Annotated in this window: 53 protein-coding genes and 2 pseudogenes (2 of these 55 cut by a window edge); 21 read left to right on the top strand and 34 right to left on the bottom strand. The window is 72.7% G+C overall.

Annotated elements, in window-relative coordinates; genetic code table 11:
• Positions 1-361 carry the 5' portion of a MarR family winged helix-turn-helix transcriptional regulator gene (locus tag GA0070215_RS19130; RefSeq protein WP_091048136.1) on the bottom strand. The gene continues 146 nt to the left of window position 1, outside the view, so only the first 361 of its 507 coding nucleotides appear in the window; its start codon is at positions 359-361; its stop codon lies beyond the left edge, outside the window.
• An 82-nt stretch (positions 362-443) separates the two neighbouring features.
• Here GA0070215_RS19130 and GA0070215_RS19135 point away from each other — a divergent pair, with 82 nt between their 5' ends.
• Positions 444-1,670, top strand: coding sequence for a multidrug effflux MFS transporter (locus GA0070215_RS19135; protein WP_091048139.1), 1,227 nt, complete (start codon positions 444-446; stop codon positions 1,668-1,670).
• A 46-nt stretch (positions 1,671-1,716) separates the two neighbouring features.
• Here GA0070215_RS19135 and GA0070215_RS19140 read toward each other — a convergent pair whose 3' ends face one another.
• On the bottom strand, positions 1,717-2,697 hold the full coding sequence (locus tag GA0070215_RS19140; RefSeq protein ID WP_091048143.1) for a carbohydrate kinase family protein: 981 nt from the start codon (positions 2,695-2,697) through the stop codon (positions 1,717-1,719).
• Between the two features lie 330 nt (positions 2,698-3,027).
• Here GA0070215_RS19140 and GA0070215_RS19145 point away from each other — a divergent pair, with 330 nt between their 5' ends.
• On the top strand, positions 3,028-4,149 hold the full coding sequence (locus GA0070215_RS19145; RefSeq protein WP_091048147.1) for a lytic polysaccharide monooxygenase auxiliary activity family 9 protein: 1,122 nt from the start codon (positions 3,028-3,030) through the stop codon (positions 4,147-4,149).
• 63 nt (positions 4,150-4,212) lie between these two features.
• Here GA0070215_RS19145 and asnB read toward each other — a convergent pair whose 3' ends face one another.
• Positions 4,213-6,174 (bottom strand): asparagine synthase (glutamine-hydrolyzing), encoded by a 1,962-nt coding sequence (gene asnB / locus GA0070215_RS19150; RefSeq protein ID WP_036346821.1) that lies wholly within the window; start codon positions 6,172-6,174, stop codon positions 4,213-4,215.
• Positions 6,175-6,287: 113 nt separating this feature from the next.
• Between asnB and GA0070215_RS19155 the strand changes: the two genes are divergently transcribed.
• Entirely contained in the window at positions 6,288-7,763 is a 1,476-nt protein-coding gene (locus tag GA0070215_RS19155; protein ID WP_091048150.1) for an aminopeptidase P family protein, read from the top strand.
• Between the two features lie 264 nt (positions 7,764-8,027).
• The gene (locus GA0070215_RS19160) at positions 8,028-9,887 is read left to right on the top strand and encodes a hypothetical protein (RefSeq protein ID WP_091048156.1); all 1,860 of its coding nucleotides are present in this window, start codon (positions 8,028-8,030) and stop codon (positions 9,885-9,887) included.
• A gap of 70 nt (positions 9,888-9,957) precedes the next feature.
• Here GA0070215_RS19160 and pulA read toward each other — a convergent pair whose 3' ends face one another.
• Together pulA and GA0070215_RS19170 are read right to left on the bottom strand one after the other, a co-directional pair.
• Entirely contained in the window at positions 9,958-15,453 is a 5,496-nt protein-coding gene (gene pulA / locus GA0070215_RS19165) for a pullulanase-type alpha-1,6-glucosidase (RefSeq protein ID WP_091048162.1), read from the bottom strand.
• A 142-nt stretch (positions 15,454-15,595) separates the two neighbouring features.
• On the bottom strand, positions 15,596-16,279 hold the full coding sequence (locus GA0070215_RS19170) for a cellulose binding domain-containing protein (RefSeq protein WP_091048166.1): 684 nt from the start codon (positions 16,277-16,279) through the stop codon (positions 15,596-15,598).
• 155 nt (positions 16,280-16,434) lie between these two features.
• On the opposite strand from GA0070215_RS19170, the gene GA0070215_RS19175 reads away from it, so the two are divergent.
• Positions 16,435-17,034, top strand: a complete 600-nt coding sequence (locus GA0070215_RS19175; protein ID WP_018788276.1) for a GNAT family N-acetyltransferase — start codon at positions 16,435-16,437, stop codon at positions 17,032-17,034.
• A gap of 40 nt (positions 17,035-17,074) precedes the next feature.
• Here the strand turns inward: GA0070215_RS19175 and GA0070215_RS19180 are convergent, their stop codons facing one another.
• Entirely contained in the window at positions 17,075-17,728 is a 654-nt protein-coding gene (locus GA0070215_RS19180) for a GOLPH3/VPS74 family protein (RefSeq protein ID WP_091048170.1), read from the bottom strand.
• Between the two features lie 198 nt (positions 17,729-17,926).
• Here GA0070215_RS19180 and GA0070215_RS19185 point away from each other — a divergent pair, with 198 nt between their 5' ends.
• Entirely contained in the window at positions 17,927-19,438 is a 1,512-nt protein-coding gene (locus GA0070215_RS19185) for an APC family permease (RefSeq protein WP_018788274.1), read from the top strand.
• A gap of 52 nt (positions 19,439-19,490) precedes the next feature.
• Here GA0070215_RS19185 and GA0070215_RS19190 read toward each other — a convergent pair whose 3' ends face one another.
• A complete protein-coding gene (locus GA0070215_RS19190) occupies positions 19,491-19,880 on the bottom strand; it encodes a hypothetical protein (RefSeq protein ID WP_018788273.1) in 390 nt (129 codons plus the stop codon).
• A 41-nt stretch (positions 19,881-19,921) separates the two neighbouring features.
• A complete protein-coding gene (locus tag GA0070215_RS19195; protein ID WP_018788272.1) occupies positions 19,922-20,611 on the bottom strand; it encodes a hypothetical protein in 690 nt (229 codons plus the stop codon).
• On the opposite strand from GA0070215_RS19195, the gene GA0070215_RS28080 reads away from it, so the two are divergent.
• Both GA0070215_RS28080 and GA0070215_RS29195 read left to right on the top strand, forming a co-directional pair.
• Positions 20,610-20,798, top strand: coding sequence for a hypothetical protein (locus GA0070215_RS28080; protein ID WP_141708223.1), 189 nt, complete (start codon positions 20,610-20,612; stop codon positions 20,796-20,798). The genes GA0070215_RS19195 and GA0070215_RS28080 overlap by 2 nt on opposite strands.
• A 43-nt stretch (positions 20,799-20,841) precedes the next feature.
• Positions 20,842-21,102: a hypothetical protein gene (locus GA0070215_RS29195; RefSeq protein WP_244167053.1), complete on the top strand. Its 261-nt coding sequence runs from the start codon at positions 20,842-20,844 to the stop codon at positions 21,100-21,102.
• Positions 21,103-21,235: 133 nt separating this feature from the next.
• Here GA0070215_RS29195 and GA0070215_RS29200 read toward each other — a convergent pair whose 3' ends face one another.
• From GA0070215_RS29200 to GA0070215_RS19210, 3 genes and pseudogenes are all read right to left on the bottom strand, one after another.
• Positions 21,236-21,607 carry a DedA family protein gene (locus GA0070215_RS29200; RefSeq protein ID WP_244167054.1) on the bottom strand — a complete coding sequence of 124 codons (372 nt, stop codon included), beginning with the start codon at positions 21,605-21,607 and terminating at the stop codon, positions 21,236-21,238.
• A 26-nt stretch (positions 21,608-21,633) separates the two neighbouring features.
• On the bottom strand, positions 21,634-21,945 hold the full coding sequence (locus tag GA0070215_RS29205) for a DedA family protein (protein ID WP_244167055.1): 312 nt from the start codon (positions 21,943-21,945) through the stop codon (positions 21,634-21,636).
• A gap of 23 nt (positions 21,946-21,968) precedes the next feature.
• Positions 21,969-22,328 (bottom strand): annotated as a pseudogene (locus GA0070215_RS19210) (VOC family protein).
• A 156-nt stretch (positions 22,329-22,484) separates the two neighbouring features.
• On the opposite strand from GA0070215_RS19210, the gene GA0070215_RS19215 reads away from it, so the two are divergent.
• Positions 22,485-25,340 carry an aconitate hydratase gene (locus GA0070215_RS19215; RefSeq protein WP_091048173.1) on the top strand — a complete coding sequence of 952 codons (2,856 nt, stop codon included), beginning with the start codon at positions 22,485-22,487 and terminating at the stop codon, positions 25,338-25,340.
• A gap of 135 nt (positions 25,341-25,475) precedes the next feature.
• Positions 25,476-25,649 (top strand): DUF397 domain-containing protein, encoded by a 174-nt coding sequence (locus GA0070215_RS19220; RefSeq protein ID WP_091048177.1) that lies wholly within the window; start codon positions 25,476-25,478, stop codon positions 25,647-25,649.
• A gap of 6 nt (positions 25,650-25,655) precedes the next feature.
• Here GA0070215_RS19220 and GA0070215_RS29210 read toward each other — a convergent pair whose 3' ends face one another.
• The 3 genes from GA0070215_RS29210 to GA0070215_RS19230 all read right to left on the bottom strand — a co-directional run bounded on the left by GA0070215_RS29210 (position 25,656) and on the right by GA0070215_RS19230 (position 26,449).
• The gene (locus GA0070215_RS29210; RefSeq protein ID WP_244167056.1) at positions 25,656-25,973 is read right to left on the bottom strand and encodes a GNAT family N-acetyltransferase; all 318 of its coding nucleotides are present in this window, start codon (positions 25,971-25,973) and stop codon (positions 25,656-25,658) included.
• Positions 25,974-26,012: 39 nt separating this feature from the next.
• Complete coding sequence (locus GA0070215_RS29215; RefSeq protein WP_244167057.1) at positions 26,013-26,123, bottom strand: GNAT family N-acetyltransferase; 111 nt, start codon at positions 26,121-26,123, stop codon at positions 26,013-26,015.
• Between the two features lie 95 nt (positions 26,124-26,218).
• Positions 26,219-26,449, bottom strand: a complete 231-nt coding sequence (locus GA0070215_RS19230; protein ID WP_091048268.1) for a hypothetical protein — start codon at positions 26,447-26,449, stop codon at positions 26,219-26,221.
• A 93-nt stretch (positions 26,450-26,542) separates the two neighbouring features.
• Here GA0070215_RS19230 and GA0070215_RS19235 point away from each other — a divergent pair, with 93 nt between their 5' ends.
• The gene (locus GA0070215_RS19235; RefSeq protein ID WP_018788266.1) at positions 26,543-27,244 is read left to right on the top strand and encodes a TetR/AcrR family transcriptional regulator; all 702 of its coding nucleotides are present in this window, start codon (positions 26,543-26,545) and stop codon (positions 27,242-27,244) included.
• Positions 27,245-27,257: 13 nt separating this feature from the next.
• On the opposite strand, the gene GA0070215_RS19240 is transcribed toward GA0070215_RS19235, so the two are convergent.
• Complete coding sequence (locus GA0070215_RS19240; protein WP_018788265.1) at positions 27,258-27,662, bottom strand: SRPBCC family protein; 405 nt, start codon at positions 27,660-27,662, stop codon at positions 27,258-27,260.
• 90 nt (positions 27,663-27,752) lie between these two features.
• Positions 27,753-28,484, bottom strand: a complete 732-nt coding sequence (locus tag GA0070215_RS19245; RefSeq protein ID WP_091048181.1) for an SDR family oxidoreductase — start codon at positions 28,482-28,484, stop codon at positions 27,753-27,755.
• A 93-nt stretch (positions 28,485-28,577) separates the two neighbouring features.
• Between GA0070215_RS19245 and GA0070215_RS19250 the strand changes: the two genes are divergently transcribed.
• A complete protein-coding gene (locus tag GA0070215_RS19250) occupies positions 28,578-29,426 on the top strand; it encodes a LysR family transcriptional regulator (RefSeq protein WP_091048184.1) in 849 nt (282 codons plus the stop codon).
• Between the two features lie 5 nt (positions 29,427-29,431).
• On the opposite strand, the gene GA0070215_RS19255 is transcribed toward GA0070215_RS19250, so the two are convergent.
• From GA0070215_RS19255 to GA0070215_RS19290, 8 genes are all read right to left on the bottom strand, one after another.
• The gene (locus GA0070215_RS19255) at positions 29,432-29,914 is read right to left on the bottom strand and encodes a GNAT family N-acetyltransferase (protein ID WP_091048187.1); all 483 of its coding nucleotides are present in this window, start codon (positions 29,912-29,914) and stop codon (positions 29,432-29,434) included.
• Positions 29,915-29,942: 28 nt separating this feature from the next.
• Positions 29,943-30,551 (bottom strand): GTP-binding protein, encoded by a 609-nt coding sequence (locus tag GA0070215_RS19260; protein ID WP_018788261.1) that lies wholly within the window; start codon positions 30,549-30,551, stop codon positions 29,943-29,945.
• The gene (locus GA0070215_RS19265) at positions 30,532-30,921 is read right to left on the bottom strand and encodes a DUF742 domain-containing protein (RefSeq protein WP_013287416.1); all 390 of its coding nucleotides are present in this window, start codon (positions 30,919-30,921) and stop codon (positions 30,532-30,534) included. The genes GA0070215_RS19260 and GA0070215_RS19265 overlap by 20 nt, the downstream gene beginning before the upstream one ends.
• The gene (locus tag GA0070215_RS19270; protein WP_018788260.1) at positions 30,918-31,343 is read right to left on the bottom strand and encodes a roadblock/LC7 domain-containing protein; all 426 of its coding nucleotides are present in this window, start codon (positions 31,341-31,343) and stop codon (positions 30,918-30,920) included. The genes GA0070215_RS19265 and GA0070215_RS19270 overlap by 4 nt, the downstream gene beginning before the upstream one ends.
• Before the next feature lie 66 nt (positions 31,344-31,409).
• Positions 31,410-33,881 (bottom strand): sensor histidine kinase, encoded by a 2,472-nt coding sequence (locus GA0070215_RS19275; RefSeq protein WP_091048190.1) that lies wholly within the window; start codon positions 33,879-33,881, stop codon positions 31,410-31,412.
• An 80-nt stretch (positions 33,882-33,961) separates the two neighbouring features.
• Positions 33,962-35,521 carry a prenyltransferase/squalene oxidase repeat-containing protein gene (locus GA0070215_RS19280; RefSeq protein ID WP_091048194.1) on the bottom strand — a complete coding sequence of 520 codons (1,560 nt, stop codon included), beginning with the start codon at positions 35,519-35,521 and terminating at the stop codon, positions 33,962-33,964.
• Positions 35,518-36,393, bottom strand: a complete 876-nt coding sequence (locus GA0070215_RS19285) for a terpene synthase family protein (RefSeq protein WP_091048197.1) — start codon at positions 36,391-36,393, stop codon at positions 35,518-35,520. The genes GA0070215_RS19280 and GA0070215_RS19285 overlap by 4 nt, the downstream gene beginning before the upstream one ends.
• The gene (locus GA0070215_RS19290) at positions 36,390-37,727 is read right to left on the bottom strand and encodes a cytochrome P450 (protein WP_018788256.1); all 1,338 of its coding nucleotides are present in this window, start codon (positions 37,725-37,727) and stop codon (positions 36,390-36,392) included. Before GA0070215_RS19290 ends, GA0070215_RS19285 begins: the two co-directional genes overlap by 4 nt.
• Positions 37,728-38,039: 312 nt before the next feature.
• Here GA0070215_RS19290 and GA0070215_RS19295 point away from each other — a divergent pair, with 312 nt between their 5' ends.
• Positions 38,040-38,288 carry a DUF2630 family protein gene (locus tag GA0070215_RS19295; RefSeq protein WP_013287422.1) on the top strand — a complete coding sequence of 83 codons (249 nt, stop codon included), beginning with the start codon at positions 38,040-38,042 and terminating at the stop codon, positions 38,286-38,288.
• A 51-nt stretch (positions 38,289-38,339) separates the two neighbouring features.
• On the opposite strand, the gene GA0070215_RS19300 is transcribed toward GA0070215_RS19295, so the two are convergent.
• The 3 genes from GA0070215_RS19300 to GA0070215_RS19310 form a co-directional block, all read right to left on the bottom strand.
• A complete protein-coding gene (locus GA0070215_RS19300; protein WP_091048200.1) occupies positions 38,340-39,269 on the bottom strand; it encodes a serine protein kinase RIO in 930 nt (309 codons plus the stop codon).
• A 199-nt stretch (positions 39,270-39,468) separates the two neighbouring features.
• Positions 39,469-40,113: an HAD family hydrolase gene (locus tag GA0070215_RS19305; protein WP_018788254.1), complete on the bottom strand. Its 645-nt coding sequence runs from the start codon at positions 40,111-40,113 to the stop codon at positions 39,469-39,471.
• Positions 40,114-40,172: 59 nt separating this feature from the next.
• Positions 40,173-41,018 carry a carbon-nitrogen hydrolase family protein gene (locus GA0070215_RS19310; protein WP_091048204.1) on the bottom strand — a complete coding sequence of 282 codons (846 nt, stop codon included), beginning with the start codon at positions 41,016-41,018 and terminating at the stop codon, positions 40,173-40,175.
• Positions 41,019-41,122: 104 nt separating this feature from the next.
• Between GA0070215_RS19310 and GA0070215_RS19315 the strand changes: the two genes are divergently transcribed.
• From GA0070215_RS19315 to mug, 6 genes are all read left to right on the top strand, one after another.
• Positions 41,123-41,695: a TetR/AcrR family transcriptional regulator gene (locus tag GA0070215_RS19315; RefSeq protein ID WP_018788252.1), complete on the top strand. Its 573-nt coding sequence runs from the start codon at positions 41,123-41,125 to the stop codon at positions 41,693-41,695.
• 104 nt (positions 41,696-41,799) lie between these two features.
• Positions 41,800-42,711 (top strand): TIGR04222 domain-containing membrane protein, encoded by a 912-nt coding sequence (locus GA0070215_RS19320; protein WP_091048208.1) that lies wholly within the window; start codon positions 41,800-41,802, stop codon positions 42,709-42,711.
• A complete protein-coding gene (locus GA0070215_RS19325; protein ID WP_091048273.1) occupies positions 42,708-43,526 on the top strand; it encodes an MbnB/TglH/ChrH family RiPP precursor modification enzyme in 819 nt (272 codons plus the stop codon). Before GA0070215_RS19320 ends, GA0070215_RS19325 begins: the two co-directional genes overlap by 4 nt.
• Positions 43,523-43,969 carry an SCO6045 C-terminal-like domain-containing protein gene (locus GA0070215_RS19330; protein WP_091048211.1) on the top strand — a complete coding sequence of 149 codons (447 nt, stop codon included), beginning with the start codon at positions 43,523-43,525 and terminating at the stop codon, positions 43,967-43,969. Before GA0070215_RS19325 ends, GA0070215_RS19330 begins: the two co-directional genes overlap by 4 nt.
• A gap of 31 nt (positions 43,970-44,000) precedes the next feature.
• Positions 44,001-44,762, top strand: coding sequence for an SDR family oxidoreductase (locus tag GA0070215_RS19335; protein WP_091048215.1), 762 nt, complete (start codon positions 44,001-44,003; stop codon positions 44,760-44,762).
• Between the two features lie 97 nt (positions 44,763-44,859).
• On the top strand, positions 44,860-45,480 hold the full coding sequence (gene mug, locus GA0070215_RS19340; RefSeq protein WP_091048276.1) for a G/U mismatch-specific DNA glycosylase: 621 nt from the start codon (positions 44,860-44,862) through the stop codon (positions 45,478-45,480).
• A gap of 64 nt (positions 45,481-45,544) precedes the next feature.
• On the opposite strand, the gene GA0070215_RS19345 is transcribed toward mug, so the two are convergent.
• The 4 genes from GA0070215_RS19345 to GA0070215_RS19360 all read right to left on the bottom strand — a co-directional run bounded on the left by GA0070215_RS19345 (position 45,545) and on the right by GA0070215_RS19360 (position 50,596).
• Positions 45,545-47,527 carry an ABC transporter ATP-binding protein gene (locus GA0070215_RS19345; protein ID WP_091048218.1) on the bottom strand — a complete coding sequence of 661 codons (1,983 nt, stop codon included), beginning with the start codon at positions 47,525-47,527 and terminating at the stop codon, positions 45,545-45,547.
• A 133-nt stretch (positions 47,528-47,660) separates the two neighbouring features.
• Positions 47,661-48,428, bottom strand: a complete 768-nt coding sequence (locus tag GA0070215_RS19350; protein ID WP_018788245.1) for an enoyl-CoA hydratase/isomerase family protein — start codon at positions 48,426-48,428, stop codon at positions 47,661-47,663.
• 43 nt (positions 48,429-48,471) lie between these two features.
• Entirely contained in the window at positions 48,472-48,699 is a 228-nt protein-coding gene (locus tag GA0070215_RS19355; RefSeq protein ID WP_007072022.1) for a helix-turn-helix domain-containing protein, read from the bottom strand.
• Positions 48,700-48,988: 289 nt separating this feature from the next.
• Entirely contained in the window at positions 48,989-50,596 is a 1,608-nt protein-coding gene (locus GA0070215_RS19360) for an ABC-F family ATP-binding cassette domain-containing protein (protein WP_018788244.1), read from the bottom strand.
• A 246-nt stretch (positions 50,597-50,842) separates the two neighbouring features.
• On the opposite strand from GA0070215_RS19360, the gene ypfJ reads away from it, so the two are divergent.
• Complete coding sequence (gene ypfJ, locus GA0070215_RS19365; RefSeq protein ID WP_026268571.1) at positions 50,843-51,757, top strand: KPN_02809 family neutral zinc metallopeptidase; 915 nt, start codon at positions 50,843-50,845, stop codon at positions 51,755-51,757.
• A 71-nt stretch (positions 51,758-51,828) separates the two neighbouring features.
• Here the strand turns inward: ypfJ and GA0070215_RS19370 are convergent, their stop codons facing one another.
• The 3 genes and pseudogenes from GA0070215_RS19370 to GA0070215_RS19380 all read right to left on the bottom strand — a co-directional run.
• Positions 51,829-53,046 carry an RCC1 domain-containing protein gene (locus GA0070215_RS19370; RefSeq protein WP_091048220.1) on the bottom strand — a complete coding sequence of 406 codons (1,218 nt, stop codon included), beginning with the start codon at positions 53,044-53,046 and terminating at the stop codon, positions 51,829-51,831.
• Between the two features lie 153 nt (positions 53,047-53,199).
• Positions 53,200-53,838, bottom strand: coding sequence for an acVLRF1 family peptidyl-tRNA hydrolase (locus GA0070215_RS19375; protein WP_018788241.1), 639 nt, complete (start codon positions 53,836-53,838; stop codon positions 53,200-53,202).
• Between the two features lie 18 nt (positions 53,839-53,856).
• A pseudogene (locus GA0070215_RS19380) lies at positions 53,857-54,072 on the bottom strand (lysine transporter LysE); the annotation flags it as partial.
• 240 nt (positions 54,073-54,312) lie between these two features.
• On the opposite strand from GA0070215_RS19380, the gene GA0070215_RS19385 reads away from it, so the two are divergent.
• Positions 54,313-54,993, top strand: partial view of a VOC family protein gene (locus tag GA0070215_RS19385; protein WP_091048223.1) — the 5' portion only. The gene runs 66 nt beyond the window's last position; 681 of the gene's 747 nt are visible here — the first part of the coding sequence; it begins with the start codon at positions 54,313-54,315; its stop codon lies beyond the right edge, outside the window.

The following is a 54,993-nucleotide window of genomic DNA, read 5'->3' on the forward strand; positions in this document are numbered from 1 at the left end:
CGGTCAGTGCCTCGTCGAGCAGCGCGGCACGGTTGGTCTCGTAGTCGGCCATCCGCGCCCGGGCGGCGTCGGTCACGCGCAGCCGCAGCACGCGGCGGTCGCCGGGGTCGCGGTCCCGGGCCAGGAGCCCGGCGTCGGTGAGGTCGCGGACCAGTGTGCTCACCGTGTTGGGGGCGGTGCAGAGGCGCCGGGCCACCTCCTTGCCGCTGATCCCCGGTGTCTCCCGCACCAGCAGGAGCACCTCCACCTGCGCCTCGGGCAGCGGGTCTCGTCCGACGCGCGCACCGGTCCGGCGGCGCAGGAGGCGGTGCAGCTCCCCCACGACCGCTCCGACGCGCGCGACCTGCTCGTTCGTCGCCACGGGGCCACCCGCCTCACATCGCAACAGTTCTGACTACAGATGTAAGGTACCCGGACGCACCGGATCCAGGGGGTACCCACTCGTGAGCAACGCCGCGCCGACCGCCGCGCGCCCGGCCGCCGACCGCGCCACCGCGTCCACCGGCGGCGTGACACTGCTGGTGCTACTCGGCACGCTCACCGCGATCGGCCCGCTGTCGCTGGACATGTACCTGCCCGCGTTCCCGGCCATGACCCGCGACCTCGGCGCCGACCAGGCCGGCATCCAGCTCTCGCTGACCACCTGCCTGATCGGACTCGCCCTGGGTCAGCTCGTCACCGGTCCGCTCAGCGACCGCTGGGGGCGCCGCCGTCCGGCGCTGGTCGGCGTGGTCGCGTACACGGTGCTGGCGCTGGCGTGCGCCGCGGCGCCGAACGCCCCGCTGCTGGCCGCCGTGCGGTTCGCCCAGGGCGTCGCCGGCGGCATGGGCGTGGTGGTCGCCCGCGCGGTGGTCCGCGACCTCTACTCCGGACGGGACGCCGCGAAGTACTTCTCCCGGCTCACCCTGGTCTTCGGGGTGGCGCCGGTGGCGGCGCCGAGCGTGGGCAGCCTGGTGCTCCGGTTCGGCTCGTGGCGGGCCGTCTTCGTGACGCTCGCCGTCATCGGGGTGGTGCTCGCCGTCGCGGTCGCGCTGCGCCTGCCGGAGACCCTGCCGCCGCAGCGCCGCAGCACCGGCGGCCTGGGCGCCACCGTCCGGACCATGCGGTCGCTGCTCGCCGACCGGGTCTACCTCGGGTACGCGCTGACGCAGGGCTTCGCGTTCGCCGGACTGTTCGCGTACATCTCCGGGTCGTCGTTCGTGTTCCAGGACGTCTTCGGCGTCTCCGCGGCGGTGTTCAGCGTCATCTTCGGCGTCAACGCGCTCGCCCTGGTCGCGGTCGGGCAGGCCAACGCCCGGCTGCTCGACCGGTCCACGCCACGCCGGCTGCTGGTCACCACACTCGTGGCCGGCCTGGTCACGGCGGTCGGCGTGCTGACCGGCGCGCTGGCCGGCAGCCTGGCCGTGACGGCGGTGGCGCTGTTCGCCTTCGTCGGCTCGCTCGGCATGGTGATGCCCAACAGCACCGCGCTGGCGCTGGACGCGCACGCCCGGCACGCGGGCACCGCCGCCGCGCTGATGGGCGGCCTCCAGTCGGTGGTCGGCGCGCTGGCCGCGCCGCTGGTCGGGCTCGGCGGGGAGGGCAGCGCGCTGCCGATGGCGGTGGTCCTGGCCGGCGCCGCCTTCCTGTCGCTGACCGCCGTCCTGACGCTGGCCCGCCCGCGCGCGTGAGCCCGCCCGCGCGTATGAGCCCGCCCGCCCGCGTCAGGGCCGGGTGTTATAAAGGGGCCCCTGCTCTACCGGAGGCGTTAAGAAGGGGCCCTTCCTTCCCCGCGAAGCGGGTTTCGACAGCGGTGCGGGTGGGCATGGCGGTGGCGCCGCCCGGTGACTCGCACACCACCGCCGCCACCCGCAGCGCGAACGCGACCCGCTCCTGCCAGCCGGCCGGGTCGGTGGGCTCACCGGCGGCCAGCAGCTCGGCGATCAGCGCGCCCATGACCGAGTCGCCCGCGCCAGTGGCGTCCACCGCGTCCACCTTGGGCGCGGGTACGCGTACCACGTCGTCGGCGGCGGCGACCAGGGCACCGTCCGCGCCGAGCGTGACCACGACGGTGCTCGCGCCCAGCTCCCGCAGGTACGCGGCGACGCCCTCGACCGGCTCGTCCGGGTAGAGCAGCCGCGCGTCGGCGGCGCTGAGCTTGACCAGGTGCGCGGCGGCGGCGAACTCGGCGACCACCGCCCGCAGCCCGTCCAGCGCGCCCGGCGCGGTGAGCAGGCGGGGCCGCACGTTCGGGTCGAACACCCGCAGCGCGCCCGCGATCGACCAGGCGCGGCGGGCGGCGGCCAGCACCGGCGGGTCGAGCAGCACTATCGACCCGCAGTAGAGCACGTCAGCGCCCTCGACAAGCGCCACGTCCAGATCGTCCGGGCCGAGCAGCGCGTACGAGCGGGGCTCGCCGTAGAAGCGGAAGTCCGGCTCCGGGCCGGCGAACGTCGCCACGGCGAGCGCTGTGGGCGCCGGCACCGTCACCGTCCCGCTGACGTCCACACCCGCGCCGGTGAGGAACGCGCGGATCCGTCCGGCCAGCGCGTCGTCGCCGAGCGACCCGACGAACCGCGCGTCCCCGCCGAGCCGGGCGGTCGCCACCGCCACGTTGAGCGGGCCGCCGCCGATCGCCTGCCGGTAGACGGGTTCCCCGTCGTGCTCGGCGTCGAGCAGGTCCACCAGTGCCTCGCCGAGCACCACCGCGTAACCCATCCTGGCTCCCCTCGTCGTCCTCCCTCGATCCTGGCGCATGCCGGGTGGCGGCGCGCCTCGACCCAGACATCGAGCAGCACCTATTGCGACGGGCGGCCGGACGTGGTGGGATGGCGGTGCCGGGTGACGACGCGGGGGCTGCCGCGTCGCCGGCCGCCGGGTCGAGCCGACGCGAGGGCATCCACGGTCCGTGGCAACGGACCGCAGGCGGTGCGCGCCCGCCGACGGCCCCGGCCGCACGCCGACCGGGCGCGGGCACCGCGATCGTCGCATCCGCTCGTCGAAGCGGGGCGGGCCGGACCGGCCACGCTCCGCGAGTCAGGAGATCCCGTGCACCGAACCCGTACGGCCGCGTTGCTCACCGCGGCCGCCACCCTGGCCCTGGGCGCGTTCGCCCTGGCCACCAACTCCGGACCGGCGGCCGCGCACGGCGCGGCCATGACGCCGGGCGCCCGCACCTACCTGTGCTGGAAGGACGGCCTCACCGGAACCGGTGAGATCCGGCCGAACAACCCCGCCTGCTCGTCGGCGGTGGCCACGAGCGGGGCGAACTCGCTGTACAACTGGTTCAGCGTGTTGCGCTCCGACGCCGGCGGGCGGACCGTCGGGTTCATCCCCGACGGCAAGCTGTGCAGCGGCGGCAACCCCGGCTTCAGCGGGTACGACGCGGCGCGCAACGACTGGCCAGTCACCCACCTGACCGCGGGCCGGTCGATCGAGTTCCGGTACAGCAACTGGGCCCACCACCCGGGCACGTTCTACTTCTACGTGACCAAGAACAGCTGGAGCCCGAACCGGCCGCTGGCCTGGAGCGACCTGGAGGAGCAGCCGTTCCTGCAGGTGACCAACCCGCCGCAGCGCGGCGCTGTGGGTACCAACAACGGCCACTACTACTTCAGCGGCAACCTGCCGTCGAACAAGAGCGGCCGGCACATCATCTACTCGCGCTGGGTCCGTTCGGACAGCCAGGAGAACTTCTTCGGCTGCTCCGACGTGACGTTCGACGGCGGCAACGGCGAGGTGACCGGGATCGGCTCGGGCGGCAGCCCCGGCCCGACCACCCCGGCGCCGACCACGCCCGCGCCGACCACCCCGGCACCGACCACGCCCGCGCCGACGACCAGCCCGACCATGCCGCCGCCGGGCAGCGGCGCCTGCATGGCGGTGTACAAGGTGGTCAGCGCCTGGCAGGGCGGCTTCCAGGGCGAGGTCGAGATCATGAACCACAGCACCCGGACGTACTCCGGGTGGACGGCGAACTGGACCTGGCCCAGCGGCCAGACCATCAACCAGGTGTGGAACGGCACGTTGAGCGGCAGCGGGGCGTCGGTGAGCGTCTCCAACGCCGCCTACAACGGCAGCGTCCCACCCGAGGGTCGGACCACGTTCGGCTTCACCGCGAACTTCTCCGGAACCAACTCCCTGCCCACTGTCACCTGCACCGGCAGGTGACCCCGCAGTGAGGAGGGCCCCCGGGGGATGCCCCCCCGGGGGCCCTCACCCGTCACGTCCGGCTCAGCGGACCATGCTCCCGACGACCGGCTTGGTGAGCAGCGCGGACTGGTTGCGCTGGATGCCCGGGTCGAGCGTCTTGGCCACGAAGATGGCGTGCCAGATGCAGAAGATCAGCACGGTCCACACCTTGCGGGAGTGGTCGGCCTCCTCCCGCTTGTGCTCGTCCAGCAGGCGCATCGCGTACGACAGGTCGATCAGGTCACCGGCGCCCGAGGTGGCCAGCACGTGCCGCGCCCACTCGTACATCTCGCCGCGCAGCCAGACCCGGGTCGGGGTCGGGAAGCCCAGCTTCTTGCGGTTGACGATGGCCGGCGGTACGACACCCTGGAGGGCCTGGCGCATCGCGTACTTGGTGGCCTCCGAGCGGGGCGGCAGCTTCAGGTCGACCGGGATGCCGGCGGCGACGTTGAACACCTCCCGGTCCAGGAACGGCACCCGCACCTCCAGCGAGTGCGCCATCGAGATCCGGTCGGCCTTCACCAGGATGTCACCGCGCAGCCAGGTGTAGAGGTCGACGTACTGCATCTTGGTGACGTCGTCCAGTTCGGTGCACTCGGCGTAGATCGGGGCGGTCACGTCGGTGTAGCGCACCGAGGGGTCGTAGCGGCGCAGCAGGTGCTGCTTCTCCTCCTCGGTGAACATCCGGGCGTTGCCGTAGTAGCGGTGCTCGATCGGGGTGGTGCCGCGCTCCAGGAAACTCTTGCCCTTGACGCCCTGCGGGATGGCCTTTGACACCGCGCGCAGGCCCTTCTGCACGCCGTCGGGCAGGCTGTTGACCGCGTTGAGCGACAGCGGCTCCCGGTAGATCGTGTAGCCGCCGAAGAACTCGTCCGCGCCCTCGCCGGAGAGCACCACGGTGACGTGCTCGGCGGCCTTCTTCGCCACGAAGTAGAGCGGCACCAGGGCCGGGTCGGCGACCGGGTCGTCCAGATGCCAGACGATCTTCGGCAGCGCGTCGATCATGTCCTGCGGCCCGATCTTGGTCGGGATGGTGGTCACGTCGAGGTGCCGGGCCGAGTCCTGGGCCACGTCGATCTCGGAGTAGCCGGGCACGTCGTAGCCGACGGTGAAGGTGAGGATGTTCGGGTTGAACTCGCGGGCCAGCGCCACCACCGCGGTGGAGTCGATGCCGCTGGACAGGAACGAGCCGACCGGCACGTCCGAGCGCATGTGCATCCGGACGCTCTCGCGCAGCGTCTCCCGGATGTCGTGGTAGAGCCGCTGCTCGTCGGAGACCGGGGCCGGGCGGAACACCGGGCGGTACCAGCGGCGCACCTCGATCCGGCCGCCCGGGGTCCAGGTCAGGTACTCCCCCGAGCCGATCCGGCTGATCCCCTTGTGCAGCGTGCCCGGCTCCGGCACGTACTGCAGCGTCAGGTAGTGGCTCAGGTTGGCGGTGTCGATGCCCGCGTCACCCTGGTACGCCGAGTAGGCGAACGGCAGCAGCGCCTTCTTCTCCGAGGCGAGGTAGAGGCCGTCCTGGGTCTCCAGGTAGTGCAGCGGCTTGATGCCGAAGTAGTCCCGCGCGCCGAAGGCCCGCCGCTCCTGGCGGTCCCAGATCACGAACGCGAACATGCCCCGCAACTTGGTGAGCACCTGCTCACCCCAGTAGTGGTAGCCGGCGACGATCACCTCGCCGTCGCCGTTGGTGGCGAACTGGGCCCCGTGGTCGCGGATCAGCTCCTCGCGCAGCTCGATGTAGTTGTAGATCTCGCCGTTGAAGGTGAGCAGGTAACGCCCGCCCGCGTACGGCAGGGGCTCGTGGCTCAGCGCCACGTCGATGATCGCCAGGCGCTTGTGCGCGAACACGCCGTCCGCGTACCGGCCGGAGGCGTCGCCGACCACCTCGACCCCTGTCTCGTCCGGGCCACGGTGGTGCAGGCACTCCAGTGCGCCGGCGATGTTGTCGCGGTGGGCGGCGGCGTCGCCGCGCGCGCTGAAGAAGGCCAGGAGTCCGCACATGGCCGCCATCTTTCCACGCGCCGGAAGCCGCCGTCGCGGCACCGCAGGCACCTCCCGCTGTCGTGCGCGCGGTACCGTCGGGACCAGCGACGAGGCTCAGGGAGGGGCGGATCATGGCCGAGGAGCGGACCCGGCAGGGCAAGGCGGCGGATGGCACGGAGTCGCACGACCCGGATTTCCCGGAGGCGTTCCTGTCCTTCATGCGGCAGGGCTGGCGGGACACCGAACTGCCGGTCACCCCGCGCCCGGAGGTGCCCAACCACGCCAAGCGGCGGGCCGCGCTGGCCGAGGCCTTCCCGGGCGAGACGCTGGTCATCCCCACGGGCAACGAGAAGGTACGCGCCAACGACACCGACCACCGGTTCCGGCCGGGCAGCGACTTCGCGTACCTGACCGGCGACCTGGAGCCGGACAGCGTCCTCGTGCTGCGGCCGGGCGGCGAGGCCACGCTGTTCATGCGGCCCCGGTCGTCCCGGGCGACCGACGAGTTCTTCCGCAGCCGCCACGGTGAGCTGTGGGTGGGCCGCCGGCCGACGCTGCGGGAGAAGTCCACCGAGCTGGGCCTCCCGACGGCCGACCTGAGCGAGCTGGACGCGGCGCTGGCCGAGCTGGCCCCGGGGCGTACCCGGGTGCTGCGCGGTTTCGACGCCCGGGTGGACGCGGCGGTGCGCCGGTACGACGGCGCGCGCACCGAGGGGCAGCCCGGCCGCGACCGGGAGCTGGCGATCGCGATCTCCGAGCTGAAGCTGGTCAAGGACGAGTGGGAGATCGCGCAGCTCCAGGAGGCGTGCGACGCCACGGTGCGCGGCTTCGAGGACGTGGCGCGGGCGCTGCCGGCCGACCGCGGGGTCTCCGAGCGACTGCTGGAGGGCGTGTTCGCGCTGCGCGCCCGGCACGACGGCAACGACGTCGGCTACGGCTCGATCATCGGGGCCGGCGAGCACGCCACGATCCTGCACTGGGTGCACAACCACGGCGCCACCCGTCCGGGTGAGCTGCTGCTGATGGACATGGGCGTGGAGAACCGCAACCTCTACACCGCCGACGTGACCCGGGTGTTCCCGGTCGACGGCCGGTTTACGCCGTTGCAGCGTCAGGTCTACGACGCGGTGTACGCCGCGCAGCAGGCCGGCATCGAGATGTGCCGGCCCGGCGTGGCGTTCCGGGACGTGCATCTGGCCTCGATGCGGGTGCTGGCCGAGGCGCTGAAGGATCTCGGGCTGCTGCCGGTGAGCGTGGACGAGGCGATGGACCCGGCCTCCACCGTCTACCGGCGGTGGACGCTGCACGGCACCAGCCACATGCTCGGCATCGACGTGCACGACTGCGCCAACGCGCGCAAGGAGTCCTACCGCGAGGGGCCGCTCGGCGAGGGGTACGTGCTCACCGTCGAGCCGGGGCTCTACTTCCAGCCGGAGGACGAGCTGGTTCCGGAGGAGCTGCGGGGCGTCGGCGTGCGGATCGAGGACGACATCCTGGTCACCGCCGGCAGCCCGGTGAACCTGTCGGCCGGCCTTCCACGCGCCTCTGCCGAGGTGGAGACCTGGCTGGCCGAGCAGCGTGAGGCGGGCCCCCGCCTGCCCGGCTGATCCCTGCGGCCGCGAACCCTTCGGGCCCCGTCACCGCGCCTGCACGGCGGGTGGTGGGGCCTGTCGCCGTCCGGGCCGTTGCCGTCCCGCTCACGTTGTTGGTCACCGACCGCCGTTCGTGGGAGGAATGCGGGCTTTTTTCGGATACGTCTTCCTCGCGAGGAAGCTTCTCATACGGTGCTGTTCAGAGGCTACAACCGGTTTGTAGCTGGTCGCCCGACCTGGGGCGAGGCGACCCGTTTGGGAAGAACCGAAAGGGCTCTCATGTCGAACGACGTAACGACACCCGACGGCGGCGCACCGATGGCGCCTCCGCCGCGGACGAACAGGCGGCGGGCGCTCTGGGTCGCCACCGGCGTGGCCGGGCTGACCGGCGTCGTCGGGCTGGCGGCGCTCGGCGGTCTCGCCGCCCGCGACGACAAGTCCGGCACCGAACCGGTGGCGGAGAACCACGCCGCCGCCCCGCAGAACGCCGGTGACGGCTCCCGCGCCGAGGACGGCAAGGGCGAGGACGGTTACGGCAAGGACGGCAAGGGCCGTGGCCAGGAAGGCCGCGACCGCGGCGAGTGGGGCCCGGACAAGGGCAGGGACGGCAAGGACGACCACGGCAAGACCCACGAGGTCCCCTGCGACGACGACGCCCTGCTCGACGCCCTCGAACTGGCCAACCGCGACCACGGCGGCACCCTGAAGCTCGCCGAGAACTGCACCTACGAACTCGGCGTCAAGGACCGCAAGTTCGGCTCCGCCCTGCCCGAGATCAAGCAGGACGTCACCATCAAGGGCAACCACTCCACCATCAAGCGCGACGCCGAAGACACCTTCCGCATCTTCCGCGTCGTCGACGGCGGCGACCTCACCCTCAAAGACCTCACCATCTCCGGTGGCAACGCCAACGAGTTCAAGTACGGCGGCCCCACCCCGGCACCCGGCAACGGCCAGCCGCCCGCCCCGGGCAACGGCACCGGCCAGCCGCCGGCCGCCGCCCCGGCTGTCGCGGCCCCGGCCGCGGCGACCACCGCCACCACGGCAGCTGCGGCCACACCGGTGGCCGACGGCATGAACGGCGGCAAGGACGACGACAAGCGGGCCGAAGGTGACGGCGGCGCGCTGCTCGTCGAGCGCGGCGGCAGCGCCTACCTGGACCACGTCAAGCTCGTCGACAACAGCGCCGAGGGCGACGGCGGCGCGATCGCCAACTACGGCCGCACCTGGCTCAAGGAGAGCAAGGTCGTCAGCAACCACGCCCAGGGCGACGGCGGCGGCGTCTACAACGAGGGCATCCTCAAGGTCGAGAAGACCCACGTCGACGACAACACCGCGGCCGGCAACGGCGGCGGCATCGCCAACGGCAGCGGCCTGTCCCGCGGGCACGGCCCGGCGCCCTCCGCCGCGCCGAAGGGGAACGACAAGAAGGGCAAGCACCACGACGCCGGCATCGTCGAGATCTACGGTTCCGACCACGGCAAGGACGGCGTGAAGTCCAGCCTGTCGGACAACCGCGCCGGCAAGAACGGCGGCGGTCTGTTCAGCAGCGGAGGCACCGTCACGGTCTCCTTCACCGCGATCACGGGCAACACCGCCGGCGAGAACGGTGGCGGCGTCTACGCCGAGAACACCGACCTCGACCTGGACAAGGTGTACGTCGCCAAGAACCACGCCGACGGCGACGGCGGCGGTGTCGTGGTCACCGGCGGCAAGCACTGGGGCTACCCGAGCAACAAGGAGCACGCCAGCGCCACGATCTCCGACAGCAAGATCGTCGACAACACCGCCAACCGCTTCGGCGGCGGCATCTACAACGGCGAGTGGCTCGTCAAGATCGAGGACGGCTTCGTCCCCCGCGAACGCGACGAGGACCACAACGCCACCCTCACCATCCGCGACACCCTGGTCAAGGGCAACACCGCCCTCAACGGCGGCGGCATCTTCAACAACAAGGCGAAGATCACCCTGACCAAGACCCACGTCACCAAGAACACCGCCACCGACTCCAGCAAGCTCCACCGGGTCGCCGGCGGCGTCCTCAACAACGAAGGACGCGTCAAGCTCGACGACAAGTCCCTCATCAGCAACAACGACCCCACCAACTGCGCCAACACCGTCGAGGACTGCTTCAACTGACCTGACGGGCCACCGGTACGCGACCGGCCCCCTGCCACGAGACGTGGCAGGGGGCCGGTCGGCTGTGCGGTCAGCTCTGGACGAACACCGCCACACTGCGCGCGGGCACGGTGAACGTGCCGGCGGCGCGGTCGAACGACGCGGTACGCAGCGCCGGGTCGGCCGAGTTCCGCAGCACCGGATGCAGTGCCACGTTCGCCCCGCGCAGCCCGGTGACTGTCTGCTTCGCCGTCTCCGGGGTGGCGTTGAAGACGACAGTCACCGACTTCCACTTCCCGTCCAGCCCTCGCGCGTCGAGGGTCATGGTGAGCACGCCCGGGGTCTCCTTCGTCCCGGACAGCGGGAACGCCACCCGCTTCTGCACCTGCTCGGCGGTGTCGAGCCCGAACACCGGCGAGGACCGCCGGACGCGCAGCAGCTCCGCGTACCGGGCGTCGGCCAGCTCGACCGCGGCGCAGTCCGGCACCAGCTCCGGGTCGGCCAGCAGCGGCTTCGCGTACTGCCACTTGTCCTTGTTGTCGGCCTCCGGCGGCAGGCCGGCGCCGAACCCGTTGCCCTGGGCGCAGTCCCAGCGGATCTGGTTGAACCAGTCACCGGAGTTGTACGAGTTGCGGTCCAGCGACTTCGAGCGCAGCCGCTCCGAGCCGGTGGTCACGAATCCGGCACCCTGCCCGAGCGCCGTGGTCGCCAGCGCGAGCACCTGCATCCGGGCCCGGTCCTGCGCCGAGGTCCCCTGCGGCAGCTTGTACGCCAGCGCGTCGTACAGGATCTCGTTGTCGTGCGCGTCGACGTAGGTGACCGCCTCGCCCGGTGCTGCCGTGTACCCGGCCGGGGCGCCGTTGTAGTCGACCTGCGCGCCGGTGACCCGCTTGCCGCTGGAGTCGGTGAACCGGTAGCCGCGCAGGTTCCCGGTCAGACCCACCTTGATCAGGTCGTGCTGGTGCAGCAGCCGGGCCCGCTGCTCGGCGGCCGAACCGTTCACCTCGTCGCCGTTGGGGTCGGTGTAGAGGCCGGAGGCGAAGCCCTGGACCCGCGGGTTGGCGTCGAACGGGCCGCCGCCGCGCACCGCGTCGCGGAGCCGGTCGTTGAACGTGCCGACGCCGGTGCCGGCCATGTTGGCCTGAGTGGCCTGCGTGAACCGGGCGTCGTCGGCGACCTCGCCGAAGTTCCAGCCCTCGCCGTACAGCAGGATCCTCCGGCCGTCCACGCCGTCGCGGGCGGGCGTGAGCTTGTCCAGCGCGGCCCGTACGGCCAGGATGTTCGCCTTCGGGTGGTGGCCCATCAGGTCGAACCGGAACCCGTCGACCTTGTACGCCTTGGCCCAGGTCACCAGCGAGTCCACCACGAGCTTGCCCATCATGGCGTGCTCCGGGGCGGTGTTGGCGCAGCAGGTGGAGTTGGCGACGGTTCCGTCCTCCAGCAGCCGGTGGTAGTAGCCCGGCACCACCTGGTCGAGCACCGACTTCGCGTCGGCGCCGGCGGCCGAGGTGTGGTTGTAGACCACGTCCATGACCACCCGCAGGCCGGCCTTGTTCACGCCGGCGACCATCCGGCGGAACTCGGTGGTGCGCTTCGCGCCGTTCGGGTCGACGGCGTACCCACCCTCGGGCACCGTGTAGTGCAGCGGGTCGTACCCCCAGTTGTAGCCGTCGGTGCCGGCCACCGCCGCGACGCACCTCTGCTGCTCGTCGGAGTCCGGCGGCAGCGCGGCCAGGTCGCAGTCCGGCCGCGCCTGGTCGGCCCGCTTCTCCGGAATGGTGGCGAAGTCGAAGGCCGGCAGCAGGTGCAGGTGGTTGACCCCGGCGTCGCCGAGCGCCCGCAGGTGCTTCATGCCCGCCGTGCCCGGGTCGGTGAACGCCAGGTAGGTGCCGCGCCGTTCGGCGGGGACCGTGGTGTCGGCGATGGAGAAGTCCCGCACCGACAGCTCGGAGATCTGGACCTTCGAGGCCGGCGGCGCGGCCGGTTTGCGCAGGTTCGCCCAGCCGGCCGGCGCGAGCGACGGGTCGGCCAGGTCGACGATCTGGCTGTGCGTGGAGTTCGGCGCGAGCGCCACCGAGTACGGGTCGGTCACCGACGCGGTGACCATCTTCTGCGTGGCGGGCTGCCACGCCTGCACCCGGTAGCGGTAGTAGCGGCCGTTCCACGCCTTCGTACCGCGTACCGACCAGACGCCGGTGCGGTCGTCGCGGCGCATCGCCACGGTGGCCGGCTGTGCCGTGGGCGAGTCGAACAGCTCCAGCGACACGGTCCGCGCGGTCGGCGCCCACACCGCCAGGGTGGGAACGCGGCCGGCGAACGTCGGGCCGAGCTTCGCGCCGGTCGCCGCCGCGTAGACGTCGTCGAGCACGCCGGGGATCTGCACGCCGGTGGCGGCGAGCAGCGCGCCCTCGGCGTCCCGCTCGGTGACCACGAGCTGGCCGCGCAGCGCCGCCGGCACCCGGGCCAGGTCGGCGCGGTCCAGCGTGAAGGCGCGTGAGGCCCAGAGATGGGGGTACGCCTGCCGTTGCGCCTCGGTCAGCCCGTTGCGCTGCGCCCGCAGTCCGATGGTGGTGTACGTGCCGGTCAGCTCGCCGTCGGCGAGGCCGATCCCGCCGGCCGGGGCGACGGCGAGCGCGTACCGCCGCCCGTCGGTCGGCCCGGTGGCCCAGGCGACTGTGGACCTGTCGATCCACTGCGCCTTCTGCTTCGTCAGGTCGAGGTCCTTGGCGGCGCCGGACGTGGTGGTCGGCAGCAGCCGTCCCTTGACGCCGGCCAGGAGCCACACCTCGCGTCCGGCGGAGGCGAAGTCGAGCCGCTGGTCCTCGGGCTGATCCTTCTCGTCGCCTCGGTGGATGATGTAGCTCAGCCCGGTCGCCCCGGCGGCGAGGGGCACCCGGAAGACAGCGCCGTACGCGTCGATCTTCTCCGGTTCGAGCGGGGCGGCCCAGTCGGTCGGGGTGGCCGCGCCGTCCCACAGGTGCAGGCCCCAGCCGTCGTAGTTCCCGTCGGCCTTGCGCCAGTGGATCAGCGCCGTGTCCTGGTCCGCTGGCGGGTCTGGCTCACCGGTGGCGGCCTGCCGCGTCGGGTAGAGCGCCGGGTCGCCCTGCTTGACCCATACCTCACCGGTCGCGGTCACGTCGATGGTGCGGTCGGCGGCGACGTCCTTGTTGCCGTCGGCGTCGACGACGAGGAAGCCGACTGTCTTCGCGCCGGGCTTCAGTTTGACCCAGGCGAACCGGCCGTACGAGTCCGCACCGGCGAACGGCTGCCCGGCGGGCCATTCGGTCACGTACGCCGGGTCGATGTCGCCCCAGGCGTACAGCCGCCAGTCGTCGTACCCGCCGGCCGGGCGCTGGTAGTGCACGATCGCCCAGTCCCGCGACGCGCCCTGTGCCGGGGTGCCGACGGTGCCGGTGGCGCGGGCGGTGGCGGTACGGCCGTTGCCGTCGCGGACCACCGCCTTGTACTCCACCCGGCTGCCGCCGGGCAGGCCGGTCAGGTCGTGGTGCACGGTGTACGGCGCGCGGTGGGCGGTGCCCAGCAGCGTCCACCTGCCGCCCGCGACCCGGGCGGCGAACGTGACGGTGGCGAGCGGATCGCCGGTCACCTGGGCGGTGACGGCGGCCTTGCCGGGGACCGGGTCGTCGCCGGGCTCGGTGATCGTGATCTTCGGCGCCCCGGCCTGCGGGATCGCCCGGTCGGCCTTCAGTACCACCGCCGACATGGCCGGCACGGTGACGCTCAGCGTGCCGTCCGCGCCGGCCGTCGCGCCCGCGGCGCCGCCGTACACGCCGGTGAAGCGGGTGCCGGCCGACCAGGTGTCCACGGTGACAGTCTGCGGCGTCGCGGCGTTGTTCACCGCTGCGACGTACTCGATCCGGTCGGCGGGCAGGACGCGGGAGAACGCGAAGACGCCCGGTCCGTCGGCGGCGTACCGGGTCACCTGCACGCCGTCGCGCAGGGCCGGGTGCGCCGTCCGCAGCTCGCCCAGCTCGGCGATGGTCCGGTAGAGCGGGTGGCGGGTGTCGTACTGGTCGACGGCGTGGGTACGGCTGGTGCCGATCAGGTCGTCGTCGAGGTAGTCGGCGGTCCGCGAGGCGAACATGTCCTGCCGCGCGTCCTTGTCGCCGCCCGGCCCGGTGAAGCCCTGCTCGTCGCCGGAGTAGACGACCGGCTGGCCGCGGGTGAGGAACATCAGCTGGTGGGCGAGTCGGCTGCGGTTCAGCTGGGTGGCGTCGTCCCCGCCGGCGGCGGCGACGAACGAGCCGATCCGGCCCATGTCGTGGTTGCCCAGGAACGTGGTGAGCCGGTTGGCGTTCGTGTCCCGAGCGGAGTACAGGTCGTCCTTGGCGTAGACGTCGGCGAGCGCCCTGGCCGAGCCGTCGGCGGCGGCGAAGCCGCGTGCCGCCTCCTGGAACGAGAAGTCGAGCGTGGCGGGCAGCCCGCCCTGCCGCACGTAGCTGGACTGGATCTCCGGCTCGGCGCTGTAGACCTCGCCGAACATGAAGAAGTCCTTCTTGCCGGCCTTCGCGGCGGCGGCGTCGATGCCACGGGCGAACTGCGGCCAGAAGTCGAGGTTGGCGTGCTTGACCGTGTCGAGGCGGAACCCGTCCACGCCGGCCTTGCCGATCCACTGGGCGTAGATGTCGGTCATGCCGCGGACCACCTCGGGACGCTCGGTCCACAGGTCGTCGAGGCCGAAGAAGTCGCCGTACTCGCTGTTCTCCCCGGCGAAGGTGGAGTCACCGCGGTTGTGGTACATGGTCGGATCGTTGAGCCACGCCGGCACCTTGACCTTCGCGTCGGCCGGGGTGGCGAACACCGGGGTGTACGGGAACGACGTCGAGTTCACCGCCGGGAACCGCCGGGTGCCGTCGGCGTAGTTGCGGTCCTCGAAGGGTCGCCCCTGCGCGTCGCGGTAGGGGGCGGTCTTCTTGTCCACGTAGCCGTACCTGTCCTCGGCGTACCGGATGACGTCGGCGGTGTGGTTGACGATGATGTCGAGGTAGACCTTGATCCCCCGGCGGTGCGCCAGGTCGACCAGCTTCTTCAGCTCGGCGTTGGTGCCGAAGTGCGGGTCGACCTGGGTGAAGTCGGTGATCCAGTAGCCGTGGTAGCCGGCCGAGACGTCCGCGCCGGTGCCCTGCACCGGCCGGTTCTTGAAGATCGGCGCGAGCCAGATGGCGGTGGTGCCGAGACCCTGGATGTAGTCCATCCGGTCGATCAGGCCCTTGAGGTCGCCACCGTGGTAGAAGCCCTTGTCGGCCGGGTCGAGGCCGGTGGTGAGCCGGTCGCCTTTCAGGCCACCGGTGTCGTTGCGCTTGTCGCCGTTGGCGAACCGGTCCGGCAGGACGAAGTAGAACTGCTCGGCCTTCTCGGTGCTGGTGCCGGCCTTGAGCAGCGCGTCGGGGGACGGCTCGCGGTTCCACTGCGGAGCGTTGCCGGCGGCCAGGACGTCGGGGGTGGCGGCCGGGGCGGTGGCGTCGGTGCCGAGCTGGTGGAGGGCCACCGGCACGCCGACGAGAGTGAGTACGAGGGAGGTGACCAGGGCGAGCAGCGGCTTGGGGGATATCGGCGGGGGTTTCATCGACGGCCTTTCTCTGGTCGCTGATTCGCCCGCACGCTAGCCCTTGCCGAAAAATTCTGCAATACCTTGCAAACCCTGCCGCAACAAAGCAGACACCTTGCAAGAGAAAACGCACACAGTGGCCCCGCCCGGGGCGCCGGATCTACCGCCCGGCGCAGGGCGAGCCGTCGACGGTGCAGCTCACCGGCCGGGTGCCGGCCCGCTCGATGTGGAACCGCACCGGCACGGACTGCCCGGGCGCCAGGTCGAAACCGCTCCGGTAGGTGAACACGCCGTCGGCGAAGTCGAACACGCCCTGCTCGGCGCCCTCGACCCAGGCGGTGACCAGCCGGCCGCCGGGAAACTCGGCGCGCACCGTCCAGCCGTGGGGCGTACCCGCGGTGTTGACCAGCAGCACCTCGCCGATGAAGCCGCCGTCGAAGGCGTTCGGCACGCTGTACCGGCCGGTCACCGCCGACGGCGGCGCGGGAGGCGGCGGGGACGGAGCCGGCCGGGTCACGCCCCGGGGACCGGGAGTCGGCGCGGTCGGCGTCGGCCGGGCGGGCAGCACAGTGGACCGGGGCGACAGGCCCGGCACCACCGCAGCGGTGGCGGACACCGGCGACGGGCCGGTGGCGGTGACCGCCGTGGGCGTCATCGGGACCTGCGGCAGCGACATCACCGGATCCGCCGGACCGGCCGCCGGGAACGTACGCCGGCCCCGCACCGAACCGAGCGCCACCACCAGCAGGACCACCATCACGACGACGCCCGCGGCGACGAGGATCCAGGGGGACGAGGTCATGGCGGCCCCGGGCTGCGGGCCGGGACGACGCGAGCGGGACATGGTCCTCCTGTCGTGGTCCGGGCCAGCGTAGCCAGACGGACCGGATCACGGCGAACGACGGCGACCGACCCCTGCCGCACGGGCGTGGACACCTGATACCTTGCACGCCGATCAATGACCACAATGGCTCGTCGAGCCGGCAGGACGGTTGGCAAGTGACTGAGTGGCAGGACAGTATCCGGCGGGCATCCACGGCGGACGCCGCCGTCGTGACCGCGATCCTCGCCGAGGCGTTCATGCGGGATCCGGTGAGCGGCTGGATCTTCCCGGCCGACGACCACCGCGCCCGGGTCCATCCCGGCTTCTTCGGGCCGTTCGTCGCGCTGGCGCTGCGCACCGGCGAGGTGCACGTCGCCGGCGACGGTCTGGGCGCCACGCTCTGGCTACCCACCGGCGAAGGACACGACGCCGACGAGGGCGACGAGTTCGACGGCATGGAGGCCGCGATCGGCACGGAGGCCATGAAGCGGTTCGGCGTGCTGGACGAGATGATGAGCGCCCGGCACCCGACCGAGCCGCACTGGTACCTGCCCTTCATCGCGGTGCACCCGGACCATCACGGCAAGGGCGTCGGCTCGGCGCTGCTGCGTAACAAGCTGGCCGAGCTGGATCAGGCCGGCACCGCCGCGTACCTGGAGGCGAGCACGCCCCGCAACGCCGCGCTGTACGAGCGGCTCGGATTCCGGCGCCGCCCGATCACGCTGGACCTGCCGGAGGGCCCCAGCCTCTACCCGATGTGGCGCGACCCGGCCTGATCGCGAACCGTCCCGCCCCGGCTGCGCCCGGGGCGGGACGTCATCGCCGTACCGTCGTGGTGGTGACGTCGAGCGCGCCCACGACGGCGGCGAGCAGCCCTTCGAGCTGAGCCGGCAGGAACCGGCGGCAGTCGCGCATCCGCGCGGCCACCTGCGGATCGAAGATGTGCGCGGCCAGCCCGACCGCCTCGGCGAGGGTCGCCAGCAGCAGCGTGCCCGGGTCCAGTTCGGCCGGGGACGAGTGCATCAGCATCGCGGTCAGCCGCACCCGCGGTGAGGCCGCCTGGTTCGGGTCGATGGCCGGCCAGCGCACCGTCCGGCCGATCAGCTTGCCCTGCTCGCGCCGGAGCACGTCGGCGGTGACCAGCCGGGTGCCCACGCGTTCGTTGATGTTGAGCTGGGTCCGCAGGTAGCGGATCCACAGCCGGGCCGGATGCGCCCCCTCGCGGCGCAGGATCTCGGTGATCAGCAGGTCGGTGAGCGGCTCCTGCCACAGCCGCGGGTCGACAGCGGCGATCCCCCCTCCGTCGAGGGCGATCCGGCCCTCGAACATCAGCTCGGCGAGCGCGGCACCGGCCAGCCCGCACTCCAGCCGGTCGACGGCGACATGTGGCTTGCCGGTGAACTCGTCGTGTCCGATAAGGAACAGCGCATCCGCAAGCCGGTATGTGGCCTGCGCCCCGGGGTAGGTCATGGTCCATCCTCGAACGGTGGCCGTGATCGTCGACACGGGACGGTACGGCATGACCACGCACAGCTCAATTCCGGTAGATCACGCGCGTCCCAATCGATACCGAAGCGGGGTTGTCACGATCAGTGATCACCAATACCCTGCTTCAGGTTGTTCCGAAGTAGACACATCAAGCCCCTCATCCCCTCCACTGGAGAAGCCTTGTCCTCCGATCCGTTCTTCTCCGACGGTGGGCTGCGCCGCGGTCGTCTCGGCACCGCCCACCTCGTCTTCTTCACCGTCGCCGCGTCAGCCCCGCTGACCGTTCTCGGCGGTGGCGTCACCACCATGTACGCGGTCAGCGGCAACATCGGCGCCGCGCTCGGATACGTGCTCCTCGCCGCCGTGCTCGCCGTCTTCGCCACCGGCTACGCCGCGATGAGCCGGTACGTCGCCAACGCCGGCGCGTTCTACGCGTACATCGCCAACGGCCTCGGCCGGGCCGGCGGGGTGGCCGGCTCGGCGGTCGCACTCGCGGCGTACAACGCGATCCAGATCGGTCTGTACGGCCTGCTCGGCGCGATCCTGGGCGACTTCATGGACGCCAAGACCGGCATCAGTCTCGACTGGTGGGTCTGGGCGCTGCTGGCCTGGGTGTTCATCGGCGCGCTCGGCATGTTGCGCATCGACCTCAACGCCACCGTCCTCGCCGTGCTGCTCGTTCTCGAGTGCGTGGTCGTGCTGATCTTCGACCTGGTCGCCTTCGCCAACCCGGACGGCGGCACCGTCACCGCCACCGGCATCAGCCCCGGGCACCTGTTCGGCGCCGGCTTCGGGGCGGTGCTCGCGTTCACCATCGCCTCCTTCACCGGCTTCGAGAGCGGCGCCATCTACAGCGAGGAGGTCAAGGACCCGCGTCGCACGGTGGCCCGGGCCACCTACATCGCCGTCGCGTTCACCGGCCTGTTCTACGCGTTCTCCGCCTGGGCGCTCACCGTGCTCACCGGCCCGGAGAACGCCCCGGCGGCCAGTGCCGAGGCGGGACCGGGCATCATCTTCGGCGCGCTCGAGCAGTACACCGGTGTCGTCGTCGCCGACATCGCCAACGTCCTGTTCATCACCAGCGTCCTCGCCGCCCTGCTGTCGTTCCACAACGGCGTGGCGCGTTACCTGTTCGCGCTGGGCCGGGAGCGGGTGCTGCCGCAATTCCTCGGCGCCACCTCCAGCCGCAGCGGCGCCCCGGTCGCGGGCTCGCTGGTGCAGAGCGTGCTGGCAGTGGTGGTGTTCCTGGCGTTCGCGATGACCGGCCGCGACCCGGTCATCGACCTGTTCACCTGGCTGTCCGGCGCGGCCGCGGTCGGCGTCGTGCTGCTGATGACGCTCACCTCCGCCTCCGTGGTGGGCTTCTTCCGGGGCCGTTCCGGCCCGGAGAGCGCGTGGCAGCGGGCGATCGCCCCGGCGCTCGGGACGGTCCTGCTCACCGCCGTGCTGCTGGTGCTGCTGTTCAACTTCGACGCGCTGCTCGCCCCCGGCACCGCGAGCTACCTGAAGTGGCTGCTGCCGGCGATCCCGGTGGCGGCGGGCGTGGTCGGCCTGATCTGGGGCGCGATCCTGCGCACCAGCCGGCCGGAGACGTACCGCCGGATCGGCCAGGTCACCGAGGAGGGCCTGCACGAGCCCGGCCTGCACCCGGCCCCCGAGGCCGACCGCTGGGCCGGCGCCCACCACCGCTGACGCCCGTGGGTGCGGCGGCCGGCCACGCGGCCCGGCCGCCGCACCACCACGATCAGGCGGTACGGATGACGGTGCAGATGACCGGGCCCTCCTCGGTGGTGCGCAGCAGATAGCGGTAGCGCTCGCCGGGCACCGCGCCGCCCTGGCTGTCCAGGAACTCCCAGCGCACCGCCACCTCGGTGAGCAGAGCCGAGATCTGCTGCACGTCCTCGATCTGCGCGTTCGCGGCGACGAGTTCCCGCTCCTGGTAGTCCGGCGCGGCACCGACGAAACTGAGCGCCACCGCCGCGGGCGAGGTGAACGAGAAGCTGTAGGTGTCGGCGACCACCAGCCCGGGCAGGGCGTAGCAGCTGGCGATGGCCGGCACGTCGGCGGTGGTCAGCGCCACGCCGTACCGGTCGAAGAAGTCGGAGAGCGTGTCGAGGTCGGTGGAGGCCGTCACGACGCTCCTCATTACCGGCCCGCCCCGGCGGCAAACCTTCCTCAGCGCGGCGGGATCCGCACCTCGATCTCGGCACCGAGGTGCGCGCCGCCGCTGAGGGCCAGGTCGTCGCCGCTCCAGAACCGGCCCGGGTCGTACCAGTTGGGCCGCCGCCCCTCAGGCAGCAGGCCCATCGCCTCGTAGGTCACCGCGACCACCTCGGCGCAGTACGCCGTCTCCAGCGCCGCGGCGTTCTCCCTGCTGGTTTCGCCGGTCCCGCTGGTTTCGCCGGTCCCGCCCCGGAGGCCGCCGAGGCTCAGTCGGCGCGGGTGCGGGAGCCGGCCCCGGGCCCACCGCCAGGCGAGCTGTGCGGTGGACGGGAACGGCGTCCCGTCCAGACGGGCCACGGTACGCAGCACCGCCTCCTCCATCGCCGCGTCGGCCGGTGGTTCGAGCTGGCGCAGCCAGCCCCGCTGGCCGTACCGGTTGGCCCAGACGCAGACCGCGTCCCGCAGGTCGTGCAGCTGCACGCCGCGCTGGTGGGTGCCGGTCCACATGTCCGGCAGCGAACGTCCCAGCTCGGCGTGCCACATCAGCGGCGGCATGTCGTCGAGCACCACGGCCATGCCCACGTGGTTGACCGGACTGTTCGTGGTGAGCTGGATGGCCCGGTCGGGCACGCTGCGTCCGCGGAACACCCACAGATCGCCGGTGCGGGTCAGCTCCACGGCCTCGTCCAGGCTGATGCTCATGGAGGACTACCCTATGCGGATGCGGCAACGGATGCGGTGGTGGAAGGTACTCGGTCTCGCGGGTCTCGCCGGCGTCGCGGCGACCGGGGTGGTGGTGGCGCGGGCCGAGCGGCGGCGCCGGGCGTACACCCCGGAGGAGATCCGGGACCGGCTGCGCGAACGGCACGCCAAGGCCTCGTCGTCCTGACCGGACAGTCGCGGGTGGCGGCCGGCGTCCCGCGGTCGTCGTCGTGCACGGCGTACCGGGACCGCCCGAGGCCCCCGACGCGCGGGACTGGCCGCTCTACCGGGGCTACGGTGCGCTGCTCGCCGAGGCGGGCGTGCTGGACGCGGTCCCCCGGCTCACCGTGGCGAGCCCGGACGACCTGTACGCGGTCGCCGCCCGGGTCGCCGCCACCAGCACCCCGTCTGCACCCGCCCACCGCCCCGATCGCGTCGATCATGGAGTTAGCGGCGACATGTCGGGCACCGAACACCCGCCAACTTCATGATCGACGGGCAGGGCAGCGCCCGGCATCGCGCGCTCCCCGTTCACCCCGCACCCGGCCCGGCGGTTCCGCCCTGCCCACCCGCTCGCCCCGATCCGCGTCGGTGATCAAGGAGTTTGTGTCACTGCAGGAGCCGTTACAGGACACAAACTCCTTGATCAACGGACGAGGCGAGCCAGGGCGAGGGCGAGCCAGGGCAGGGGGGAGCCAGGGCAGGGGCGGGCTGGTCGGAGGGCTCGGACACGTGCAGGCGCTTGGCGCGGCGGCGCAGCCACGCGGTGCTGACCACGCCGGCCAGCACGGCCAGCACCAGCCCGGCCCAGGAGATGTCCTTGAGCCAGTGCTCGGCGGCCTGCCCGAGATAGAACAGCAGGTAGGTGGTGCCGAACGCGCACACCAGCCCGCCTGCCGCGTTGGCAACCAGGAACCGGCGGTACGGCATGCGCAGCGCCCCGGCGAGCGGCTCTCCGAGGATGCGCAGCAGCGCGACGAACCGCCCGAAGAACACCGCCCAGACGCCGTGCCGGGCGAAGCTCAGCTCGGCGCGGGCCAGGTGTGCCGGGCCGAGGTGTTTCGGGAGCGCCGTCCGAGCCGTTCCAGCAGGGGGCGGCCACCTCGGCGGCCCACGGCGTACCCGATGGAGTCGCCGAGGATGGCGCCGGTCGCCGCGGCGGCGGTCACCCATTCGGGCCCGACGGCGCCGGTGGCGGCGAGCAGCGCGGCGCTGACCAGCACGATCTCGCCGGGCAGCGGGATGCCCATGCCCTCCACGCCGATCACGCCGTCCACGAGCAGGCAGATCAGGGCCGGCGGGAGCGCGGCGAGCCGGTGCTGTACGTCGCCCACCCGCCGACCCTACCCGCGCCCGGTCAGCCGGCGGGGGCCAAGAACTCCAGCCGGTTGCCGTGCGGGTCGTACGTGTGGAACCGCCGCATGCCGGGAATCTCGTCGTCGCCCCAGGTCACGGTGTGTCCGGCGGCGTCCAGGCGGGCGGCCAGCTCGTCCAGGTCGGGGCGCAGCAACGCGGGGTGCGCCTTGCGGGCCGGGCGGGCGGAAGTCGTCCTCGACGCCCACGTGCAGTTCGGCGTCATACCCGGTGAACCAGCAACCGCCGCGGGCGGCGAGGGCCGGGGGTTGGGCTTCTCGGTGAACCCGAGCAGGCCGGTGCAGAAGGAGCGGGAGACATCCTCGGAGCTGCGGGGGCAGGCGAGCAGGACGTGATGGATCATCATGGCACCTCCTCGTCCCGCAGCGTGGCACGAGGTTGCGCGGATAGCAAGACGGACGTACGGTTTTGTAGAGACCGACGCAGGTAAGTGTTGCCTAAGCACGGCAGCGCCCCGGTCGGTGCGACAAACTGCTCAGGACTACTCACGGTCGCTGGTGTGAAGGAGTACGACGTGGCGAGCCTCGACACCTTCGGTGCGAAGACCCAGCTACGCGTCGGAGACGCGAGCTACGAGATTTTCAGGATCGACAAGGTGGAGGGCCACGAGCGGCTGCCCTACAGCTTGAAGATCCTGCTGGAGAACCTGCTGCGGACCGAGGACGGCGCGAACATCACCGCCGACCACATCCGGCAGCTCGGCGCGTGGGACGCCACCGCCGACCCGAGCGTGGAGATCCAGTTCACCCCGGCCCGGGTGCTGATGCAGGACTTCACCGGCGTGCCCTGCGTGGTCGACCTGGCCACCATGCGCGAGGCGGTACGCGACCTCGGCGGTGACGCCACCAAGGTCAACCCTCTCGCTCCGGCCGAGCTGGTCATCGACCACTCGGTCATCGCCGACCTGTTCGGCCGCGAGGACGCGTTCGAGCGCAACGTCGAGCTGGAGTACGAGCGCAACAAGGAGCGCTACCAGTTCCTGCGCTGGGGCCAGACCGCGTTCAACGAGTTCAAGGTCGTCCCGCCGGGCACCGGCATCGTGCACCAGGTCAACATCGAGTACCTGGCTCGTACGATCATGGAGCGGGGCGGTCAGGCGTACCCGGACACGGTCGTCGGCACCGACTCGCACACCACCATGGTCAACGGCCTGGGCGTGCTGGGCTGGGGCGTCGGCGGCATCGAGGCCGAGGCCGCGATGCTCGGCCAGCCGGTCAGCATGCTGATCCCCCGCGTGGTCGGCTTCAAGCTCTCCGGTGAGATGCCGGCCGGCACCACCGCCACCGACCTGGTGCTGACCATCACCGAGATGCTGCGCAAGCACGGCGTGGTCGGCAAGTTCGTCGAGTTCTACGGCCCCGGCGTGAGCGCGGTGCCGCTGGCCAACCGCGCCACCATCGGCAACATGTCGCCGGAGTACGGCTCGACCGTGGCGATCTTCCCGATCGACGCCGAGACCGTCCGCTACCTGGAGCTGACCGGCCGCGACGCGTCTCAGGTGGCGCTGGTCGAGGCGTACGCCAAGGAGCAGGGCCTCTGGCACGACCCGGAGCGCGAGCCGGAGTACTCCGAGCGCCTGGAGCTGGACCTCGGCACCATCGAGCCGTCGCTGGCCGGCCCGAAGCGCCCGCAGGACCGGGTGCCGCTGGGCAGCGCCAAGACGCTGTTCCGTGCCGCACTCAGCGACTACGTGGCCGCCGACGAGACCGGTGGCGACCCGGGCCGCAAGCCGGGCGTGCCGCAGCAGGAGAAGCCGTTCGGCGCCGACGGCCCGGCCGACGAGGCGTCCGCCGAGTCCTTCCCGGCCAGCGACGCCCCGGCCAACGGCGTCAACGACCCGGCCGACGCGCCGCGCGACCTGGAGACCGCCGCGGTGGGCGCGGGCGGCCGGGCCAGCAATCCGGTACGCGTGACCGGCGCCGACGGCGTCGAGTACGAGCTGGACCACGGCGCCGTGGTGATCGCCGCGATCACCTCCTGCACCAACACCTCGAACCCGCAGGTGATGATCGGGGCGGCGCTGCTGGCCCGCAACGCGGTGGACAAGGGCCTGGCCCGCAAGCCGTGGGTGAAGACCACTCTCGCGCCGGGGTCGAAGGTCGTCATGAACTACTACGACCGCGCCGGCCTGACCCCGTACCTGGAGAAGCTCGGCTTCAACCTGGTCGGCTACGGCTGCACCACCTGCATCGGCAACTCCGGCCCGCTGCCGGAGGAGGTCTCCGCCGCGGTCAACGAGGGCGACCTGGCAGTCGTGTCGGTGCTGTCCGGCAACCGCAACTTCGAGGGCCGGATCAACCCGGACGTCAAGATGAACTACCTGGCGTCCCCGCCGCTGGTGGTCGCGTACGCGCTCGCCGGCACGATGGACATCGACCTCGCAAACGAGCCGATCGGCTCCGACGCCGAGGGCAACCCGGTGTTCCTGCGGGAGATCTGGCCGAACAGCGCCGAGATCCAGGACGTCATCGCCTCGGCGATCGGCGCGACCGGCTTCAGCGCCGCGTACGCCGACGTGTTCGCCGGTGACGAGCGCTGGCAGTCGCTGCCGACCCCGACCGGTGACACGTTCTCCTGGGACGGCGAGTCGACCTACGTGCGCAAGCCCCCGTACTTCGAGGGCATGCAGCAGGAGCCGACGCCGGTCCAGGACATCGCCGACGCGCGCGTCCTGGCGAAGCTGGGCGACTCGGTGACCACCGACCACATCTCCCCGGCCGGTTCGATCAAGGCCGACTCCCCCGCCGGCAAGTACCTGGCCGAGCACGGCGTGGCCCGGCACGAGTTCAACTCGTACGGCTCCCGACGGGGCAACCACGAGGTGATGATCCGGGGCACGTTCGCCAACATCCGGCTGCGCAACCAGCTCGTCCCGGGCGTGGAGGGCGGCTTCACGGTCAACCACCTGACCGGCGAGCAGACCTCGATCTACGACGCCTCGATGGCCTACCAGGAGGCGGGCGTCCCGCTGGTCATCCTGGCCGGCAAGGAGTACGGCTCCGGCTCGTCGCGTGACTGGGCCGCAAAGGGCACCATGCTGCTGGGCGTGAAGGCGGTCATCGCCGAGTCGTACGAGCGGATCCACCGCTCGAACCTGATCGGCATGGGCGTGCTGCCGCTGCAGTTCCCGGGCGGCGAGACCGCCGAGTCGCTGGGCCTGACCGGCACCGAGACGTTCTCGATCAGCGGCGTCACCGCGCTCAACGACGGCGACACCCCGCGCACGGTGAAGGTCACCACCGACACCGGCGTGGAGTTCGACGCCGTGGTCCGCATCGACACCCCGGGTGAGGCGGACTACTACCGGCACGGCGGCATCCTGCAGTACGTGCTGCGCCGCATGATCGCCAGCTGACCCTGGATGTAAGGAAGGGCCCCTTTGTAACAGACGTCTGTTAAAAAGGGGCCCTTCCTTACATCCTCAGCGCATCCGGGGTGAGGCGCTGCCTCGCACACGGACCCTGGAACTGCTGAGAGAAGTGGCGGCGGCATGGACCTGAGCGGCGCCCGGTGGCGCAAGAGCACCCGCAGCGGCGGCAACTGCGTCGAGGTCGCCGGCAACCTGTCCGGTGTGGTCGGTGTCCGCGACTCGAAGGACCCGGCCGGGCCGGTGCTCACCACCCCGGCCGCGTGGACCCGGTTCGTGACGTCGATCCGCCGCTGAGCCCGGTCAGGCCAGCCGCGCGGCGTACACGTGCACCGGATCCCCCGATCCGGACGTGGTCGCACGCTCGAAGCTCAGCCCGATCCGCTCCGCGACCCGCTGCGAGGGCGTGTTGTCGGGGTGGATGATCGCGACGAGGCGGTCGACGCCCAGCCGGTAGCGCGCGTGGTCGCGACACGCGGCCGCCGCCTCCGTGGCGTACCCGTGCCCCTGCGTCGCGGTCCGCAGGTGGTAACCGACTTCGACCTCCATCACCCCGTCCACCGGCTGCGGAGTGAGACCGCAGTCGCCGACGAACTCGCCTGTCGCCCGTGACCTGAGCACCCACAGTCCGAAGCCGTGGCCGCGGTAGAGGCCCTCGTTTCAGCGGATCCAGTCCAGGGCCTCCGTCCGGATCCTCGGTCGCGGGTAGTAGCGCATCACGATCGGGTCGCCGAGCATGGCGGCCATGTCGTCGAGGTAGTCGACGGTCATCTCGGCGAAGGTCAGTCGTGGTTGCGGGCGGCGGATCAGCAGTCATCGTGGTCCCGGTCCCTTCGTCACGGCTTCGAGGCCACCGAGGCGAGTCCTCACGAGACGGTGTCGGAGTAGACCTCGACGTCGTAGAGCAGTTGCACGTTGCGGCGGCCGTTGGTGACGCCGACGAAGACCGGGTCACCGGCCGGGGTGCGGCCCTGGCGCCACACCTGTTCCCGGGCCGCTTCCCGCGACTCGTGATGGACACCGCCCTCGCGATGCGTCTGCAGGACGCGGCGTGCGGCGGTGGGGTCGCTGTCGAGATGGATCCGCAGCAGGGGCATGGCGCCCTCCTTGCCCACTGGGAGGCTGGCCTTTCGTCTGTTCAACCAGCTTATCGCTGTTAAATTGCCTGTCCAGTGAACTAGATCGGCTCCGTGACCGCGACCGAGCCCGGTGCGCCGGCGGCACCGGTGTGGCTGCGGGCAGAGCCGCCGCGAGTGCGGCGCAAGCCACCACTGACCCTCGAACGCATCGTGGAACTCGCGGTGTCGGTGCTGGACGAGCAGGGCATCGAGGGTCTGACGATGCGTTGTCTCGCCCAACGGCTCGACGTGACCGCCACCGCGCTCTACTGGCACGTGAAGACGAAAGACGACGTCCTGGACCTGGCCGTCGACCACATCTTCGGCGACGTGCCGGTTCCGGACGACGGCGACGACTGGACGGAGGACGTTCGCGTCCTCATTCGGGCCTGGCGCGACGCCATGCTGCGCCATCCCTGGGCACCGAAGCTGATCGGACGTCCGATGCTCGGGCCCAACGTCCTGGCGCGTACCGAGTTCCTCCAGTCGGCGCTCGTGCGCGGTGGCTGCCGCGGTCTTCACCTCGCGGTCGCCACGAGAATGCTGGCCAACTACGTCATCGGCGCCTCGCTCACGGAGGCCACGTGGCGCCGGACCGCGGACCCGGACATGAGAGCCGCAGCCCGCGACCACATCGCCGCGAGCGCCGAAACCTATCCGACGCTGAGCGCCTCCGGCCATCTCGACGACACCCGATGGGACGACGACCTGCTGTTCGAGGAGGGCCTCGGCGCCATCATCCGGGCGGCGGTGCGGACAGGGACGCCGGACTGACCACGCGCGCCTCTCAGCCGGCGACGCTCTCCAGCACTGCCTTGAGCCGGGCCAGGTCGGCCCCGACCAGTGCGGTGTCCCGGTCGAAGTCCGCGTCGCTCATGCCGGGCTGCCGCCGCAGGCTGAACACCACCTCGGTGGCGTCACCGTCGGCGATGGCACGCAGCGGCACGTACACCGTCTCACCGGAGGGCGTCAGCACCTCGTGGTCGAGCACGCCGTACTCGTTGGCCGGCGCGAACGTCAGCCGCGCCCGCCCCTGCGGGGTGTCCACGAACCAGTGGCCCTCGTCGAAGACGACCGAACCGCCGAGACCCGGCGCCCAGCGGGTCAGGTTCGCCGGGTCGGCGGCGAAGGCGTAGACCTCCGCGACCGGGCGGTCGATGTGGATGCTGAGGTGCCGGAACTCCGTGGCCACGCGCCGATGATGGCACGCCTGTCGGACGCTCGCGTTACGCTGCCACCGATTCCCACCGGCACCCGGCACCACATACGAGATCCTGCACCCTCACCACGGGATCGCGCCCGCGTCCTCGAAGTAGCCGCCGGTCGGTCCGTCGTCCGGCAGCGTCGCCAGCCGGATCGGGGTCGCCGCGCCCTGCTGCACGGTCCGTACGCCCCGGAAGCCGTTCAGGTCGGTCGCGGTGAAGCCGGGGCAGGCGGCGTTGACCAGGATCCTCGTGTCCGCCAGCGCCCGCGCGTACTGGATGGTCACGGCGTTGAGCATGCTCTTCGACGGCGCGTACGCCACCGACAGCGGACCGGTCTGGTTCTCGCCGGTGGAGGCGCTCTGCCGGGTCAGCGAGCCGACGCCGCTGGAGACGTTGACGATCCGCGGCGAGGCCGAGCGGCGCAGCAGCGGCAGCATCGCCTCGGTCACCCGGACCACCCCGATCACGTTCACCTCGACCGCGGTCCGGATGGTCGCGACGTCCACGTCACCCGGGTGCTGGGGCACGTCACCGGTCACACCCGCGTTGTTGACGAGCACGTCCAGGCCGCCGGCCTCCGTCTCCAGCAGCCGGGCGGCGGCGGCAACGCTCGCGTCGTCGGTCACGTCCAGCGGTACGCCGAACGCGTCCACGCCGCCCGCGCGCAGCTTCGCCACCGCGTCCGCGAGCCGCTGCTCGTCCCGGGCGCCGACGCCCACCCGCATGCCGAGCGCGCCCAGACCGGCCGCGATCTCGTACCCGATCCCCTTGTTCGCGCCGGTCACCAGCGCGATCGTCCGTTCGCTCATGGGCTCGATCCTGTCCGCGCGGCGAGCGGGCCTCCAACACCGTCCCGGTAGCGATCGATACCCAGGCGGTATCGCCGCGGGTACGGTCGTGGGATGGAGACGCGGGAGCTTCGCTACTTCGTCGCGGTCGCCGAGGAGCTGCACTTCGGCCGCGCCGCGCAGCGCCTGGGCATCGCCCAGCCGCCGCTGTCGCGGGCGATCCGGCAGCTCGAACGGCGCCTCGGCGTGACGCTGCTGGAACGGGACAGCCGCAGCGTCGCGCTCACCGCCGCCGGGTCGGTGCTGCTCCGGGAGGGCCGGGCCGCCCTCGACGCCGTGGCCGCCGCCGGCCGCCGTACCCGCCGCGCGGGTCAGGCCGCCGACGGCGGCGCGGGGCTGGTGCTGACGACCAAGGCGGGGGCGTCGAGCGAACTGCTGGCGAAACTGCTCGACGCGTACGCGGCCGAGCCCGACGCCGTCCCCGTCGAGGTCCTGCTCTGCGGTATCGGCGAGCAGGAACGGCTGCTGCGTGACGGGCGGGCCGACGTGGCGTTGCTGCACCTGCCGTTCGACTCGACCACCGGTCTGGACAGCGAGGAACTGGTCACCGAGCAGCAGGTGGCGATCCTGCCGGCCGGGCATCCGCTGGCCCGGCTGCCGCACCTGCGGACGGCGGATCTGGAGACGCTGCCCGACCTGCCCATGCCGCGCTGGCCCCGGCCCGACGGGTCGTATCCGCCCGGTCCGGGCCCGGGGGTCCGCGATCCGGCTCAGCTGCTCCAGCTCATCGCGCTCGGCCGTACCGTGGCGGTGCTGCCGGAGTCGGCGCGGTCGCTGCTGCTCGCCGACCTGACCGCCGTGCCGGTGCCGGACGCGCCGGCGGTGACCACCGTGATCGCCTGGCCACCGCACAGCCGCTCGCGGGCGCTGGCCGCGCTGGTCCGGACCGCCACCCGGCTGTAGCGGCGTCAGGCGGGCAGGTCCTTGCGCATCTGCTGGGTGACGACGCGGTAGCCGGACGTCTCGTACAGCCGGCGTGCTGTCTCGTTGGCGCCGAAGACGTTCAGTTCGAGCGCCTCCGCGCCGTGCTCCCGGGCCGCCCGCTCCCCGGCCGCGAGCAGCGCCCGCCCGAGGCCGCGGCCCCGATGCTCGGCGGCCACCTCGATGTCGTAGAGGAAGGCGCAGCCCGCGACACCGCGCGGGTGGTTGAGGCCAATCCAGAGGCGTCCCACCGGCGAACCGTCGGCCAGCGCGCCGAGCAGGAAGAGCATGCCGGGCGTGGCGATGCCCTGCGGCAGGAAGGCGGCGCTCTCCCGCCGGGCGCGGTCGAGCGCCTCCTCCGCAGTCCAGTTGCCGGCGGCCACGTGCTCCTGCGCGTAGCCGGCGGCCAGCTCGTCCTGCCAGCTGTCGAACTCCTCCGGGGTCATCGCCCGGACCGTCACCTCGGTCATCCCCAGTCCCCCGTCGACGTGTGACCGCTCAGTCCTCGGCGGCGCGGCGGCGCGCCTCACGCAGCTTCATGGCGTGCTCCAGCAGCGTGATCAGCACCTCCTTGGCCGACTCCCGCTTGCGCGCGTCGCACAGCACCACGGGGACGCCCGGGTCCAGGTCGAGCGCGGCCTGCACCTCGTCCAGGCGGAACTGCCTGGCGCCCTCGAAGCAGTTCACCGCCACGACGAAGGGCGTGCCACGCCCCTCGAAGTAGTCGATCGACGGGAAGCAGTCGGCCAGCCGCCGGGTGTCGGCGAGGACCACCGCACCGAGCGCGCCGAGCGCCAGCTCGTCCCAGACGAACCAGAACCGGTCCTGCCCGGGCGTGCCGAACAGGTAGAGCACGAGGTCGTCGCTGATGGTGATGCGGCCGAAGTCCATCGCCACCGTGGTGGTCGACTTCTCCTCGATGCCGGACAGGTCGTCGATGCCGATCCCGGTCTCGGTCAGCACCTCCTCGGTGCGCAGCGGCCGGGTCTCGCTGACCGCGCCGACCATCGTGGTCTTGCCGACGCCGAACCCGCCCGCGATCAGGACCTTGATCGCGGTGGGCAGCGGCGCGGCGCCCGTCGGCCGCTCAGAGCGCCCGTAGTCCATTGATTACCGCCTCGAAAACGTGCTCGTCGGGAAGGCCGGCGGTGGTCGCGCGCGGCTCGCGTACCTGTACCAGGCTGCGGGCGGCCAGGTCTCCGAGGAGAACCCGGACCGTGCCCACCGGCAGGTCGAGATGGGCGGCGATCTCGGCCACGGAGAGGATCCGCTGGCAGAGGCCGACGATCGCCACGTGCTCCGGGCCCAGCCCGGACTCCGACCCGACATCGGTGCGGGTCGAGGTGACCAGCGAGATCAGGTCGAACGTGCCGGTGACCGGGCGGGCCCGGCCTCCGGTGACCGCGTACGGGCGCACCACCGGGCCGGCGTGGTCGTCCACCCACTCCTGCTCCGCGGAGTCCCCCCGGCCGGTCATCGTGCCGCGTTCTCGCCGACGGGCTGTTCTCGGGTCGGTGACGCGACGAACCGGCCGACCCGGGTGACGAGCATGGCCATCTCGTACGCGATCAGGCCGACGTCCGCGTCCTCCGAGGCCAGCACCGCCAGGCAGGCGTTGCGCCCGGCCGCGGTGACGAACAGGAAGGAGGACTGCATCTCGATGATGGTCTGCTGCACGTGCCCGCCACCGAACCGCTTGCCCGCGCCACGGGCCAGGCTCTGGATGCCCGCCGCCATGGCCGCCAGGTGCTCGCCGTCGTCCCGGCTCAATCCGCGGGACGAGGCCATCAACAGTCCGTCGGTGGAGAGCGCCACGGCGTGCTCCGCCTGCTTGACCCGGCCGACCAGGTCATCCAGCAGCCACGTCAGATCCGCGCTCGAAGCCGTCTTCTGCGCCACTCGTCGTCCTCATCTTCCCGGCTGGTGTGCCGTCAGCTTCCGGTTTCCGTCGCGTCGACGTCCGGGTCAGGTAACCTGCTCGTCCGCGTCGGCCGGCCCACCGCCGGCCTCGTGGGCTCCGCCGAGCAAGCGCGCGGCATCGGTCCGGCCGCGTCGCGTACCGCTCTGGTAGGAGCTCATCATCCGGCGCACCTGCTCCGGTGCACGCGCCGTGTCGTCGTCGGCGGCGTCGTCCGCCGCGGTCTGGTCGTGCCGCAGCTCCGGCACGAGGCTGGCCTGGCGTACCCGGACAGGCAGCCCCGCGTCGGTGACCGGCGCGGTCTCCGGCTCCGCCGCCGGCGACGCCGCTGCCGGGTCCGTCGGGGCGGCCGAGCGGCGTTCCACCACTGCCAGTTCCGTGGTGGGCCCGGCCACCGCGGGCTGCCGCTTGCGGGTACGCGCGGGCAGCCCGGAAGGGGTCAGCCGGGGCGCCTGCGCCATCGGCTCCGGCACCTGCGGGGTGGGCTCGGCCGGCTGGTCGGGTTCGGCGCCGTCGTCCGGGCCGGACGGGGTCGCGGGCCTGTCGCCGTCGCCCTCGCGCGTGCTCCGTGCCGGGTCCGGCGCGGGCGTCGCGTCCACTGCCGTCCCGGGGGCGGGAAGGGCGTCGGCCTCGTCGGCGCCGGCGGCGGTGATCAGTTCGCGCGGGATCAGCACCACTGCCGTCGTGCCGCCGTACGCGGACTCCTTGAGCTGCACCCTGACGCCGTGCCGCTCGGTGAGCCGGCTGACCACGAACAGGCCGAGCCGGGCCGCGTCGGCGAGGTTCAGCTCGGACCGGTCGACGATGCGTGCGTTGGCGGCGGCCAGTTCGTCGGCGCTCATGCCGAGGCCGCGGTCCTCGATCTCGACGGCGAAGCCGTTTGCGACGAGCTGGCCGCGGACTTCCACTGTGGTCTGAGGCGGCGAGAAGGAGAGTCCGTTCTCGATCAGCTCGGCCAGCAGGTGGATCACGTCACCGACGGCGCGGCCGGTCAGCGACACCTCGCCGAGCGGGCGCACGGTGACCCGGGTGTAGTCCTCGACCTCGGCGACCGCGCCGCGGACCACGTCGACCATCGGCACGTTGCGCCGCCAGGCCCGGCCCGGCGTCGAGCCGGAGAGCACGATCAGGTTCTCCGCGTTGCGCCGCATCCGGGTGGCCAGGTGGTCGACCCGGAACAGGTCCTCCAGTTCCTCGGCGTCGTGTTCCCGCCGCTCCATCGCGTCCAGCAGCGTCAACTGCCGGTGCACGAGCGCCTGGGTACGTCGGGCCAGGCTGAGGAACACGTCGCGGACACTGCGGCGCAGTTCGGCCTGCTCGACGGCGGTCCGGATGGCGGTCTCCTGGACGACGTTGAACGCCTTGCCCACCTGGCCGATCTCGTCGTCGCCGAACTGCAGGGGTGGCGCCTCGCGGGCGACGTCCACCTCCTCGCCGCGGCCCAGCCGTTCCACCACGCTCGGCAGCCGTTCGTGGGCCAGCTTGAAGGCGGCCTCACGCAGCCGTTCGAGCTGGCGGACGAGCGCCCGGGCCGTGGTGATCGAGACGACCACGGAGGCGATGACGGCGATCAGGCCGAGGCCGGCGGCGAGCACCAGCCGCACGATGACGCCGACGGCGACCGGCGTGGCCCGGGAGACGATGTCCTCACCGCCGGCGAGGATCACCTCCCGCAGGTCGGCCATCGCCTTCACGGCGGCGGCCTGCCACGCGGCGGCGGTCACCGGCGGGCGCACCTCGACGCCCTTGGCCGCGAGTACCTGGTCCTGGAGCGTGCGGAGCTGCTGGAACGCGTCGCCCTCGACCATCCGGTCGAAGCGGGCGCGGTCGCCGGGGGCGAGTTCCCGGGCGGTGCGGTCGGCGAGGAACCACTGCGCGCCGACCAGGCGGGCGAAAGCGGTCTGCTCGCCGACTGTGATCCGGTTGGCGGCGATCGCGCCGGTGAGCAGCGCGTCCTGTTGGGACAGCAGTTCCCGGGACCGGTTGAGGTCGATGAGCGCGGCGGTGTCCTTAGCGATCTCGTCGTCGTCGAGGCCGCCGAGGGCGTCGAAGACCGCGAAGATCCCGTCGACCGCCTCGTCGTACGCGATCAGCGTGCTGGTCCGGTCGATGGTCTTGCGGCCGACGTCGGCGCGTACCTGACCGAGCTGGTCCAGCTCGGTCTTCAGCTCGTCGAGCCGGCTCATCAGCTCCTCGCTGGCGGGAAGCTCGGTGCGCCAGTCCCGCACCGAGCGCCACAGCGCGCCGGCGGCCTCGTCGGTACGCGCGCGCTGAGCCTCCAGCTCCTGCAACCGGTCCGGATCGGACTCGCCGAGGTAGCGCAGCGACAGGCGGCGCTCGGCCTGCAACTCCAGCAGCAGCGGGTCGCTCGGCTCGAAGACGCGCGCGTTGAGCGTCTGCACGCCGAGCAGGTTGAATCCGTCCCGTACGGTTACCCAAGCGGCGAACGCCCAGAGCGCGATCAGCGACGCCAGCAGCGCGATGATCTTCGTACGGAGATTCGTACTGCGGGAACCCATCACACCGTCCTGGCCCGGTCTTCGGTCGGTTCGGAATCCGATCGACTCCGGCGCACGCTAGCAGCCGTCGTGAACCTCATTCAAGCGATCCTGATCATGGTGGGTGCGGCCGCCGTCCGGGCCGCCCCGGCGCGGCCGGAGGCCGCCAGCACCGCGGCACGCACGATCCGCGTCGGCCGGTAGAGGTCCTTGTCGTGCCATAGTGCCGGTTCGCTGTCGCATCCGTCCAGCTCGGACAGTCGAAGACGCCCCCGCACCAGCGCCGATGTGATCCGCGGGTCGCCGGGCCGGCCCGCGTCGGCCAGGGCGAGCACCGCGTACGCGGTCTCCTCGGCGGTGCCGTCCCACCGTCCCCAGGAGCCGTCCGGGCGCTGCGTGTCCAGCAGCCAGGCCACCCCCCGCTCGACCGCGGTTCGCGCCGCGCCGTCCGGCGCGTGGTCGGCGAGCGCCAGCAGCACCGCGTAGGTGGCGTAGTACGGCGAGGCGTGCCAGCGGTCCTCCCACCGCCCGTCCGGCTCCTGCCGGTCCAGCAGCCACTCGGTGACCCGGCGCCGGGCGCCGGTGACGCCGGGCGCGCTCGGTTGCTCGCCGAGCGCGTCGAGGACGTGCGCGTTGGTGGTCAGCGACGCCCCGTCCTCTCCCGGCCAGGTGCAGAAGTGCCGTCCGGTGTCGAACCCGGCCAGCGGCGCGACGCCCGGAGCGCGACCCAGCCGGGCCAGCGCGTAGAGCGTGACGGCGGTGGTGTCGGCGTCGGCGGGCAGGCCGGGCGCGGTGGCCGCGCCGGATGGTCCGACCGCGGCGCGCAGCTCGGTCAGCACCGGCTCGGGCGCCCCGACCGGCACCCCGGCCCGGACCAGGATGCCGAGCACCCAGGCCCGTTCGAACACGGTGATCGGGCTCGCGCAGGGCACCGGCCCGGGCCGGGCGACGGCGTTGAGGTAGTCCAGCACGGGGCCGGGCTCCGGCTTGCCCAGCCAGGCGGCGGTGGCGGCGGGTGAGGCGCCGACGGCACCACTGGCCGAGGGGCGTACGCCGGGCGCGCGGTACGCCAGCTCGCCCGCCACCTCCAGCGCGTGCGCCAGCTTCTCCGGCACCGGTCTTCCGGTGGCCAGCAGCCCGCGTACCCGGGTCAGCCGGGCCGGGTCGAGACCGGCGGGCAGCGGCAGGCGGGCCCGGCCGGCCCACTCGGCCAGCCCGGGTGGCGGCCCGGCCGGACCGTCGAGGTGCCGGTCCACAGCGGTCAGCAGCGCCGGCACGATCAGGTCGGTGGCGGGCAGGTCCGGCGGGGCGCCGTCGCGCAGGGCGCCGGTCAGATGCGCCAGTCCCCGGTGCGCGGCGGCGGCCGGCGCGGTGGCCGGACCCTCGTGGTGCAGCACGGCCAGCAGCGCCTCGACCGCGCTCAGCGTCGGCACGAGCGCGTACCCGCCGGGGCCGCCCCAGCCGCCGTCCGGGCGCTGCCGGTCCAGCAGCCAGGTCACGCGCCGGTCGTGGCCGCCGAGCCAGGGCGCGAGGGCGACCAGCCGTCCGGTCTCGTAGACCGACGGTGACGTCTGCCCCTCCGGCTCGCCGCCGAGTTCGGTGATCAGGTCGTGCGTGGCCCCGGACCGGGTGGCGGGCACCGGTCCGGCGGTGAGCGTCACCGCACGCCCCAGAAGTCGGTGTTCCGGTAGAAGCCGGTGGTGAAGCCGAGCTGCCGGGACAGGAAGTCGGCCTCCCGGGGCACCTCGCCGGCCAGCTTCGCCAGCAGGACACGGCAGTGGTCGACCTGCTCGGCGAAGCGCCGCTCGACCTCGGTCGGGTCGTCCACCAGCAGCAGCGCGTTGAGGTCGCCGGACTCGGCGTCGCGGCGGTGGGTGCCGAGGTCGTTGACCAGGCGCAGGGCGCGTTGGACCTCGTCGCCGACCTCGATCAGGCGGGCCAGCGTGGCGGCGTCGGACACCGACCCGGTGTGGATCCAGTGCGCCACGTTCACCACTGTCGCGGCGAGGTTGTCGGCGTTCGCGAGGTAGTCGGTGAGCGTGGGGCGGGCGGTGTGCCGCCAGTCCCACTCACGGGCCATCGCGTCGAGCGTGCGTGCCATCGTGTCCCGCCAGTGGCCGCGCAGTGCCGGCCAGGCGGGCGCGGCGGCGACGTCGTCGCGCAGCTCGGCGAGGAACCGGCCCAGCGGGTCGCCGGACTGGCCGCCGTCGAGCACGTCCAGGCAGACGCCGGTGATCCGGTTCACCTCGGCCCGGCTGGTGGCCTGGTGGTCGACCAGCCAGTCCACGGCAAATCCCCAGAGCACCGCGCGGTTGGTCACCGCGAGTTCGGCGGCGGTGTGCCAGGGGGCGCTGAACGCCATCGCCTGCGCGATGCTGCTGAACAGCGTCGCGTCGAACGGGTCGCCGGGGAACAGCTCGGGGTGCGCGGCGGCGGCCTTGCGCAGGCCGCGCTGGCCCTGCGCGGCGAGCGCGCAGACCCGGCCCTGCTCCGCGGCGACGGCAAGCGGATCGGGGGTGGGTCCGTCGGTCATGCCCGCTCCGCCCGCCCGGCCGCGACGAGCGTCAGCTCGACCCGTTCGCGCGGCCGCAGCGCGGCCGCCAGCCGCAATCCGGGTACGCCGGGGCGGTGCAGCCGGAACCGGTAGCGGCTGAGCATGGTGGCGAGGATGAGCTGCGCCTCCAGGTAGAACAGGTACATGCCGAGGCACTGGTGCGGGCCGCCGCCGAACGGGAAGTGGGCGTACCGGTGCCGGGTCCGGACCCGCTCGGGGCGGAACCGTTCCGGGTCGAACTCGTCCGGGCGGTCCCAGAACTGACGCATCCGCTGGGTGATCAGCGGGCTGACCGCCATCGTCGCGCCGGGCTCGATCGGCACGCCGTCGATGACGTCCCCGTCGACCGCTCGGCGCGGGATGATCCACCCGATCGGGTAGAGCCGCAGCAGTTCGTCCAGCACCATCCGGGTGTACGTGAGCCGGCTCAGGTGCTCGCGGCGTACCGGCTCGCCGCCGAGCACCTCGTCGATCTCGGCGTAGAGCCGCTCGGCCACCTCGGGGTGCTGGTCCAGGTGGGGCCAGGCCCAGGTGAGCACGTTGATGGTGGTCTCGGTGGTGGCGGCGAACATCGCCACGGTGTCGTTGCGGACCTGCCGCTCGTCGAGTTGCCGCCCGTCGTCGGTACGGGCCTGCCAGAGCGTCGAGATGACGTCGTCGCCCTGGTCGGCGGACTCCCGCGTCTCGCGGACGATCGGCACCAGCACGTCGTCGACGATGCGCACGGCGCGGGCGAACGTGCGGTCGCCGGGCATCGGCAGGGACAGCGGCGCGAACGGCACGACGATCCGGGGGAGGACGGCGGTGGCGATCCGGTCCTGCGCCTCGATCACGCGCAACGCGTCCGGCACCGAGATCCGGTCGGCGAAGAGCACCTTCATGATCGCCCGGCTGACGATGCGCGCCTGCTCCACGCCGATGTCGACCGGCTGCCCGGCGCGGGCCGGCTCGTCCAGTTCGTCGACGGCGTCGCGGATCGCGTCGGCCATCCCGTCGACCAGCGCCTCCACCCGCTTGGCGGTGAACATCGGCTGGAGCATCCGCCGGCTGGCCGACCAGATCTGCCCCTCGCCGAGGATCCCCTCGCCGAACAGCCGCTTGACCGGGCGCCAGAACAGCCCGTCACCGGCCCGCTCGTAGTTGTCCGCCCGGTCCCGCAGGACGTGCTGCACGTGCCGGGGGTGGGTGACCAGGTACGGCCGGAACGAGCCGAGGTTGAGCCGGACCAGATCGCCTCCGGTACGGTTGCCGATGTCGATGAGGGCTCGGGCGGGGTCGCGGAGCACCGCGGGCAGGATCTGCCGCAGCGGCACGGTCCGGGGCCGGCCGGCGGGCCTCGGTGTGTCCGTTGGTTCGGGCACCTGAACGCTCCCTCGGTTGACTCAGGGTCGCGACTCCGTATCGACCCGTGACGTTGCCCGCGAGCATGCCATCCTGAGCGGCAGATCAAAAGGCAGGTCGGAGGATATTTCACGTAACAACAATCTCTTTGTCGAAAATGGAGCCCGTGGGATGTGCGTCACTGCCGTACACAGTGGCCGTTGCGGAGAGCGAGCGACGCTCACCTCCGCGCGGACGGCGGCAGAAAGCGGGCGCGGACCCGTCCGCTGTGCCAAGCTTCGGGCATGGACGACAAGACCATCCTCAGCCGGATCTCGGAACTCGTCGACGAGGAGCACCGGCTGCGTGCCGACGCGCAGCAGCACGAGGCCGGCACCGACGACGAGGCGCGGGAGCGGCTGCGCGCGCTGGAGGAGTCGCTGGATCAGTGCTGGGACCTGCTGCGCCGCCGCCGGGCGGCCCGTCAGGCGCACGGCGACCCGGACGCCCAGGGCGAGCGTCCGGTGCCGGAGGTCGAGCGCTACCTCCAGTGACCCGGACCGGACCGGCGTCCCGGGCGGTCTCCCGCCCGGGACGCTCGTCGGTCAGCGGATGCCCGCCTCCCGCAGCAGCGCCTCGGTCAGCGCCGCCGGGTCGGTCACCGTCGCGGGCATCCCGCGCGCGGTGAACCAGGCGGCCACCACCCGCACGTCGCGGGCCAGGAAGTCGGCCCCCTGCGGGTTCGCCACCACGTCGACCACCTGCGGCAGGTCGATCATCACCAGCCGGCCCGCGTGCACCAGCAGGTTGTACGGGGACAGGTCACCGTGTGCGTACCCGGCCCGGGCGAGCACCGTCAACGCCTCCACGAGCTGGTCCCACAGGTCGCGCAACCCGTCGTCGTCGGGCCGGGTCTGGGCCAGCCGCGGCGCGGCCTCCCCCGCCTCGGCGTCGCCGACGAACTCCAGCATCAGCTCGGTGCCGAGCAGCTGCACCGGGTAGGGCACCGCGATCCGCCCGGAGGCGGCCCCGATCTCCCAGAGCTGGGACAACGCGGCGAACTCGGCCGCCGCCCACTGCCCGGCGATCATCTGCCGGCCGAACGCGGTGCGGCCGGTCATCGCCCGCATCTCGCGGGACCGGCGCACCCGGCGGCCCTCCAGGTAACCGGCGTCGCGGTGGAAGAGCCGGTGCTGGGCGTCGCGGTACCGCTTGACCGCCAGCAGGCAGGCGCGGTCGGTGCCCGGCACGGCGCGGCGGACCAGGTGGACGTCCGCCTCCTTGCCGGTCTTGAGCACCCCGAGCTCGGTGTCGCGGGCGGCCAGCTCGGTGACCAGCCAGTCCGGATGCGGCTCGGGGCCGTGGACGGCCTGATCCCAGGAGGACCAGGCGTCCTCCGCCTCGGGCTCGGCGTCCGGGTCGGTGAGGGTCGGCGGGGTACGCCGCCCCCGCTTCAGGAAGTCGGGTTCGTCGTCGTCGAAGCGGCTCTTGCCGCGGCCACGGCGCTGCGGCGCCGGGAGGTCGTGATCGCGCACGGGTGGACATGTCCTTCGATCGAGGCTGGTGGAGGCAGGTGGAACGACCCTGCGAAAACGGCCATGACCGACCTCCTCTCCTCGACCGGGCACACCCCGGCTGCGCACTCGCGCGGCACCATGCTCGTGCGTCAACCCAGGGCGGGTCAACGGAATTTCGGCGCCGCCGCTCCCGTCGTCCGGCGTGCCGCCGCAGCGGTCAGCCGGCCAGCACGGCCGCGACGGCCGCGATCAGTCCGTCCTCGATCCGGGTGGGCGCGAACCTCGGGTCGGACCAGCGGCGTCCCCGGTGCAGCCAGACGCTGGGCAGGCCCACAGCTGTCGCGCCGCCGATGTCCGCCTCCGGGCTCTCGCCGACCACCCACGCGCCGCGCAACGGCATCCGGGCCCGCTGGGCGGCGAGCGCGAAGATCCTCGGGTTGGGTTTGCTGACGCCCGCCTCCTCGGAGATCACCCAGTCGGCGACGTACCGGTCCAGGCCGGTCTTGCGGATCTTGGTGTCCTGTTGACGGGACGCGCCGTTGGTGACCACCACCGGCACCCAGCCGGCGTCGGCCGCGATCCGCAGCGCGCAGGCCACCAGCGGGTCCAGCCGCATGTGGGCCACCACGCCGTCGTGCAACTCGTCGACCAGGTCGATCGAGGGGATGCGCAGCGCGTACCGGTCGCGGATCGCGTCCGCCACGTCCCACCTGTTGGTCAGCCCGTCGGCGTCCACGGACACCAACCAGTCGAGGTCGGCCGGGGGCGCGCCGATGCCGTCCAGGAAGCGTTCTCCCCAGACGCGGAACGGCCCGTCGCGGTCCAGCAGGGTGTTGTCCAGATCGAGCAGGAGCAACGGCACCTGGGCACCCTACGGGAAGGGCCGGAGCACCGACAGGGGCGAGGGCCCCGCCACGGCGATCAGGCGACCAGGACGGCGCGCGCCGCCCCGGCGTCGACCGGGCGGTCCCGCAGCATCGTGTGCGCCGCGCGGGTGGCGGCCAGCGCGTCCGGGTCCAGCGTGGCCACCAGCACGTCCTCGCCGGTGTCGGCGCCCCGGGCCAGCGGCCGGCCCTCCGGGTCGTACACCGCCGCGCCGCCGTTGAACCGCCACGGATCGGCGCCGCCGACCGCGTTGGCGAAGACCACGTACATCGTGTTGTCCAGCGCCCGTGCGGCGTAGTAGAGGTCGCGCCGGTGCGCCGAACCGGTCAGGTAGCCACTCGGGCAGAGGTAGCCGTGCGCGCCGTCGCCGGCCGCGGCCCGCGCGTGCTCCGGGAAGCAGCCGTCGTAGCAGACGCCCAGACCCAGCCGCCACGAGTCGACCTCGATCGTGGCACCCCCGCGGCCGGCGTCGAACAGCTCCCGCTCGCCGCTCCAGAGCTGCTGCTTGTCGTACGCGGCGGTGACCGTGCCGGCGGGGTCGACCACGAGCGAGGAGATGGTGCGCCGCAGGTCGGGGTGGCGGACGGCGGCACCGATCACCACTGCCGCGCCCGCGTCGGCGGCGGCGCAGCGCAGCGCGTCCAGCCGGGCGTCGGTCACCCGGCCGTCGGCGTCCGCGGCCACGTCCGTGGCGTCCGGGTCGGCCCCGAGCGTCGGCGGGTGGTACGCCGGCAGGAACAGCTCGGGCAGCACCACGACGCGGGCGCCCTCGGCCCGGGCGACGAGGCGGGCGGCGGCACCGGCGTTGCCGGCGACGTCGCCGGGGACCGGCTGGGCCTGGACGGCGGCGACGGTGAGCGGGCGCGTGGGAGGTGCTGACACGCGCCGATCCTAACCACCCGACGGCAGCAGATGATCTTCCAGAAACGCATCTCAAGCCGTACGTACGGTTTGCGTCGGCCGGTTCCACCTGCGACGATCCGTTCGTGCCCAGAGTAAGTCAGGACCAGCTCGACGCGCGCCGGCAGGAGATCCTCGCGGCGGCCCGGGCGTGTTTCGCCCGGCACGGTTACGAGGGCGCCACCGTGCGGCGGCTGGAGGAGGCCACCGGCCTGTCCCGTGGCGCGATCTTCCACCACTTCCGGGACAAGGACTCCCTCTTCCTGGCCGTGGCCGAGGACGACGCCGCCGCAATGGTGGAGACGGTCGCCCGCAACGGTCTCGTGCAGGTCATGCACGACCTGCTGGCCCGGGCCGTCTCGCCGGACACCACCGGCTGGCTCGGCAGCCAGCTGGAGGTCTCCCGCCGGCTGCGCACCGACCCCGCCTTCGCCAAGCGCTGGGCGGAGCGGTCCGAGGCCATCGCCGAGGCCACCCGGGAGCGCCTGCTGCGCCAGCGCGAAGCGGGCGTGCTCCGCGACGACGTGCCGATCGACGTCCTCGCCCAGTTCCTGGAACTGGCCTACGACGGGCTGGTGCTGCACCTGGCGATGGGCCGGCCGGCCGGCGACCTGGCCCGGGTGCTCGACCTGGTCGAGGAGGCCGTCCGCCGGCACTGAACCGGCAGCGGTCTCGGTCCGGTAACTACGCCCCTCCAGGAGATCGACTCTGGCGCGCCTGCTCCACAATGAGCCGCGACCCCTCCTCGCGACAGGAGCAGACGATGACCCCCTCCGACACCTGGGGCATCCCTGGCCCCGTATTCCTGCGCTGGTACCTCCTGCTCGCCGTCGTCGTTGTCGTCGGCGCGATCGTCCACCGGCGCCGCATGCTGGAGGGCACGCCGGTCGCCGTCCACGGCGGACTGGGGCCGCAGCAGGTCGCCTTCCTCAACGGCGGCGACCAGCTCGCCGTCTGGGCCGCGCTCGGCGGGCTGCGCCACGCGGGCGTGGTCGGCGTACGGCCGGACCGGCGGCTCACCACCGGCGGTCCACTGCCGGCCGGGGCCACCCCTGTGGACCAGGCGGTGCACCACGCGGCGAGCCGGGGCCTGCACACCCGTGAGCTGGCCGCCGACGAGTGGGTCCGGCGGGCGGTCGACGAGCTGCGCGACGACCTGGTACGCCGGGGCCTGGCACTGGACCAGGAGCGACGCCGGACGCTGCGGCGCGGCGCGCTGCTGGTCGGCTTCCTGCTCGCCATCGGCATCGTGCGCACGGTCACCGGACTGTTCAACGACCGGCCCACCGGCTGGCTGCTGCTCAGCCTGTTCCCGCTCGGCCTCGCGTTCGTGCTGCTCAACCGCGTGCCCTGGCGTACCCGGGCGGCCACCGCCGCGCTGAACGACATGCGCCGCCGGCACGCCTGGCTGCGGCCCGACGCCGGGCCCGCGTACGCCACGTACGGCCCGACCGAGGTGGCGCTGGGCGTGGCGCTGTTCGGCACCGCCACGCTCTGGACCATGGATCCGGGCTTCGCGGAGCAGGCCGAGATCCAGCGGCAGGCGCTGGGCCACACGGGCGGCGCGAGCACCGGCACCTCGTGCGGCGGGGGCCCCACCGCCGGTGGCGCCTCCTCGTGCGGCGGCAGCTCCTGCGGCGGGGGCGGTGGCTGCGGCGGCGGGTGCGGCGGATGACCGGTCCGTCCGGCGTCGGCATCGGCTGGCGTCCCGAGATCGCCGGCTTCGTCGCCGGGCTGCCGGGACTGCGCTTCGTCGAGGTGGTCGCGGAGGCGGTCGCCCCGGCCCGACCGCTCCCCGACGGGCTCACCGAGCTGCGCGGACGCGGCGTCGACGTCGTACCCCATGGAGTGCGGCTGTCCCTCGGCGGCGCGGAACCGGTCGACCCGGCCCGGGTGGCGCACCTGGCCGGGGTGGCCGCGGCCCTGGACGCGCCGCTGGTGAGCGAGCACATCGCGTTCGTGCGGGCCGGCGGCCTGGAGGCCGGTCACCTGCTGCCGCTGCCGCGCAGCCGAGAGGCGGTCGCCGCGGTGGTGGCGAACGTACGGCGGACGCAGGCGGAGCTGCCCGTGCCGCTGGCCCTGGAACCGATCGCGGCGCTGTTCGACTGGCCGGACGACGAGCTGGACGAGGCGGACTTCCTCACCGAGATCCTCGACGCCACCGGCGCGCTGCTGCTGCTCGACGTGGCGAACGTGCACGCCAACGCCCGCAACCGGGGCGGCGACCCGGCCGCGTTGCTGGACCGGCTGCCGCTGGAACGCGTCGCCTACGTGCACGTGGCGGGCGGCGCCGAGCACGGCGGCTTCTACCACGACACGCACACCGACCCGGTGCCCGCCGCCGTGTTGGACCTGGTCCGCGAGCTGTGCGCCGGACGCCGGCCGCCCGCGCTGCTGCTGGAACGCGACGGGCACTACCCGCCCGCCGCCGAGCTGCGCGGCGAGCTGGACGCGCTGGCCGCCGCCTCCGGTCACCCGGTGGTGACGTGAGCGGCGACCTGGCCGCCCGGCAGGCCGAACTGGTCGCCGCGCTCGTCGCCGGTGGACCGCTGCCGCCCGGCTTCGCCCCGGCACCGGTCGCGGCGGCACGCCGGGCGCTGCTGCGCAAACGGGCCGGCGACGTGGCCCGGCACTGGCCGCTGCTCGCCGCCGGACTCGGGCCGGCCTGGCCGGCCACGTTCACCACGTGGGCCGACGGCCGTCCCACGAACGGTTCGCTGCGCGACGGCTGGGACCTCGCCCGCGACCTGCGCGACCGGGACACGCTGCCGCCACTGGGCGCGGAGGAGCTGGCCGAACGCGAGGCCGCGAGCCGCTACGACGGCCGTCGCCCGCCCCGGCCACGCCGGCTGCCGGCCCTCGCCCGGACCGGCGGCGCCGTCGCGGTTCAGGTCGCCGGCCGGGTACGCCTGCTGCGGCCCGCCCCACGCTGACAGCCACCCGCCGGTACGGCAGGATCGGTGCATGGATCTCGGACTCGCCGACCGGGTGTACGTGCTCACCGGCGCCTCCGGCGGCCTCGGCTTCGCCACCGCCGAACAACTCGTCGCCGACGGTGCCCGGGTGGTCGTCTCCGCGCGTACCCCGGAACGGGTGGCCGCCGCGATCGAAGCGCTCGGTGACCCGCAGCGGGCGATCGGGCTGACCGCCGACCTCACCGACCCCGCCACGCCGGAGCGTCTCGTCGCCGCCGCCCGCGAACACTTCGGACGCCTCGACGGCGCGCTGGTCTCCGTCGGCGGCCCACCGCCCGGCACCGCCGCCACCGTCACCGACGAGCAGTGGCGCGAGTCGTTCGAGACGGTCTTCCTGGGCAGCGTCCGGCTCGCCCGCACGGTGGCCGGCGCGCTCACCGACGGCGGCGCGATCGGGCTGGTCCTGTCCACCTCGGTACGCGGACCGCTACCCGGCCTCGGCATCTCCAACGGCCTGCGGCCGGGCCTCGCCGGCGTGGCCAAGGACATGGCCGACGAGTTCGGCCCGCACGGCGTACGCGTGGTCAGCCTGCTGCCGGGACGGATCATGACCGACCGCAACTGGGAGCTGCTGGCCGGCTCCGACGACCCCGAGCGGGCCCGCGCGCAGGCCGAGGCGGCGATCCCGCTCGGGCGCATCGGCGATCCGGCGGAGTTCGGCAGGGTCGCCGCGTTCCTGCTCTCCCCCGCCGCCGGATACGTCACCGGGATCACCGTTCCGGTCGACGGCGGCGCGCTGCGTGGGCTGTGACGGTGGGTGCGGTGGCCGGGCTTTCGGCGGCGGCTCCGGTGAGCCGGGTGCGGGTGGCCGCGCCCGCGGCGAACCGGTCACGCGAGACGGTGTGCCGGTGAGCGATCGACGGCGGCCGGGCGGTGGGCGGCCCGAGGCCGCGCCCGGACCGGGCACGCCCGCCCGCCGCCACCCCCGGCCCAGCCGGGAGCAGCTCGCCGCGGCGACCGACCGGCTGCTGCCCGACGTGATCGCGCCCGGACTCGACGTGCTGTTCGTCGGCATCAACCCGGGCCTGTGGTCGGCGACCACCGGCTGGCACTTCGCCCGCCCGGGCAACCGGTTCTGGCCCGCCCTGCACCGGGGTGGCTTCACGCCGCGCCTGCTGCACCCCAGCGAACAGGACACGCTTCCGGCGCTCGGCCTCGGCATCACCAACATGGTGGCCCGGGCCAGCGCCCGCGCCGACGAACTCACCGCCGGCGAGCTGGTCGACGGCGCGGCCACGCTCACCGCCAAGGTCGAGCGCTACCGGCCGCGCTGGGTGGCGGTGGTCGGGGTGACCGCGTACCGGGTCGGGTTCGCCCGGCCGAAGGCCGGCTTCGGGCCGCAGCCGGAGACACTCGCGGCGGCCCGGCTCTGGGTGCTGCCCAACCCGAGCGGCCTGAACGCCCACTTCACCCCGGAGACGCTCGGCGCCGCGTTCGCCGAGCTGCGCGCCGCGGTCGCCGGGGGCTAGGGCTTTCGGTCGTCCGCGCCGGCTGGACCGTCGCCGGTGCCGGGAGCGCGCCCGCGCCGGTCCGCTAGTTGGCTGTGGCCGGGGGCATGGCCTCCTGGGCGACATAGGTGCCCATCGGGACCGTGGTCACCACCGGCTCCGGCTGGTCGGCCTCGGCGTGGGGCGCCGGCGAGTCGGTGACCGCGAACTGGGTGCGGTACAGCTCGGCGTACAGGCCGCCGACGGCCACCAGCTCGTCGTGCCGGCCGCGCTCCACGATCCGGCCCTCGTCCAGCACGAGGATCTGGTCGGCGTCGCGGACGGTGGAGAGCCGGTGCGCGATGACCAGCGCGGTACGACCGGTCAGCGCCACCGACAACGCCCGCTGCACCGCGGCCTCGCTCTCCGAGTCCAGGTGCGCGGTGGCCTCGTCGAGGATCACGATCGACGGGGCCTTGAGCAGCAGCCGGGCGATGGCGATGCGCTGCTTCTCGCCGCCGGAGAAGCGGTAGCCCCGCTCGCCGACCGTCGTGTCGAGCCCGTCCGGCAGCGCCCGGACCAGGTCGGCGACCTGCGCGCCGGCCAGCGCCGCCCAGATCTCGTCGTCGGTGGCGTCGGGCTTGGCGTAGCGCAGGTTCTCCCGGATCGTCTCGTGGAACAGGTGCGAGTCCTGGGTGACCACACCGATCTCGTCGCGCAACGAGGCGAGCGTCGCGTCCCGTACGTCGACGCCGCCGACCAGCACCTGGCCGTCGCTGACGTCGTAGATCCGAGAGATCAGCATGGACAGCGTCGACTTGCCCGCACCGGAGGGGCCGACCAGGGCCACCATCCGCCCCGGCTCGACGGCGAACGAGACGCCCCTGAGCACCGGCTCGTTGACCGTCCGGTCGAGGGTGGAGACCTCCTCCAGGGAGGCGAGCGACACCTCGGCGGCGCTCGGGTAGCGGAAGCGGACGTCGCGGAACTCGACCCGGCCGTTGCCGCGCGGCACCGGCACCGCGTCGGGCTTCTCGGCGATGGCCGGGCGCAGGTCGAGCACCTCGAAGACCCGGTCGAAGGAGACGAGCGCGCTCATCACGTCGACCCGGACGTTCGACAGCGCGGTCAGCGGACCGTAGAGACGGGTCAGCAGCAGCGCCAGCTTGACGACGGTGCCGGCGCTGACCGCTCCGGTGACCGCCAGCCAGCCGCCGACGCCGTACGTCAGCGCCTGGGCCAGCGACGCCACGAGCAGCATCGCGACGAAGAACGTCCGCGAGTACATCGCGGACTGGATGCCGATGTCGCGCACCCGCTCGGCCCGGCGGGCGAACCGGTCGGCCTCCACCTCCGGCGCGCCGAACAGCTTGACCAGGAGCGCGCCCGCGACGCCGAACCGCTCGGTCATCGTCGCGTTCATCTTGGCGTCGAGGTTGTACGACTCGCGGGTGATCTCGGCCAGCCGCCGGCCGACCCGGCGGGCCGGGATGATGAAGATCGGCAGCAGCACCAGCGCCAGCACGGTGATCTGCCAGGACAGCACGAGCATCGCCCCGGCGGTCAGCACGAGCTGGATGACGTTGCTGACCACGCCGGACAGCGTCGAGGTGAACGCCCGCTGGGCGCCGAGCACGTCGTTGTTGAGCCGGCTGACCAAGGCACCGGTCTGGGTGCGGGTGAAGAACTGCAACGGCATCCGCTGGACGTGGTCGTACACCCGGGTGCGCAGGTCGAGGATGATGCCCTCGCCGATGCGGGCCGAATACCACCGCTGGACCAGGGAGAAGAGCGCGTCGGCCACGGCGAGCGCGGCGATGATCAGGGCGAGCCGGACCACAGTCGAGCGGGCGTCGGGGCCGGCCCCGGCGATCGCGTCGATGACGTCGCCGGCGAGCAGCGGCGTGGCCACGCCGATCACCGCGGCGACGATCACGGTGAGCAGGAAGACGACGATGTCGCGCCGGTAGGGCCGGGCGAACGCGACGATCCGCCGGGCGGTGCCGCGCTTGAGCTCGTGGGCGGAGACCTCGTCGCGGTTACGCAGCGACCGGAGCATGCTCCAGCCGCCCATGCCGCCGCCGGCCATGGGGTGGGACACTCGTCACCTCCGGGTCGTCGGGGCAGCATCAAACCGTCGGAGTCCATTCTCCCGACGCCTGTGACAACCTCGCGGGTAACCCAGATCTTCCCTGACGGTCCTTACGGAATCGCCGTGCCGGCTATTCGCCCCGCCCGGCCAGGTCCCGGATCCGCCGGGTCTGCGCCTCCCGCTCGGCGCGCTGCTGCTCGGCGTGCGAGCGCCCGGCCGCGCCCGCGAGCAGCGCCTTGATCTCGATGATCGCGTCCCGGTTGTTCGCGAGGAGCCCGGCGGACAGATCACGCACGGCGCCGTCCAGCTCGTCGTTGGGCACCACGAGCGTGGCCAGGCCGATCCGGTCCGCCTCGGTGGCGTCCATCCGCCGGCCGGTGGCGCAGATCTCCAGCGCCCGGGAGTAGCCGACCAGCTCGACCAGGCGGCGCGTGCCGGCCAGGTCGGGAACCAGACCGAGGGTCACCTCGGCCATCGAGAGCTTGGCGTCGGCGGCGAGCACCCGCATGTCGCAGGCCAGCGCGAGCTGGAAGCCGGCGCCGATGGCGTGGCCCTGCACCGCGGCGATCGACACCACGTCCGGCCGGTGCAGCCAGGTGAAACCGTCCTGGTACGCGGCGATCCGGTCGGCGCACTCCGCCTCCGGCATCGCGGCCAGCTCGGCGAAGGAGCCCGGCCCGGTCGCGCCGGCGACCGCCAGGTCCAGGCCCGCGGAGAAGGCGCGCCCCTCCGCGCGTACGACGACGACGCGCACGTCGCCGGGCAGGTCGCGGGAGAAGTCGCTCATCGCGCGCCACATCGCCGGGGTCTGTGCGTTGAGCACGTCGGGCCGGCACAACGTCACCGTCGCGACCGGCCCGTCGCAGTCGAAGCGCACTCCGGTCGTCTCGGCGGTCACCGGACGCCCCGAGACGCGCTGGTGGACGACGCTGGGGGGCGGGTCACGCCTTCTTCCGGCGCCGGGCGCCGCCGCGCTGGCGCAGCTGCACCCCGGACTCGGTGAGCACCCGGTGGATGAACCCGTAGGAACGGCCGGTCGAGGCCGCCAGAGCACGGATGCTCTCTCCGCCGGTGTACCGCTTTACCAGGTCTTTGGCGAGCGTCTGGCGCTCGGCCCCGACGATCCGGCGACCCTTCTCAGTGCTGGTGGCTGTGCCGGTGGCTGCCATGCTGATTCCTCACGTCCCAGACTGTGCGGTTCGGATACGGTCCCACCTATTAGACCGCCTCGAACGATCATGCGCCAGATATCAACTATTCGCCAACCGACACGCTACGCAATGTCAGCTTCCCGATAGAGTGATCCTTCCGACCGGCTGATTCGTACCGCCCGCACGGGAGAACCGACACCATTTCCCCGACGTGGCTGCATCGCCGCGCTACGGATACCGCCACTTCGGCGAGCTGGTGTGGATCACGCGGATGACGGGTACACCGCCGCCGGGGGGCGCGGGACAGTCAGGCCAGCTCGACCAGCTCCAGCAGGTCGTCGGACCAGGCGTCCTCGTCACCGTCGGGGAGCAGGATGGCGCGGTCCGGCTTGAGCGCGGTGACCGCGCCCGGGTCGTGCGTGACCAGCACGATCGCGCCCGGGTAGCGGGCGATCGCGTCGAGCACCTGCTCGCGGCTGACCGGGTCGAGGTTGTTCGTCGGCTCGTCCAGCAGCAGCACGTTGGCGCCGGAGCAGACCAGCGTGGCCAACGCCAGCCGGGTCTTCTCGCCACCGGAGAGCACCCCGGCCGGCTTGTCCACGTCCTCGCCGGAGAACAGGAACGCGCCGAGGATCTTGCGCAGGTCGGTGTCGGTCTGGTCGGACGCGGCGCTGCGCATGTGCTCCAGGATCGTCCGGTCCACGTCGAGCGTCTCGTGCTCCTGAGCGTAGTAGCCCAGCCGCAGCCCGTGCCCGGGGCGTACCTCGCCGGTGTCCGGCTCCAGCAGCCCGCCGAGCATCCGCAGCAGCGTGGTCTTGCCGGCGCCGTTGAGGCCGAGGATGGCCACCCGGGAACCCCGGTCCACCGCCACGTCGACGTCGGTGAAGATCTCCAGCGACCCGTACGACTTGGACAGGCCGGTCGCGGTCAGCGGCGTCTTGCCGCACGGCGCGGGGCTCGGGAACCGCACCTTGGCGACCTTGTCCGCGACGCGGACCTCGTCCAGGCCGGAGAGCAGGCGCTCGGCGCGCCGGGCCATGTTCTGCGCGGCGACGGTCTTGGTGGCCTTGGCCCGCATCTTGTCCGCCTGCGCCATCAGGGCGCCGGCCTTCTTCTCGGCGTTCGCGCGCTCCCGGCGGCGGCGGCGCTCGTCGGTCTCCCGCGCCTCCAGGTACGCCTTCCAGCCCAGGTTGTACGTGTCGACCACGGAGCGGGTGGCGTCCAGGAACCAGACCTTGTTGACCACCGCCTCCAGCAGCGACGCGTCGTGGGAGATCACGATCAGGCCGCCCTTGTGGTTGCCGAGGAAGCCGCGCAGCCAGGTGATCGAGTCGGCGTCGAGGTGGTTCGTGGGCTCGTCGAGCAGCAGGATGCCGCCGCCGTTCTCGCCGGCGTCGCGGAACAGGATCCGGGCCAGCTCGATGCGGCGGCGCTGACCGCCGGAGAGCGTGCCGATGGTCTGGGCCAGGGCCCGGTCGGGCAGGCCGAGGTTGGCGCAGATCCGGGCCGCCTCGGCCTCGGCCGCGTAGCCGCCGAGCGAGGCGAACTGGTCCTCAAGCGCGCCGTAGCGGCGGACCAGGCGCTCGTCGTCGGCACCCTCGGCGAGCTTCTCCTCCAGCTCCTTCATCTGCGCCATCAGCACGTCCAGGCCGCGGGCGGAGAGCACCCGGTCCCGGCCGGTGACGTCCAGGTCGCCGGTACGCGGGTCCTGCGGCAGGTAGCCGATGGCGCTGCGCCGCTCGATCTGGCCGCCGTACGGCTGCCCCTCCCCGGCGAGCACCTTGAGCGTGGTGGTCTTGCCGGCGCCGTTGCGGCCGACCAGGCCGATCCGGTCCCCCGGCTGCACCCGCAGGGTGGTGTCGGACAGCAGGATCCGGGAACCGGCGCGCAGTTCCAGGCCGGTGGCAGTGATCATTTCGGAGTACTCGCTCTCGGGTCCGGAAGGGCTGATTCAGGGCACGCGAAAACGCCGGCGGGTGGTGATTTCCCGTCGGCGCGGGGCCGTTCAGCCTTCGCAGCGCAGCACGGGACAAGTGTACCGGGCCGCGCGGACTCTCTCGCCCGGATTACCGCGCAAGATCATCGGGTACCGAATTCGCCGTCCGGACCCGGTCCGGTACCGCAACCACCTCAAACGGAAACATCGGTGATCGGGGTCAACATGGAGCTGAACGAGAACGCGCGGGTCGACACCAGCCAGGTGGACGACCGGCGAGGTTCCGGCGGAGGCGGCGGGATGGGCATTCCGATCCCGATCGGCGGCGGCCGGGGCGGCATCGTGGGCATCATCATCGCCGTGGTCGTCGCCCTGGTGGGCGGCGGCTTCGGCCTCAACGCCGCCACCGGCGGCGGCGGTTCCGAACAGGGCGACAACACCTCGCTGGAGCAGAAGTGCTCGGCGCAGGACGCGCTGGAGCAGCTCGACTGCCGCAACACGCTGTACGTCAACTCGATCCAGGCGTACTGGCGTACCGCCATGCCGGAGGCGTTCGGCGAGCAGTACCGGCCGTCGAAGACGGTGTTCTTCAGCCAGAACGTCAGCACCGCCTGCGGTGCCGCCGACTCGGGTGTGGGCCCGTTCTACTGCCCGGCCGACGACCAGGTCTACATCGACCTGACGTTCTACCGGCTGCTGGCCGACCAGCTCGGCGCCGAGGGCGAGTTCGCCCAGCCGTACGTGCTGGCCCACGAGTACGGCCACCACGTGCAGAACCTGCTCGGCACCGAGGCGCAGATGCGCCGCCAGCAGCAGCGCGACCCGCAGAGCGCGAACGCCCTGTCGGTGAAGCTGGAACTCCAGGCCGACTGCTACGCCGGGGCCTGGGCGAAGAACGCCACCGGCACCGCCGACGACCGCGGGCAGAAGATCTTCAAGAGCATCACCGAGCAGGACATCTCGCAGGCCATCGACGCCGCCGAGAAGATCGGCGACGACGCCATCCAGAAGCGCTCCGGCCGGCCGGTGAACCCGGACGAGTTCACCCACGGCACCTCCGAACAGCGCAAGCAGTGGTTCACCAAGGGCTACACCACCGGTGACCCGAAGTCCTGCGACACCTTCGGCGCCGGGGTCTGATCCCCGCTGGGCGCATCGGCCCGCACCGCCGCAGACCGGCGGTGCGGGCCGATGTCCGTCTCCGCGGCCGGTCAGGCCGGCAGTGTCACCTGGCCCGGCGTGGACCGGTTGACGGTCGTCCCGTCGCCGAGCTGGCCCCCGCTGTTGTCGCCCCAGCACCACAGAGCGGCGTCGGTACGGATCCCGCAGCCGTGGTCGGTGACCGCGAGCCCGCCGGTCCAGGTGGTGGCGGCGCCGACCTGGACGGGCGCGAACCGGTGGGTGGTGCTGCCGTCGCCCACCTGGCCGCCCGAGTTCTTGCCCCAGCACCACAGGGTGCCGTCGGTACGCGACGCGCAGGACGTGTCACTGCCGGCGGCGATCCGGGTCCACGTGGTGGCGGCGCCGATCTGCACCGGCGCGGTCCGGTATGTGCCGCTCACGCCGAGCTGCCCGTACCCGTTCTCACCCCAGCACCACAACGCGCCGGACCGGATCCCGCAGGTGTGCGCGTATCCGGCCGTGACGCCGGTCCAGCCGGTCGCGGTGCCGACCTGCGCGGGCGCCGTCTGAGGAGCCAGGTTGCCGAGCCCGAGCTGCCCGTCCGAGCTGGACCCCCAACACCAGAGCGTGCCGCCGGTCCGGATACCGCAGGTGTGCCCGAACCCGGTCGAGACGCTCACCCAGTCGGTCGCCGTACCGACCTGCAACGGGGTGTTCGCCACGTACGGCGAGGTGCCGACGCCCAGCTGCGTGGTCCGGTTGAAGCCCCAGCACCAGAGCGTGCCGTCGGTGCGGATCGCGCAGGTGTGCGTGGGGCCGGCATCGACTCCGGCCCAGGTGGTGGCGGTGCCGACCTGCACCGGGGCGCTGCGGCTGGTGGTGGTCCCGTCGCCGAGCTGGCCCCGGAAGTTCGAGCCCCAGCACCACAGTGTCCCGTCCGTGCGGACCGCGCAGGTGTGCCCCGAGCCGGCGTCGACGTTCGTCCAGGTGGCGGTGCCGACCCGGGCCGGGGTGCCGCGGTTCGTGGTGGTCCCGTCACCGAGCTGGCCGCCGTAGTTCGAGCCCCAGCACCACAGTCCCCCGCCGGTGCTGATCGCGCACGTGTGCGCGCCGCCCGTGGTGACGCTGGCTACGGTGGGCGCGGCGAGCGCGGCGCGCTCGACCGGGCCGGCAGCCGCGTTCGCCGTGCCGGCCGTGAGTGCGGTGGTGAGCACGAGGCTTCCGGCGCTCATCGCCGCCGCCGCGACGAGGAGTTTCGTCGCACGGCGCCACCGGGCCCGCAGCCGGCCGTCCTGATATCCGCTCATGTAGTTGTTCTCTCCCAACGATGTCGGTGCGTGATGGCGTAGGCGAAGCTGCCCCGCGGGACGCCCGGAGACCCGCCGCTTCGTGACACCGACCCTATGCATCGAGTCGATTCGATGCACTACCGGCGAGCAGGATCGACCGATCTTTCCGGTTCAGCGGACCAGGATGTGGACCGCCCGGGCGGCGGCCACGGCCGCCACCAGCACCGCGTGCCGGGGCTCCGGCACGTCGAGCAGGCGCGCCGCGCGCAGCGCCGCGAGCGGGGCCAGCCGCCGGTCGGCCAGCACCGTGTCCACCGCCCGCCGGTCGCCGCCGCACACCAGCGCCGCCAGCGTGGCCGCCTCCGGCAGCAGCAGGCGTACGGCCAGCTCGGCCGCGTCGCCCAGGGCGGCCTTCGCCTGGTTGTCGCGCCGCCGGGCGAACCGCTGCTGGGACCAGCCACCGGCGGCGGTGCGCCCCTGCACGTACCTGGTGTCCACCTTGGAGACCACCAGGTCGGTGCCGTCGGCGACGCCGAGGGCGACCGCGCCCTTGCGGGCCAGGAGCAGGCCGAGCCGGCGGGCCGCCGTGGCGGAAGCGACGAATCCGGGTACGTCCGCCGACGCGCTCGCGCCGGGCGGGGTGTGCAGCTCGGCGGTGGCGCCGTCCGGGGCGGTGAGCAGCAGCCCGTACTCCTGGACGGTCGTCGCCGGCGGGCCGTGCCGGTCGGTGAAGCCCTCGACCCAGCGGGCGACGCGGGCCGGGTCCACGTCGACCCACCGGCCGCCTCCGGCTGCGGGTCGGCTGCTCATGGCACGACGGTACGCGGTTCAACCGGACAGCAGGGTGGCGACCGCGAGGCCGGCGATCAGCGCGCTGGACACCAGGCCGGTGACCAACCGCCCGCGCGGGCCGGCCAGCACCCGGCCCACCACCGAACCGCCGCCGGCCACGAGCAGTTGCCAACTCGCCGAGGCCAGGAACGCGCCGGTCACGACGGCGGGCGACCGGTCGAGGCGGCCGGCAGGTCGCGCTGTCGACGCGCGGCGGTGGCCGCACGGACAGAAGCCTGCTTCGGGTACGCCTCGATCATGGCGTCATTCTGGCCCGATCGCGGCTGACGCGCCTCTGGTTTCCGTGGCGCGCAGATCAGGGTCTGCGCCTCGGGGAAAGGCGGACGCTAGCCATGCCCCGGCCCGGAAGTCTGTCGCATCCGGCATGGGCGTCCAGGGTCGCGCCGCGCACACAATGGCCGGGTGTACGACCACCGGCCGAATGGGGTGTCCATGACCGACGAGCAGGTCCGCAGCAACGAGACCGTGGTGCCGATGCTGCACTGCGTGTCGCCCGAGGAGACGCTGGCGTTCTGGTCGGCCCTCGGCTTCACGGTGACCTACGAGCAGACCAGGCCGTACCTGTACCTGGCGTTCCGGTGGAGCGGGTTCGACCTCAACTACAACGGGGCGCCGGCGGGCGTCGACCCGTCGGCGGAGAGGACCGGGGGCTGCGTGGTGATGGTCGACGCGGTCGCGCCGTACCACGCGACGTTCAGCGAGGCGATGCGACGCGCCTACGGCCGGGTGCTCGTCAAGGGACAGCCCCGGATGACCCGCTACCGCCCCGGCACCTCGCGGTTCACCGTGATCGATCCATCCGGTAACTCGATCACCTTCATCCAGCGGGACGAGCCGGCAGAGCTGGAGTACGGCGGGTCGAAGCGGTTGCACGGACTGGCCCGGGCGCTCGACAACGCGCGGATCCTGCGCGAGTTCAAGAACGACGACCGCGCCGCCTTCCGGGCACTCATCCTCGGGCTGAGCCGCCACGGCGAGGCGGCGCCGACCGTCGAGCGGGCGCAGGTGCTGGCTGCGTTGATCGAACTGGCGGACCTGCTGGCCGAACGGCAGCGGGTGCCCGAGTGGGGCGCCCGGCTGCGGGCGCTTCCGCTGACCGCCGAGGAGCGCGAA

The organism is Micromonospora marina, assembly GCF_900091565.1.
GTDB classification, from domain to species: Bacteria; Actinomycetota; Actinomycetes; order Mycobacteriales; family Micromonosporaceae; genus Micromonospora; species Micromonospora marina.

What these genes read in the sequence shown, in the direction of transcription:
- GA0070215_RS19140 (WP_091048143.1), bottom strand. Translation starts at nt 2,697, where the DNA reads ATGGGTTACGCGGTGGTGCTCGGCGAGGCACTGGTGGACCTGCTCGAC.
- asnB (WP_036346821.1), bottom strand. Translation starts at nt 6,174, where the DNA reads ATGTGCGGACTCCTGGCCTTCTTCAGCGCGCGCGGCGACGCCGCCGCC.
- GA0070215_RS19155 (WP_091048150.1), top strand. Translation starts at nt 6,288, where the DNA reads ATGGCCGAGGAGCGGACCCGGCAGGGCAAGGCGGCGGATGGCACGGAG.
- GA0070215_RS19160 (WP_091048156.1), top strand. Translation starts at nt 8,028, where the DNA reads ATGTCGAACGACGTAACGACACCCGACGGCGGCGCACCGATGGCGCCT.
- pulA (WP_091048162.1), bottom strand. Translation starts at nt 15,453, where the DNA reads ATGAAACCCCCGCCGATATCCCCCAAGCCGCTGCTCGCCCTGGTCACC.
- GA0070215_RS19170 (WP_091048166.1), bottom strand. Translation starts at nt 16,279, where the DNA reads ATGTCCCGCTCGCGTCGTCCCGGCCCGCAGCCCGGGGCCGCCATGACC.
- GA0070215_RS19180 (WP_091048170.1), bottom strand. Translation starts at nt 17,728, where the DNA reads ATGACCTACCCCGGGGCGCAGGCCACATACCGGCTTGCGGATGCGCTG.
- GA0070215_RS28080 (WP_141708223.1), top strand. Translation starts at nt 20,610, where the DNA reads ATGGAGGACTACCCTATGCGGATGCGGCAACGGATGCGGTGGTGGAAG.
- GA0070215_RS19195 (WP_018788272.1), bottom strand. Translation starts at nt 20,611, where the DNA reads ATGAGCATCAGCCTGGACGAGGCCGTGGAGCTGACCCGCACCGGCGAT.
- GA0070215_RS19220 (WP_091048177.1), top strand. Translation starts at nt 25,476, where the DNA reads ATGGACCTGAGCGGCGCCCGGTGGCGCAAGAGCACCCGCAGCGGCGGC.
- GA0070215_RS29215 (WP_244167057.1), bottom strand. Translation starts at nt 26,123, where the DNA reads ATGACCGTCGACTACCTCGACGACATGGCCGCCATGCTCGGCGACCCG.
- GA0070215_RS19230 (WP_091048268.1), bottom strand. Translation starts at nt 26,449, where the DNA reads ATGCCCCTGCTGCGGATCCATCTCGACAGCGACCCCACCGCCGCACGC.
- GA0070215_RS19245 (WP_091048181.1), bottom strand. Translation starts at nt 28,484, where the DNA reads ATGAGCGAACGGACGATCGCGCTGGTGACCGGCGCGAACAAGGGGATC.
- GA0070215_RS19250 (WP_091048184.1), top strand. Translation starts at nt 28,578, where the DNA reads ATGGAGACGCGGGAGCTTCGCTACTTCGTCGCGGTCGCCGAGGAGCTG.
- GA0070215_RS19255 (WP_091048187.1), bottom strand. Translation starts at nt 29,914, where the DNA reads ATGACCGAGGTGACGGTCCGGGCGATGACCCCGGAGGAGTTCGACAGC.
- GA0070215_RS19260 (WP_018788261.1), bottom strand. Translation starts at nt 30,551, where the DNA reads ATGGACTACGGGCGCTCTGAGCGGCCGACGGGCGCCGCGCCGCTGCCC.
- GA0070215_RS19265 (WP_013287416.1), bottom strand. Translation starts at nt 30,921, where the DNA reads ATGACCGGCCGGGGGGACTCCGCGGAGCAGGAGTGGGTGGACGACCAC.
- GA0070215_RS19275 (WP_091048190.1), bottom strand. Translation starts at nt 33,881, where the DNA reads ATGGGTTCCCGCAGTACGAATCTCCGTACGAAGATCATCGCGCTGCTG.
- GA0070215_RS19285 (WP_091048197.1), bottom strand. Translation starts at nt 36,393, where the DNA reads ATGACCGACGGACCCACCCCCGATCCGCTTGCCGTCGCCGCGGAGCAG.
- GA0070215_RS19295 (WP_013287422.1), top strand. Translation starts at nt 38,040, where the DNA reads ATGGACGACAAGACCATCCTCAGCCGGATCTCGGAACTCGTCGACGAG.
- GA0070215_RS19320 (WP_091048208.1), top strand. Translation starts at nt 41,800, where the DNA reads ATGACCCCCTCCGACACCTGGGGCATCCCTGGCCCCGTATTCCTGCGC.
- GA0070215_RS19325 (WP_091048273.1), top strand. Translation starts at nt 42,708, where the DNA reads ATGACCGGTCCGTCCGGCGTCGGCATCGGCTGGCGTCCCGAGATCGCC.
- GA0070215_RS19335 (WP_091048215.1), top strand. Translation starts at nt 44,001, where the DNA reads ATGGATCTCGGACTCGCCGACCGGGTGTACGTGCTCACCGGCGCCTCC.
- GA0070215_RS19345 (WP_091048218.1), bottom strand. Translation starts at nt 47,527, where the DNA reads ATGGCCGGCGGCGGCATGGGCGGCTGGAGCATGCTCCGGTCGCTGCGT.
- GA0070215_RS19355 (WP_007072022.1), bottom strand. Translation starts at nt 48,699, where the DNA reads ATGGCAGCCACCGGCACAGCCACCAGCACTGAGAAGGGTCGCCGGATC.
- GA0070215_RS19360 (WP_018788244.1), bottom strand. Translation starts at nt 50,596, where the DNA reads ATGATCACTGCCACCGGCCTGGAACTGCGCGCCGGTTCCCGGATCCTG.
- ypfJ (WP_026268571.1), top strand. Translation starts at nt 50,843, where the DNA reads ATGGAGCTGAACGAGAACGCGCGGGTCGACACCAGCCAGGTGGACGAC.
- GA0070215_RS19370 (WP_091048220.1), bottom strand. Translation starts at nt 53,046, where the DNA reads ATGAGCGGATATCAGGACGGCCGGCTGCGGGCCCGGTGGCGCCGTGCG.
- GA0070215_RS19375 (WP_018788241.1), bottom strand. Translation starts at nt 53,838, where the DNA reads ATGAGCAGCCGACCCGCAGCCGGAGGCGGCCGGTGGGTCGACGTGGAC.